Below are 57,671 nucleotides of genomic sequence, written 5' to 3'. Positions count from 1 at the left end.
GAAAGCTATTTGTGTGCGTATCTAATTACAAACCAAGAGGTTACCAGTACAGAATTAAGGGAGTATTTGAGGAATAAGTTACCTGAATATATGATTCCGTCACATTTTGTGCAATTAGAGAGTATGCCTGTAACGAATAACGACAAAGTCGACGTAAGAGCCTTGCAAGAAAGGGATGATGAGAATTATATATCGTTAGGTACTACTTATATAGCACCTGGAACGAATCTAGAAAAAATGATAGCGGAGATCTGGAAACAGGTACTTGGGGTAAATCAGGTCGGTATTTATGATCATTTCTTCGAACTTGGTGGGAATTCACTGAATATTATTCAAATAAATGAACGGTTGAAAAATGATTTGAACATCGACATAACTGTAATGATGCTATTTAGATATCCTACAATTTATTCTCTATCCCAGCAATTAAAGATGACCGATGAGAGCAGGGTACAGGAAAAAATGAATTCAAATAGAGTTCAGGTAATAAAGGAATCGAAAAATAGGTTAAAACAAAGACGTCAAAGAAAGAGGGATTCGAATGAATGATAGTGCACAGGAACCGATAAGAAATGGTATAGAGATTGCTATTATTGGAATGTCTTGCAGATTTCCTGGTGGAGATACTATAAATGAATTCTGGGAAAATTTGAAGAATGGTGTAGAATCGGTAACTTTCTTCACAGATAAGGAGTTACAGAAAGGAGGAATTGATCTAGAAACGATCCAAAATCCCAATTATATAAAGGCTGGTGGGGCTATTACAGGAACAGAATGGTTCGACAATAAATTATTTAATTACTCACCTAGGGAATTAGAGGTAATGGATCCACAGCTGAAAATTTTGCACGAGTGTGCTTGGGAAGCATTAGAGAGTAGTGCTTACTTTTCGGATACCTTTAATGGTTTAATTGGTACTTATATTGGAGCATCTACAAACTTATATTGGTTAGAAGCGGTATATGATGGAGCGAAAGATTTTATAAAAGAAGCAGAATTTTTAAATGGTTCTCAATTTTTCGGCACCAGATTATCACATAAATTAAATTTGAAAGGTCCTAGTTATACAGTTCAAACTGCATGTTCCTCTTCATTGGTTGCTGTGCACTTGGCATGTCAAGCTCTATTAAGTGGAGATTGTGACATTGCTTTGGCTGGAGGGGTTTCACTTACATTACCTGAGAAAAGAGGGTATTTATACAAGGATGGCATGATTCTTTCACCAGATGGACACTGTAGACCTTTTGATGATAATGCTAGGGGAACGGTCAATGGAAATGGAGCGGGAATTGTTGTTTTGAAGCGTATGGAGGATGCGATTGCTGATGGAGATTTCATCCATGCTGTTGTGAAAGGATCCGCAATAAATAATGATGGCGCTGATAAGGTTAGTTTTAATGCGCCAAGTGTAGAAGGACAAGCTGCTGTTATTAGAGCAGCTCATCACATGGCCGAGGTAGAATCTGAAAGTATATCATATGTAGAGGCTCATGGTACTGGAACAATGCTAGGTGACCCGATTGAGGTTGAAGCCTTGAAGTTGGCATTTAATACAGAGAAGAATAATTTTTGTGGTATTGGATCGGTTAAAGGGAATATTGGTCATCTTGATAACGCTGCAGGTATAGCAGGTTTGATAAAAACTGTAGTTGCTTTGGAGAATCGCATGATTCCACCAAGCATTAACTACGAGAAAGCAAATGAAAAAATTAATTTTGGTAATAGTCCATTTTATGTACAGGATACATTGGCGGAATGGAAGAACCAAGAGTTTCCTTTAAGAGCAGGAGTAAGTTCATTTGGTATGGGAGGAACAAATGCCCATGTTGTACTTGAGGAACCTCCCCAAAGAGAAGCTTCTGAGCGGAGTAGGAGATATCAATTACTTTCTTTTTCTGCACAAACGAAAAAATCTCTTGAAGAGCAAACTAAAAAGTTAGCTGAATATTTAAATCATAACAATAATGTGAATTTGGCTGATGTAGCTTATACACTTTTAAATGGAAGGAAAAATTTAAAATATCGAAGAGCATTAGTGGTTTCGGATATAGAGGAAGCGAAGCGAGAATTTTTTATTCAAAATTCTGCTAAGGTTCAAACTAACATTTGTGATGGCGGTAGTAAGCAAATAATTTTCATGTTTCCCGGGCAGGGTGCACAATATGTAAATATGGGATTGGATTTATATAATGAAGAGAAGAGATTTCGAGATGAAGTGAATCTTTGTTGTGAGATTTTAGAAGAGATTAGTGGGATTGATTGGAAGGAAGTCTTATATCCAAAGGACCTGGAAGCTAGAATGAGAGATGATATAAATCAAACATCTAATACACAGCCTGCAATATTTATTTTTGAATACTCATTAGCAAAAACATTAATGGAATGGGGCGTCTATCCGGACGGCATGATTGGACATAGTATAGGGGAATATGTGGCTGCTTGTTTGGCGGGAGTGTTTTCATTAAAGCAAGCGCTTCAGTTGGTGTATGAGCGGGCGACCTTAATGCAACAATTACCTAAAGGCAGCATGATAAGTGTAATGGCTTCGGAAAATGAAATTTTACCACTAATGAATCAAGATGTATCTATTGCCGCAGTGAATAGTCCAATATCATGCGTAATCTCAGGTTCTGATGAGGCAATCTATACTTTTGAGGGGGAATTGATTAGGAAAGGTTTTCAGTTTAAAAAACTTACAACTTCCCATGCCTTTCATTCATCCATGATGGACTCAATTTTAGATACCTATGGAAAGAAGTTAAAAGAAATTAATTTCCAGGACATTAAAATACCATTTATATCCAATTCTACAGGAGAATGGATTACGGAAGAACAAGCAAAAAGTGCAGATTATTGGGTGAATCATCTGCGACATGTAGTGGAATTTTCTGAGGGCATTAAGCATCTACTATCGGGTACGGAAAGTATTTTTGTGGAGGTTGGACCAGGTAGAACATTAAGTAGTTTTGTTAGACAACATACTCAAGGAGAATCAAAATGCCCAATTATTAATACTGTAAGGCATCCTAAAGAAAAAATTTTTGATGACAATTACTTGCTTCAAAATATTGGTAAGTTGCATATTCATGGCGTGAAGATTAACTGGTCCAAGTATTTTTCGCAAGAAAGAAGATATCGTGTTCCACTCCCTACGTATCCTTTTGAACGGCAGTTCTTTAGCCTTTCTAAGGATATTGAAATGGAAGAGAGTTCCCCTTTATCGCAAAGTGACTATGTAGAAGAGCTAAAGAGGAATGTTGTTCCGAAAGATGATAAACAGCGGAAAATTATAGAATCATATAAGAGAGTTACGGGAGTAAAACAAGTTAGTATCCATGATGATTTCTTTGAATTAGGAGGTAGCTCATTAACGGCTATCAATGTTGTTTCGAGCTTACAGAAGGATTTTGATATTTCTATTAATCATTTATTTGAATACCCTAGAGTCTCTGATCTAGCGCAGCATATGACATATAAAAAGGAGAAGACCATTCCAGATGCATTAGCAACTTATCTGATTGCTAGAGGAGAAAGGCATCGGTTAATGGAGGAGAAGATAAGAGGCGACATAGCGATACGAAGTTTATATGATGATAGAAACAAAAAGTATTACGAAATCAACCTTTCTTGCCAAACCGGTTATAAGGAAGTTCTATTGACAGGAAGCACGGGATATTTGGGCGTTTACTTATTACATGATTTATTAACTGAATTAGATTGCAATGTACATTTGATTGTAAGAAGTGACAATTGTATAAAAGCAGAAAATCGCATTAAAGAAAAAGTTTGCTCTTATTTTGGAACATCTTTTTATGATAAGTATAAGAAAAGAATTTTTGTATATAGTGGCGACCTGACAAAAAAATATATGGGCTTAGATTTGCCGAACTATCAATATTTGAGTGAAACAATCCAATGTATTATACATTCAGCAGGCAGTGTTAGTCATTATGGGAAATATGAAAAATCCTATGAAGCAAACGTTCTAGCTACGAGAAATGTAATTGATTTTTCGCTTAAGGGAGTAAAGAAAGATGTGAATCATATTTCTACATTGGCTGTAGCTTCTGGTGTAGTAAAGAATAACGAAGATATATTGTATACGGAGTATGATAATGATTTAGGGCAAATTATTGAAAATCCTTATCCAAAGACAAAGTTAGAAGCTGAAAAGATTGTACTGGAAACGAGGGATAAGGGAATAAATGTAAATGTTTTTCGAGTGGGAAACATTGGTTTTGATTCTAAAACAGGAAGGTTTCAAGAAAACATAGAGCAGAATGCATTATACTCAATGATGAAATCATATATAAGAATTGGATTGGTTCCAGAAATGGAAAGAGATATAGATTTTGCATGTGTGAATGATGTTAGTCAGGCAATTATTAAGTTGTTTAATAAAAAAGAATTAATGAATGAGACTCATCACATTTTCAATCCTAACCATGTAAGCTTATCAGCTCTTTTAACAACGTATGGATTAGACATAGATGTAAAAGAAACTTCAATTGATAAATTTATAGATTATATCTTTGATGAAAAGCAATTTAATCAATATGCATCAGATATATATAATTTACAGCTGCATTGTATAGGAGATGAATTGAAAACATTTAATGATGTCGAACAAACATTGTTCCATATAATGGGAGATAAAACGAATATGCTGTTAAGAAAAACGGGTTTTGTATGGAATAATATTACGGATGAAATGACGAAAAAAATGATTGGATATGGTCAAAAAGTTAATTATTTCGAAAAACATTAAATATAAAGTGGTGATAATTTGAAGTATAGAGAATATTTTTCACTAACTCATCCTCAACAAAGGATTTGGTATATGGAGAAAATTAATCCTCATCAGCCATTGCATAATATTGGGGGAACAGTAAAGATACAAGGAGAAGTGGATTTTGATTGTCTTGAGAAAGCAATTAATTATTTTATAAAAAAAAATGATGGAATCAGGCATCGATTTGTAGAATCGGATGAGAAGGTTCATCAATATGTGGAGAAATATCATAAATATCAAGTTCGATATACTATTTTTAATAGTCAGAAGGATTTAGATACCTGGGTTCAGCAGGAAGCTGCAAAACCTTTCGATATCAATGAACAAGACTTATTTGATTTTGCTTTGTTCAAGTTACAAGATACTAAAGAAGGGGGATATTTCGTTAAGGTCCATCATATAATTTCTGATGGTTGGTCTATGAATCTTTTAACTGAACAGATTTGTAATGCATACACTCAAATTTTGAAAGGTGAAAAAATAACAGATCAGCTTAATAGTACCTATATGTATTGCCTTGAGAAGGAAGAATCCTATTTAACTTCAAAAAGATTTATGAAGGATAAAAATTTTTGGAATGAGAAGTTTAGTAAGCTCCCAATTGTGAAGCGGAAGAACGAAGTAGATTGTGCAAAGGCAAATAGAAAAACATATTCTTTAACAAATAATCAATCGGATGAAATTAAACAATTTGCTACTGACATAAATGTTTCTGTGTACGCATTCTTTGTTGCCCTATATTATATTTACTTAAATAAAGTAAATGGGCAGGATGATTTAATTATTGGAATGCCTGTACTTAATCGAGCGGGGAAAAATGAAAAAAATATTGTGGGGATGTTAACAAGTACTATGCCATTTCGTCATACTGTTGATAGTGAAATGACAGTCATAGATTTTATAAAAGGCATTAATCGTGAATTGGTTCGCTGTTATTATCATCAAAAATATCCATATGATGTATTGGTGAAAGATTTGGAATTAAAGAAAAAGGGATACGGTGATTTATTTGATACATGTATTAACTATTACAATACAAAACTTCCTACTGAAATTAATGGTACACCAATAGAAAATGAAGAATTTTACAATAGGAATCAGATTTATTCAATTCAATTGATTATTCGAGAATGGTCTAGATTAGGAGGATTTAATCTAGATATAGATTATAAGGATCATATGTATACAGAAAAGCAAATTGAACAAATGTATCTTGGAATCAGTCATTTACTGGATCAGATGTTGGAGTCGCCCAATAAAAAGTTAATGGAATTAGAAATTTTACCAGAAGATATGTGGAATAAATTGATATATGAATTTAATGCAACGAATAGGGAGTATCCAAAGGACAAGACAATTCATCAGCTTTTTGAAGAACAAGTAGAAAGGACACCAGATAGAGTTGCGATTTGCCTGGAAGATAAGGAACTTACGTATCGTGAATTGAATGATAGATCTAATCAATTAGCGAGGTATATATTAAAGAAAAATGTAACAAAAGGTACAGTAATAGGAATATCAACTACGCATTCTCTAGAAACAATTATTGGAATTTTAGGGATTTTAAAAGCAGGAGCGGTATATTTACCTATTGATCCACAATATCCATCTGAACGGGTCAATTATATGCTGCAAGATTCAGATATCAATATTCTGTTCACTAATTTTGATATTTCGCATCAATGGGATCTTTCTTTGTATGCGGTTGAGGTTATCCATATAAATGCAGCTCATATTTATATGGGAGATACTTCTAATATTAAAAATAGAAGTGAGCCGACTGACCTTGCTTACATCATATATACATCGGGTTCTACGGGAAACCCTAAAGGTACAATGATTGAACAGAAAGGATTGGTTAATTATATTTCCTGGGCAAATCAAGTATATGTAGGCGCAAGTGAAAATGAAGTTTTCCCATTGTATTCATCTCTTGCTTTTGATCTTACTGTTACAACTATATTTACCCCATTAATTAGTGGTAATCAGATTATTATTTATCCTGCTGATGCAAACGAATATGTATTATATAGAATATTTAAAGAAAAAAAAGCAAGTATTATTAAATTAACTCCATCTCACCTGTTTTTATTGAAAGATTCAGACTTTGTTGGGTGTTCAATTAAAAAAATTATTGTTGGTGGAGAAAATTTAACAGTAGACCTTGCCGCAAACATACAGAAAAAATTAGGTAGAGAAACAAAAATATATAATGAATATGGGCCCACAGAAACAGTTGTAGGATGTATGATTCATCAATTCGATATTGAAAAAGATAAAGGGGTATCTGTTCCTATTGGTGTACCTGCACAAAATATGAAAATATATGTGTTGGACTCCGATCTTCGCCCAGTACCAATGGGAGTTGTTGGAGAAATTTATATTTCTGGGGAAGGTGTTGCAAGAGGATATTTTAACAATCAGGATTTAACAAGAGAGAGATTTATTGTAAATCCATATTCGGCAAAAGAGCAGATGTATAAATCGGGTGATTTAGCTAGATTTATTGAAGGAGATAAGATTGAGTATTTGGGAAGGAAAGATGATCAAGTAAAAGTTCGTGGGTTCCGCATAGAACTAAAAGAAATCGAAATAAACTTGCAAAAATATCCGAGCATTAAGGAAGTGGTAGTGATTGATCAAGAGGATTATGATGGAAACCACTATCTTTGTGCCTACTATACTGAGAATGCTAAGGTGAAGACATCCGAACTATTTAGATTCTTAAAAGAGATCTTACCAGTTTATATGATTCCTTCGTATTTTATTGTGTTGAAAGAAATACCGTTGACGTTTAACGGAAAGCTGGATAGAGAGGCCTTGCCGAAACCTGAAGTTAAAATAGAGAAAAAAACTGAAGGTGAGATAGAAAGTGATTTAGTAGGTATTATACGTGAAGTATTAAATGTTGAAAAAGTAAGTATAAGAGACAACTTCTATCATCTAGGCGGGGATTCCATTAAAGCAATTCAAATTTCTTCTAAGATACGTGAGAAAGGGATTAAAATAAAAACAAAGGATATTTTGGCTAATCCAGTTATTGAAGATATGATTTTATATTTAGAAATGACTAGCACAAAAGAGCAGAAGAGTAATCAACAATGTGTTGGTAGTATTGAAACGATACCATCTATCTCATGGTTTTTTTCGCAAGATTTGAACAATATAAACCATTATACACAGTCAGTGTTAGTCAAAGTAAAGGATGACGTTGAGGTTGGGATACTTGAATCGGCATTTAGCTTATTAGTTTGTCATCACGACGCTTTTCGCTTGAATTACCGGATGGAAACGAAGGAATTATTTTATAATCAAAATAATTACAATAAAAAAATAAAAATAGAATCATTAGATTTATCTGAATTATCAAAAGCAGAGCAAAGTATTCGTATTGCTAGTATTGGAGAAATATTGAAATCGAGCTTTAATATTGAAAATGAAATTCTTCTTAAAGTTTGTATATTTGATTTGGGCGATTTTGGTAAAAGATTATTAATGACAGCTCATCATTTAGCTGTTGATGGTATATCTTGGCGAATTATTTTTGAAGATATAAATCAATTATATAAACAGATAGAAAATAAGCTGAAAACTTCTTTGCCGCCAAAAGATAATTCGGTACAGGATTGGGCAATTGAGTTAAAGAGAATGAGTAAAAAAATTCCAGAATCAGAAAAGCGATACTGGGAGCATGTATATCAATATGAAGAGAATTCATTTAATGATTTTGATTTAGGATTGGATCGTATGGAATTTTGCGAGAAAATGATTAAGAAGTTAACAGAAGAAGAAACTATGCAGCTGTTACAAAAAGCAAATGAAGCTTATCGAACAAAAGGTAATGAACTAATGATTATAGCGCTATCATTGGTAATGGCTAAGTATATTAAAACAAATGATGTGATTATTGAAATTGAAGGGCATGGGCGTGAAGAATTAAATGATGAAATTGATGTATCGCGAACTATTGGATGGTTTACGAGCCTATTTCCAATTCGGTTACAATTTGAGGATGTAGATATATCACAACAAATTAAACAATTAAAAGAGCAATTGCGTAGCGTTCCAAGTAAAGGTCTAAATTATGGAGTTTTAAAGTATATTTCGAAGGAATTAAGTTCCGAATCTCGAAAGTATGTTCGTTTTAACTATTTAGGTGATTTTAATGCTACATTTTCCAATGGAATTTTTGAATTTGCGTATGAAAATTCCGGTCAAGATAACAGCAATAAAAATGAGATGGATTGTTTGCTAGATATCGTTGCGTATACAGTAGATAAAAAGTTGAATTTGTCGATTACGTATAGCAAAAACAAATTTAAACAAGAAACAATATCGCAATTTTTCATGGAGTATATGAATCAATTGAGAGATTTGATTCAACATTGTTGTCAGAGAAAACATGCTGAATTCACCCCATCTGATTTTGAAACGGCAAACCTCTCGAGTGAAGATCTTGAAAATATATTTAATATATGATATTAGAGAGGAGTCATTCAATCATGATGAGAGTAAAAGTTGTTTTGATTACCCTTGTAATATTATTAAATGTACAGATGCTATTTGGGATTCAAATAGCAAATGCAGAGAATGATAGAATGTTTACGGAAAACGATAAAGAACAACTAGACTCGCTTATAAAAAAACAAATGCAAGAAGCCAAAATTCCTGGAATGTCAGTGATAGTAGTCAAAGGTGATCAAGCTGTGTATAAAAAAAGTTTTGGCTATTCAAATCTTGAGACAAAGCAACGTGTAACGGAAAAAACATTATTTGAAATCGGTTCGAATAGTAAGGCGTTTACAGCTCTCGCAATATATCAACTTGTTCAAAAGGGGTTAATTGATTTAAAGGACCCTGTTAGCAAATATTTGCAGTGGTTTCAAATGATATATGAAGGTAATTATAAAGGACAACAACTTAATAAAAATGTTGAAATAACTCTTGAACAGCTTTTATATCATACGAGTGGGATCCCTTTTCATACCATTGGGGACATACCTATCTCAAATGACAATGATGCGTTGGAAAATACAGTTAGAGAAATATTAAATCAAAAATTGGAGACATATCCAGGAGAGCAATTCAATTATGCCAGTATTAACTACGATATTCTAGGATTAGTTATACAAAAAGTTACCAATCAATCTTTTGAACAATACGTTCAGAATAATATATTAAACCAATTTAATATGGGTAATACTTTTTTGTTTAGAAAAGATGTCGCTAAATATGATATGTCAAAGGGATATAAAATAGGTTTTTTAAAGCCTATAGAGTTTAATGCACCTATTTATCGAGGAAATACACCCGCAGGTTATTTTATCTCAAATAATGAAGACATGGAAAAGTGGCTTCGTATGCAGCTTGGGATATATGGACTAAGTGATGATCACCAAAAGGCAATTTATAGTACACATATACCAAACAGATCAGTTCCACCATCTGAGGATGGCTCTTCTTATGCCGGAGGGTGGCAAGTTTTTCAAAATGGTCCTGGTGAAATATCACATGCAGGAAGTAATCCGAATTTCTCCTCTTTCGTTGTATTTCATCCTCAAGAGAAGTTAGGAGTTGCGGTGATGGCTAACATGAACTCCGAGTACACTCAAAATATTGGCCAGGCTATTATGGACACACTTGTGGGGGAGAGTGTGGTGACAAACGGTAAAGATACGTATAAGAGTATTGATGCCTTTTCTGTTACTGTACTTTTGTTTATGGTTCCTTTTTCAATTATTACTCTATACTTCATTTTCATAGTTATGATTCAGGTGTATAAGAAAAAAAGGAAGTTGGAAAAAAATAAATTTAAAAGTATTTGTATTCCCTTTATAACGTTTCTGTTTGCGTTCTTAGCTGGGTATGCCCTTTATAAAATTCCATTTGTATTTTTCGGGAGACTTTCTTGGGATTTTGTTAATGTTTGGTTACCTATCAGTATGAGTTTTGCGGTATGGGCTACTTTAATTAGTATTGTACTGTTCTGCCTATATTTATCTTTAATAACTGTTTTTCCTTTGCATAATAAGAAAAATTTTTTTCCGATTTTTGTGTTGAGTGTAACCAGTGGTTTTGGAAATGCGATGATTATTTTTATTATTAATGAAGCTTTAACTAGAAGTAATTATTCAAGCAACAATAGTTTGTTTTTATATTTTTTGCTAGGAATTATTACTTATGTATTAGCGCAAAAATTGGTACGGACGCAGTTGATTACCATTACAAATAATCTGATTTATGAAAAAAGGACCCAGTTAATTAACGATATATTAAAAAATCCTTATGAAAAAATTGAAAAAATAGAGTCAGAAAGAATTCAAACCACCTTAAATAATGATACAGAAGCTATCAGTAATTATGCTGCCACCATAATTACTGGTTTGACTGATTCAATTACACTTTTATGTTGTTTGGTTTATTTGGGAGTAATTAATGTTTATGGACTGCTTGTTTCTATTGCAGTTATTTTGGTTGCAGCAGGTATGTATTATGTAGCTGGAAAATCAGCTAATAATCTTTGGGAACAAACAAGAAACATCCAAAACACTTTTTTTAGATATATAAACGATCTCATTGGCGGTTATAAAGAGTTAAGCATAGGAAAGTCAAAGCGAGAAGAGTTTGGACAAGGGATGCAAGAGAGCTGTGAGGATTATAAGGATAAGCGGATTCAAGGTGGTCTTAAGTTTGCTAATGTTTTTATTATTGGTGAATTGCTGTTTGTTATGGTAATTGGGGCTGTTACATTTTTATTTCCGCTTTTATTTAAAGGGGTACAGAGTGAGTTTTTAAGAAGCTATGTTTTTGTTTTTCTTTATATGACAGGACCGCTACATAGTATACTCAATACTATCCCTAATGCGATTCAAATGAAAATTAGTTGGAAGAGAATAAATGATTTTTCAAGGTATTTAAAAACCGAAACTAATAAGACAGACGTAAACAGTACTTTGATACCTCAAAGTAAAATAAACATGGAGATTAAAGAGGTAGTATATCAATACGAAAGTGAACATGGAGAACCTTTTCAAGTTGGGCCAATTAATTTTGAACTTAAATCAGGAGAGGTTGTATTTATAACCGGTGGCAATGGTAGTGGTAAATCAACTCTTGCTAAACTAATTACAGGTTTGTATTCTGCAAATAGCGGAAACATATTTGTTAACAATCAACAAATAAATCAGGAACAGTTAAGAGAGCTATATTCCGCAATATTTAGTGATTTTTATTTGTTTACAAAAGTCTATGGTATTGACTATAGCTCAAAGGAAGAAGAAATAAAAAAATATTTGAAAATATTACGTATCGATGAAAAAGTACAAATTCAAAATGGAGAATTTAGTACAACTAAACTTTCAACAGGACAACGAAAAAGACTAGCACTATTAATTAGCTATTTAGAGGATAAATCTATTTATCTATTTGATGAATGGGCGGCAGATCAAGACCCTGAATTTAGACATTTTTTCTATACAGAACTATTGGCTGAATTAAAGGAAAAAGGAAAAGCTATCATTGCTATTACTCATGATGATAGGTATTTTCATATCGCGGATAAAATTATCAAGATGGAAAGAGGAGAAATTATAGAAAATATGAAGAAGCATAATTATTTAGATTCATTTGATTGTCTCAAGGAGGAGCTCAATGATGATAAAATTGGATAAACAAAATTTGGAAGATATTCTTGGTTTAACACCAATACAGGAAGGGTTGTTATTTCACTACTTAAAAAATCCTCAAAGTGATGAGTATTTTGAACAGATATGTTTGGGGATTTTAGGTAGAGTTGATGCAGGATTGTTTAAGAAAGCTTGGGACGCGGTTGTCCAAACAAATGAGCAGTTACGTACACTATTTCGTTGGGAAAAAGTGAAAACTCCTGTTCAAATAGTATTGAAAGAACATACCCCTCATATTAAAATAATTGATCTTACACACAAGAGTGAAAGTGAAAAAAATATTTTACTAGAAGAGATAAAAGTTAAAGATCGTGAAAAAAAGTTTAATCTTCGTGAAATACCATTCAGGGTTACTTTGTGCATATTAGCAGAAGAAAGACATGAAATGATTATAAGTAATCATCATATTATATATGATGGCTGGAGTAATGGAATTATTTTAAAAGAATTCCTAAACGCATATCGATGCCTTAGTGAATCAGAAACTTACAATCTGCCTACTAAAAAAAAATATAAAGATTTTATTAAATATATTCAAAAACAGGATAAAGAAGGGCAGAAAGTATTTTGGCAAGAGTATTTAAAAGGATTTAACTCGCAAAATAGATTGGAAGTAACAAAAAAGAAACATAAATCAATTCGAAAAGATCATCAGTATCGTATTCAATTTTCAAGGGATAAGTTGGAAGGATTTGCGAAGGGAAATGAAGTTACTCTTGCCGCCCTTGTTTATAGTTTATGGGGAATTGTGCTACAAAAGAATCATAATATCGATGACATTATTTTTGGCGCAACTATTTCGGGTAGAGCAGGAACATTTAATGGGATTGAAGAAATGGTAGGCCTATTTATAAATACAGTTCCATTAAGAGTTAAAAAGGATTCTGGCGAAACATCTATAGAACTTATCAAAAAGTTAAATAAGACATTGCAGGATTGGGAATTGTATGGGACATCATCTTTAGTAGATATAAAAAAATATAGTGAATTGGATACGGAAATCGACCTTTTTGATACTATTGTTGTTTTTGAAAACTACCCTTTAGATCAGACGATACTGACAAACAAAAATAGAATCGCTTTGAACTCATATTCCACCTTTGAAATGACTAATTATGGCTTATCTATTAGTATAAGTTTGCACAAAGATATTGAGATATGTTTCAGTTACAACGAACAATTATATGAATCATCTAAAATTGAGCGTTTAGCTCAGCATTTTACTATAATTGCAGAAGCAGTCATAAAAAATCCTCATAAAAAAATAGAAGAGATTGATATCGTATCTATTGAAGAGAAAAAACAAATCCTTTTGGAATTTAATAATACTCGTAAAACATATTCACATCAGTTGACGATTAGTCAGTTGTTTGAGCAACAAGCGATGAAAACCCCGGATAATGTTGCGATTGTATATAAAAATAGGACTATGACTTATGAAGAATTAAATGACATATCCAATAACTTATCAAATGAACTGCTTAGAAAAGGAGTGAAAAAGGGTGAGATTATTGGAATCATGACGGATCCATCAATTGAAATGCTAATAGGGATAATTGCTATTTTAAAAGTCGGAGCTGCATACTTGCCAATTGATCCAGAATATCCAGAGTCAAGGAAAATGTATATGATACAGGATAGTCAAACAAAGTTCATATTGACCAGTAAGGATGTAATTAATAAAAACGACTATGTAATTGGAAAATTCAACAATGATTGTATTTTTATATTGGATAATAGTAGAAAAATTTCGGGTGAGACTCTTCTACCAAAAGTAAACCTTAGTCCGAATGATTTATTTACGGTTTTGTATACTTCAGGTACTACAGGAAAACCTAAAGGTGTAATGATAGAAAATCGAAATGTTGTTAATCTTGTTCAGTGGTTTGGAAAAACATTTAATATAACGGAAAAAACAAATCTATTACAACTAACAAATTATGTGTTTGATCCGAGTATTGAGGATTTTTTCGGTACATTACTTTATGGAGCGACATTACATATAGCCGAAAAGAATTTAATTTTAAATAAGGAGCATTTTTGTGATTATGTTGATCAACATGAAATTCATATTATTAATTTCATACCGACTGTATTAAAAGAATTATTATGTCATGATCGCAAATTGCAGAGTTTACACACAGTTATTTCAGGTGGAGAAAGACTAGAAGAATCATTAAAAGATGCACTGATTGATAGAGGATATAAATTATATAATAATTATGGTCCAGCAGAAACGACAGTGGATGCTTTAAGTGTTGAATGTTCAGAAAATACCGTCTCTTTAGGACGGCCGATTTCAAATGTTAGATGTTATATATTAGATAAAGATAAAAATATTAGTCCAATAGGTGTTCCTGGTGAGTTGTATATTGCTGGAGACGGTGTAGGAAGAGGGTATTTGAATCTACCAGAATTTACAAATGAAAAGTTTATGAATGATCCCTTTAATCCAAATGATCGTATGTATAAAACAGGGGACTTAGGAAGATGGCTTCCAAACGGAGAAATCGAGTTTCTTGGAAGAGAGGATCATCAGGTGAAAATCAGAGGGTATCGGATTGAACTTTCAGAAATTCATAATTTAATATTAAAAAGGAACTACATTGAAGATGTTGCTGTAATTGATTGGGAAATTAATAATGGGAAAAAAGTTATCTGTGCATATATCGTTTCCCATGTTCAGGTTAACATGGAGGAACTTAAGGGATTTTTAGCAAAAGAATTACCAGATTATATGCTTCCGTCATACTATATTCAGCTAGAGAGTCTGCCCTTAACTTCCATAGGAAAGCTTGATCGAAGGAACTTACCGGCTCCTCAAATTCATACTTATAAAGGTTACGTTGCTCCAAAAAATAAAGTTCAAGAAGAACTAGTAGAGGTATGGTCTGCAGTATTGGGTCTACATCAGGGGGAAATTGGTATACATGATAACTTCTTCGAGTTGGGAGGAGACTCAATTTTAAGTATTCAAATAGTAGGTAAAGCGCTTCAAAAGGGTATAGAGATTACCGTGAGTCAGATGTTTGAGAACCAAACGATAGCAGAACTGGCGGATTGTATTGCAGATATTAAAGAAAGCTATAGTGAAGATCAAATAGAAGAACCTGAGACTGGAGAAGTGCTTCTTACACCGATTCAAAAGTGGTTTTTTGAGCAAGATTTGGAAAATTATCATCATTGGAATCAATCTGTGCTATTGGAAACACGAGCAGGTATAAATCCGAATTTGTTGCATGAAAGTTTTCGTATACTTACAAATTATCATGATAGTTTTAGGCTCCGTTATTATCAAAGGGCTGGAGAATGGATTCAAGTTTATTCAGAGTCCGATGAGAATGTGTTATTTGAATTACATGATTTTAATAATAGTCATATGCATGAAATTTTATCAAAATTGCAGTATGAATTAAACATTACAGATGGGCCATTAATTAAAGTTGCATATTTTGATTCTGGGGATCAGGAAAAAGGAAGATTGTTTATAACAGTACATCATCTTGTAATAGACGGATATTCATGGCGACTTATGCTGGACACTCTACAGATGATATATGAACAGCTTATAAATAGTGGCTCTGTTCAACTTCCAGTGAAAGGCCTCTCTTTTAAAAAATGGTCTGAGCATCTCTATGAATATGCTTATTCCAATCAATTAAAAGATGAACTTGCTTTTTGGAAGAACAATGTCCCTTCTTCTGTAAATACTATACCTATTGACATGGAAGGGGGGAGAAATGATGAAAACTCTGCTCGTACACTTTCTTTTATGTTGACGGAGAAAGAAACAAAGTATTTACTGCATGACACGTATCAATTATTTAAAATGAGAATTGATGATATTCTGCTTTCCGCACTTTCTAGTACATTAGCAAATTGGAGTGGTGAAACACTAGTTGATTTGGAGGGCCATGGTAGGAATCCTTTGTTAAAAGAGTACGACACTTCAAGAACTGTAGGATGGTTTACTTGTGTATATCCTATTGTTATGGGCGACATTGAAAAAGAGAAGGGCATAGCAGAAATATTGAAGCAAGTAAAAGAGCGGTATCGTGCTATACCAAATGGTGGAATTGGTTATGAAATTTTATATTACTTAGCAGAGAAAGAGATGCGAGGGCAAATTTCGTCTAGGAAAAGGGCACAAATAAGCTTTAATTATTTAGGACAGTTCGAACAAGCAATTAAAAAACAGCAGTTATTTAATATATCGGATGTGAATACAGGACCAACCCGTGATTTGAATGGAATTAGAAGTCACTTGCTTGAAATTGAATGTATGATCGTTGATAAAAAATTATGTGTAGAATGGAAATATAGTGCGAATAGTCATTTGGTTGAAACCATTCAAGGCTTGGCAAAGGACTTTGTCAACAATTTGAAGGATATAATTGACCACTGTCAAACAAAAGAAGGTACATATTTGACGCCTTCAGATTTCCCACTTGTCTCCATAGATCAAAAGAAAATTGATGAATGGATTGAGGTATATAAAAATATAGAAGATATATACATGCTTTCACCTGTACAACAAAGTATGGTTTTTCATCATATCTATTCACCAAAATCGTCAGTAACTGTGGAGCAAACAATATTTTCAATAAAATCAAAACTAGATATTGAGATATTTGAAAAGGCTTGGCAAAAACTTTTAGATAGACATGAAAGTTTAAGAACATCATATCATTGGGAAGGACTAGAAGAACCTGTACAGATTGTTCATAAAGATCTAAAAATTCCTTTTCAAGTTTTAGATTGGACAAATTTTTCGAAATCTGAAGGATTGCAAAAGTTAGAACAACTTATTGAGGAAGATCGTAAGAAGGGATTCGACCTTTCAAAACCACCACTTATGAGGATTTTGGTCATTAAGCAAGAAGAGTATGCCTATGATGTAGTATGGACGCATCATCACCTTCAGTTAGATGGTTGGTGTAATAGCATCCTCTTTAAGGAACTGGGTCAGTGTTATGAAGCATTATGTGTTGACGAAAAGATAACATTTGGACATGTATATTCATTTAAAGATTATATCGACTGGTTACGTAGGCAAGACAAGAAGAAAGCGGAACAATTTTGGAGAACCGAGTTAGATGGATTTAAAACACCTATACGATTCAATAATATTTTTCCTGCAAAAAATTCAAATCAGTTATCTGCTTTTGGAGATGTAGTATACGAAGTGTCTGAAGACAAACAACAGATAATTCAAGACTTTACTAGAAAGAATCGGATTACACTAAATACTATGATTCAGGGGGCTTGGGCAATTCTTTTAAATCGCTACTCCCAAGAAACAGATATTATTTTTGGGGTAACTTCATCAGGGCGTCCGGCCGAGTTAGAAGGTTCGGATTCAATAATTGGTTGCTTTATGAATACTCTTCCTTTTAGGGTAAAGATAAATAAAAATGTAAATTTGATTAAATGGCTTAAAGATGTACAACTGAAGCAGGTTGAAATGCGTCAATATGAATATACCTCACTCGTTGATATAAGAAGTTGGATTGATATGCCAAGAAGCTCTGCCTTATATGATTTGTATGAGAGTATTGTAATTGTTGAAAACTATCCATTCGATGTGAAATTGAAAGACGGAATTGGTTCATTACAAGTGAAATCAGTACGTATAGATGAACAAATGGATTATCCTTTGGTTGTTTATTGTAATCTACAACCAAAGCTTCAATTGAAGCTACTATTCAATAGTTCCTTTTTAAATGAAACAGAAGCAAATCAGATACTTTCACATTTAATCAATATTTTGTGGGAAATGCTTGTTAGCGAAGATGGTAAGTTAGAGAATATCTCAATGATTTCCGAAAAAGAACTTACACATATTTTAAGTGATAATAATTCTACTTCATTGGATTATCCTAAGAATCAATGTTTTCAGGATTTATTTACTGATCAAGTAAAATTAAATTTAAACAAACCTGCTGTTATACAGGGGAATGAAAGTTTATCTTACACAGAATTAGATATACTTTCAAACCAGTTAGCGCATAAGCTAATTAAATTAGGGGTAGGGCCTGAAATACCTGTGGGAGTGTATGTTGAACGTTCACCTAAAATGATTGTAGGAATTTTAGCTGTTTTAAAAGCTGGTGGAGCTTTTCTACCTATAGATATGGATTATCCTGGCGAAAGAATAAATTTGATGTTGAAAGATGCCCAAGTACCTATATTACTCACCCAAAATAATTTACAGTCGAAGATTAGAGATTATCAGGGGCATACCGTTTGTCTTGATATAGAATGGGATTCAGTGCGCGAAGAACCAAAAAACCAACCGAGTGTTAGAATTGAACCCCAGAATTTGGCATATATCATCTATACTTCGGGTTCTACTGGTCGACCAAAAGGTGTAATGATGTCTCATGAAGCAGTTGTAAGCCACTCCATTGATATTTGCAAACGTTATGAGCTGACACCGGAGGATCGTGTTCTTCAGTTTTCTTCGATAAGTTTTGATATTTCACTTGAACAGATTTTTACAACACTAGCTGCAGGAAGTTCTCTTGTTTTGCGTGATAAGAATATATGGACTCCTTATCAGTTTTCTCAGAAATGTGTTGAACTTGGACTCTCAGTTGTTAATCTACCTACAAATTATTGGGGCGAAATTGTACAAGAATGGTATACAAGACCAGAAATAATTCCAGATAGTAACCTCAGACTCGTTATAGTTGGTGGGGAACAAATGCCAGCGGAGAAAGTAGGGATGTGGGAACAGTTACCTTTAGAAGATATTATTTTGTTAAATGCATATGGACCTGCTGAAACGGCGATGACAAGTACTTTATATGAAGTGTCTGGAAAAAGAACTAAAAGTGCCGACTTAAAAGTTATTCCCGTGGGAAAACCACTTGCTAACAGGCGCATTTATATCCTTGATGAGAACATGCACCCTTTGCCGATTGGAGTGAAGGGGGAAATATTCATAGGTGGCATACCTTTAGCTAGAGGTTATATTAACAATTCTAAGTTGACGAAGGATAAGTTTATTCGAGATCCGTATTATCATAATTATGGAAAAATGCTTTATAAAACAGGAGATATGGGGAAATTACTTTGCGATGGTAACATTGAGGTTCTGGGGCGGAAGGATGACCAAACAAAAATACGAGGGCATCGAATTGATATAGGAGAGATTGAAGTTGTTTTAAACAAATGTGATAACATAAAAAACTCTATAGTTGTCGTGAAGAATGGAGTAGCAAATGATAAGTATCTTGTTGCATTCTATGATTCCCCCTCACATGGTACAAATAATCAATGCAGTATAAGGGGTTTTTTGCGGAAAAAACTTCCTGAATATATGATTCCTTCTTATTTTATTCAACTAGGAAGCCTTCCGCTCAGTCCGAATGGAAAAATTGATCGGAAGTCCCTAGAAAATATGGAGATTAAAGTACAGTTTGATGAAGAATATCAAAAACCTTATAATACGATACAACAAAAACTTGTAAGTATTTGGAGAAAGATACTGGGAACTGATGGTGTAGGCATTAATCATCATTTCTTTGAAATTGGGGGACAATCATTAAAAGCAATAACACTTGTTTCTGAAATTCATAGGGAATTTGAAGTTGAACTTCCACTTGGAAATATATTTGCATTTCCTACTATTAAGGAATTGGCTGTAATCATTGAAGAAATGATGGGAAAAAAAGAAACATATGAAGCGATTCGTCTAGCACCACCACAGGAGTATTATGAAGTCTCTCCAGCACAAAAAAGTATGTATATTGTTAGTCAATTGAATGGTGCATCTACAAACTATAATATTACCGGAGCAGTATTTCTTGAAGGGGAAGTTAATATAGTACAGATAGAAAAGGCATTGCAAGCTTTAATTAATCGCCATGAAAGCTTGCGAACATCATTTAAACAAGTACAAGGGAAAATAGTTCAAAAAATCCATCAGAATCCTGAATGGAATATGCAACACTTGTATGCAGATGAACAAAATTTTGAGAGTGTTGTTGAAACATTTATTAGACCATTTGATTTAGAGAAAGGGCCCTTGTTCAGAGCAGCAATTGTGGAGGTGCTACCATCATCGAAATATTTGCTTGTTTATGATATGCACCATATTATATCCGATGGTTTATCAATGGGAATTTTAATTAGAGAGTTTGCATCTCTTTATCAAAAAAATAATTTGCCAGACGTAAGAATTCAATACAAAGATTTTTCAAACTGGCAAAACAAAATGATAGAATCCGGGAACTGGAAACTAAAAGAACTGTACTGGCTTGAAATATTTTCAAAAGAAATACCATTACTCAATTTACCAACTGATTATCCAAGGTTAGATGAGCCAATGTTTGAAGGTGATGTAGTTCAATTTAATTTGGATGCATATTATACATCTAAATTAAATGAAATCTCAAGCCGAAAAGGAGCTACTCTGTACTCATTATTACTTTCGGCATTCAATATACTACTGTTTAAATATAGCGGACAAGAAGACATTATAATTGGAAGCCCGGTAGCAGGAAGACTGAATTCTGAATTAGAAAATGTGGTAGGTATGTTTGTTAATACACTTGCGCTCAGAAATTATCCTACTTCAGAGAAACGGTTTGAGGATTTTTTGAAAGAAGTTGCAAGCCACACACTTCAAGCTCTCGAACATCAGGAATATTCATTTGAGATGCTCGTTGATAAGCTACAATTGCGAAAAAATGTGAATCGTCATCCTCTGTTTGATGTGATGTTTGCTTTTGAAAATGTTGATGCAGTATGGGCGGAAATAGGTGATTTTGAAATTAAACCGTACGAGTATACGAATCGTACATCTAAATTTGATTTAGAGCTGAAAGTAACTGAGCAGGATGGACAACTTCGTTTTATATTTGAATATAGTACAGGTTTGTTCCGTAAAGAAACGATAGAACGAATGGCGGAACATTTCGTTAAAATTATTGATACTATCATAGAGGACATTACTATTCCAATTGAGGAAATTGATCTAGTAACCATGAAAGAAAAAAATAGAATAGGTGTTTTTAATAATACTGATACTTTGTATCCAGAAGAAAAAACGATTAAACGTATATTTGAAGAACTGGTGGAAAAACATCCGAATCGTACTGCTGTAGTGTTTGGACAGAGAACAATAACTTATAAGGAATTAAATGATAAAGCAAATCAATTAGCTAAACACTTGATTAAGAAGGGGGCAGGAAGTGATACAGTAATCGCTTTATTAGCTGAGCCTTCTATTGAAATGATCATTGGACTATGGAGTATTATTAAAAGCGGGGCAATTTATTTACCTCTTGATCCGGAGTTTCCATTAGAACGAATAAATAGCATGATTGAAGACAGTGATACAATTCTTCTTTTGACCCAGTCTCACTTAGTAACTTCTAATGATTTTACTTGTGAGGTTATGGAATTGGAAGATAAGAGCTTATTTTTTGAATGTCCTTCAAATATAGAGGAAAGAAGTACAGTTGATAATCCAATATATATTATTTATACATCTGGTACCACTGGGCTCCCAAAAGGGGTACCGATTAAGAATCAAAGCTTGGTAAATTATATTTCATGGTTCACACGAGAAGCAAGTATAACGTATAGGGATAAAACACTACTATTATCTTCCTTTGCATTTGATTTAGGATATACAAGTTTGTATACAGCTTTATTAAATGGGTGTGAGTTACATTTAGTTCCAAAAGAACATTATATGCTCCCAGAAACCCTTATCACATATTTGAAAGAGAAAAAGATAAGTTATATAAAACTGACTCCTTCACTATTTAATTATTTAGTTAACCATCGTATGGTTGAAGATTATGAGAATTGCATGGCGCTAAGGTTAATCGTATTGGGCGGTGAAGAAGTGAAGTCAGCTGATATTAGTAAGTTTAATAGGGTGTATCCGCAAACTGTAATTATGAATCACTATGGACCTACAGAAACTACTATTGGCGCTCTATTTCACAAATTTAATGCTACTGATTTTGACCTTGTATCCAAGGGAACGGTTATTGGAAAACCAGTAGATAACACGAAAATATTCATTTTGGATAGAGGTCAAAAACTTGTTCCACTTGGAATGGCTGGTGAAATTTGTATTGGGGGAGTAGGAGTGACAGAAGGTTATTTGAATCAAATTGATTTAAATAGCGAAAAGTTTATTACGGTTTCACCTTTGGGACATGAAAAAATCAAACTCTATAGAACGGGAGACTTAGGGAGGCTCACATGCCATCAAGAAGTAGAATTTCTCGGAAGAATTGACAATCAATTAAAAATTCGAGGATATAGAGTGGAGTTAGAAGAAATAAATTCAGTACTGTTGCAACACGATATGATACTTGATGCAATTGTTGTTCCAAAAAAAGATAAAGAAAATAATAATATACTATGTGCTTATATTGTGTTGAAAGAGAATGAGAATGGGTGGGGAATAAGGGAATACCTTTCAAGTAAGATTCCTTACTACATGATGCCCTCTATCTTTATTAAGTTAGATAGAATTCCTTTGACTCCAAATGGTAAGCTAAATGTTAAAGCACTCCCAGAAATTAAGGATGAATTATTGATAAAAACTAATTATGAACTGCCTGAGGATCCAATTGAAAAAACTGTTGCACAAATGTGGGAAGAAACTCTTAATGTTAAGCAAATTAGTATGAATGACTCGTTTTTTGAAATGGGTGGAAACTCATTGTCGTTAATGCTTTTAATGGCAGAAATTCACAAAAAGTTTAGTGTAGATATATCGTTAAGAGAAGCGTTTAAAGCACTAACAGTAAGAGGTATAAGTAAGCATATAAAGAAAAGATCTGAAAGTAAGTATGTGTCATTACAACCTGTGGAAAAGTGCGAATATTACGACCTTTCTTCAGCTCAGAAAAGGATATATACACTACAACAGATGGAAGGGATTGGAACTAGTTACAATATGCCAAGAGCAACCTTACTAGAAGGTGAAATCAATCTGGATAAATTGGAAAAAGCTTTTTGTGAGATTGTAAAGAGACATGAGGCATTTCAAACATCTATTGAAGTAGTAGATGGTGTGCCCAAACAACGAATTCAGGGAGAAGTGGATATAGAAATTAGTTATTCTGTTTTAGATGAACATTTATGTTCTAATCCATCAAGTAAGCTGAATGTCGAACTGGAAAATATAATTGATGAATTTATTGAACCTTTCGACTTAAGTAAAGCCCCTTTAGTAAGAGTTAAGATCATTCGCTTAAGTAGTCATAAACATGTGCTCTTAACAGATATGCACCATTTGATTTCAGATGGATATTCAGTCAATATTTTACTGCAGGAGTTATCAGAATTATATCAAGGAAAACTGTTACAGGAAAACCCTATTCAATATAAAGAATTCGTTTATTGGCAGAATGAGTTTTTAAAGACAAGTGCTGCAAGTATACAAGAAAAATATTGGTTAGATGTACTTTCAGGGGATCTTCCAGTATTAGATATGCCTACGGATTTTCCTAGACCAATTATACAAAGCTTTGAAGGAAATAGTTTTATTTTTGAAGGCGGAAATGAATTAAAGCAACGTTTAGACAATTTATGTTTAGAAACAGATACGACATTGTACATGATTTTGTCTGCAGCTTATAGTATTTTGTTATCAAAATGTTCCTCGCAGCACGATATAATTGTAGGAATGCCTATTTTAGGGCGGACACATTCTGATTTGAAAAATATCATTGGTATGTTTGCAAATACTATTGCAATTAGAAGTTTCCCTATTGAGAAAAAAAACTTTACGGAATTTTTGTCAGAGATTAAAGAACAGTTAATTAAAGCGTATGATAATCAAGATTACCAGTTTGATATGATTATTGATAAGTTAAAAATTAAGAGAGACTTAGGGAGAAACCCTATATTTTCTACAATGTTAGCTTTTCAAGAATCTCAAATCAATGAAAGTATAATGGGGAATTTGAAAATGACGCCTGTTCAATATAGAAATAAAATTTCGAAATTTGATTTAACCTTATTTGTAGAAAAAGGAAAAAAAGAGTTGTTTTTTGAATTTGAATATGCAAGTAGTTTGTATAGAATGGAAACTATAAAAAAATTAGCGGAGAATTTTTTAGGTATCTTAGACACGATTAGTTCAAATAAAGAAATAAAATTAGAAAATATTGAGATTGAAGGGTTAGTAATCGAGAATACAGAAATTGAAAATGTCAAATTTAATTTTTAAGATAGATAAGATATTGGTTATTGAGGCTATTCCTAATATGATACTTTAGGAATAGCCGTTTCATATAAATGCATTCTTTAAATATCTATAAAAAATAAAAGGATATATTGTATAGAAAAGGTTAGCTTTTAATTATAATTAAAACGATGATATAGAAGTGGCGATATAAAGGGAGTTCTCTATCATGGAGAGACTTAAAGAAGTGTTTCATTTTGTTTAGGATAGCGGTATCGTAGTTCATGATCTAGATAGTTATACGTTTTTACGAAAAGGTTTGGTAAGGAACAGTAATAGAGCGTTACGTAAGTGAGGTGCTAGGTGTGGAAGGAGAAGCAACCATTCTTGAAGTGGATGGTGATAGAATTGAATTACTTACACCAACGAATACTATACCTTCTCCAATGGCACGATTTATAAATAAAAAGGTGTTACGTAATAACGTAACACCTTTTTATTTATGTATTTCACATTTTCTTCACAAATGATTCACGAGAACTTTTCTTCTTAGGAAACTTACATAAATATATTTTATGATATAATAACAATCGACTTTAAAAATGTAAGTTGTTTTAATTAAAGTAGCTGCTATTATATTAGAAGTTTAAAGGTGGGGAGAAAGAAAGCGTCATGTTGTATAAAAAAATACTTAATCAGGTTAATATTTCGCCAGGAAATCAAACTAGGAAGTATAAAGTAATGAAAGTGTAGCGAGAAAGAAGAAAGAAGTGAAATGATTGTGAAAGTAATACGAAGGTTAGGGGCATGGCTATTAATAGCGTGCGTGTTTATCATATTGATACCAAAAAGCGCATCTGCTCATGCGTATGTTGTGAAATCAAATCCTGCTGAAAATGAAACGTTAAAGAAAGCACCATCTGTTGTGAAAATTGAATTCGATGAGGACATACAAGTTTCAAGTTTTAATACATTGTTCGTAAGAGACACCTCAGGTAAAAGAGTAGATTTAAAAGATGCACATATTGATAAGAAAAACAAAAAAATATTAGAGGCTGGGTTAAAAGAGAATCTCAAAAATGGTCTTTACTCTATTCAGTGGAAAGCTATTTCAGCTGATGGACATCCGATTCAAGGAGTTATTCCATTCCGTATTGGATTAGCAGAAGCGGGAACAGATGATATACAAGTAGAAGAGATGGGCTATGTTCCGCAAATCGATATGATCATGGAACGTGGGGTTCTATATACAAGTTTCTCACTATTTTTAGGAGTTCTATTCTTTAATCTTATTATGTATAAAGGGAATGCAACCTCAGTTCAATCAAGGAGTAAGAGAATAATATGGATATCATTATTTGGGATATTTATTAGTTTACTATTCAATCTACCATTGCAGGCGAAAATAAATGCTGATGTTTCATGGTTAGAAGCATTCGATCCTTTATTATTAAAAGAAACATTACAGCTATCTGTTTTTGGTTATGTATGGATCACTCAAATGGCTCTTATTAGTACGCTTATAATTGTTACATATTTTGCAGTGAAGAGTGAGAGGCTTTCGTCGTTTAAAGTATGGAGCATTCCAATTGTATTATTTATGGGGTTACTGGTTATGAAAGCTTTCAATAGTCATGCATATGGATTAAAGTTTAAAGAAATTGCTGTCGTTATGGACTTTCTACATTTATTCGCAGCTTCGTTATGGATTGGGGGGCTATCATCGATTGTTCTTCTTTTACGTAAAGAGGATGACAAGTGGACTATGTATTGGGATGCGATTAAGCGTTTTTCGCCATGGGCAACAGGTGCTGTCATAGTGATTTTATTAACGGGTCTTTTTAACAGTACATTTTTTATTCCCACAATCCATTCCCTATTTGATACGAAGTATGGATTGGCCTTATTAGCAAAGATACTTTTATTCGTGTGTATGGGGATATTGGGAATTATTCATTATGTGAAAGGGAGAATGCGAGCGCAGCAAAGGTTAGGAGCTACGGTGAAAGTAGAGTTTATCATTGGAATTATCGTTTTCGTAATCGTAGCGTTTATGACAAATGTACAAACGCCGCCGATGCCTCCTACGGGACCTTTTACAGAGAGTAAACAATTAGATAATGGATATGAACTTACTTTACATGTAAGTCCTAATAAGGTAGGACAGAATACATTTCATATTACTTTGAAGGATGAGAATGGACAGCCTGTTACTGATATGGAACAAATTGTATTGACGACTCAATCTTTAGATATGAATATGGGCAAAGGTTCATTTAAAGTTTCGGCAGTGTCACCGGGAGAATATGAAGCGGAAGGTATGTATATTAACATGACAGGAAACTGGAATATACAAGTTCACGGATTAACAAAATCTCTTGATAGTTTCGATACGGATTATAAATTTATTGTAGGTGGCAGATAAAAAAGACGTTATAAATGAAAAGGAGTTTATAGAAAATGAAACGTATAAAAAAATTAGGAACAACAATGATCGCAACAATAATTGCAATGGGGATTTTTTCGTTACCTGTTAGTGCTCACGTAACTGTGAAACCAGCAACTTCTGACGTTGGCTCTTGGGAGACTTATACAATAAAGGTACCTGTTGAAAAGAATATGGCAACAACAAAAGTCACACTGAAAATACCGTCTGGAGTCGAGTTTCAACAGTACGAGCCAGTGCCAGGGTGGAAAGTGGAAGAACAAAAAGATGCAGCTGGAAAAGTTAAAACTGTAATATGGGAAGCAACAGGAGAAGGGATTTTACCTGGTCAGTTCCAACGATTTACTTTCGTTGCTAAAAATCCAGATAAAGAGCAACAAATAGCTTGGAATGCATATCAACAATATAAAGATGGAGAAATTGTTGAATGGACAGGCGATGAGAAAGCTGAAAAGCCCCACTCACTTACTACTATTGCAAAAGGTACATCATTAACAGGAGAACATGGTGAAGTATCTAGTGTGGAAAAAAATGAAAGTACAAGTAATATGCAAACAATAGCAATTGTTTTATCAGTTTTAGCGATTGTATCTTCCGTAGGTACGTGTGTTTTTGTAGTACGTCGTAAAAAGTAGGTCTCATTGAAAGGTCTCATTGAAAGTAATGAGACCTTTGTTAATAAAATTTTGAGATTAAGCAGCTTCGAGGGGGATTAGAGCTACAAATACAACATGGTTTATTAAGATAAGGAACTCAATTGACTGTCATTACTTCTTCTGGTAGGTTATCATGCTTAAGCCAGTTTTCAATTAAAGTATTAAATAGTTTGGGATTTGCTAAAGGGATTCCATGACCGATTTTAGGAATGATAATACCTGTGCAAGTAGGATTGCTTTCAAGGATTGCAGTCATCGAGTCTTTCATGATTCTTTTTTCGTTTTCTCCAACAGTCACTAATATATTGCTACTAGCATTCTCGAAACCTTTTGGTATTGTAAACGACATATTTTCTTCTAATATCCTCACAAATGTATTTTTACTTATTTGACAACTTTCATGATAATAGTTATCAAATTGTGTTTCATCTATGTACATTGATTTTGCTTGTATTTTGGAAAACGTCTTACTCTTTATAAGTGGATAGGTTAAGCCAAGGGATCTTATTAATGTTTTAGCGAAAGGAATTAGTTTAACTAATGCGCTATTTATCATAGCGTATTGAATTAAGTTTGGTTTCATGCTGAGCATTGCAATTAATACTTGAGCACCTAACGAAAAACCGATTACTATAACAGTTTTACCTTGTCCTTTTTCTTCAACTAATTCAATGATTTTTTCAGCACTAAAGTGTATTGAAAAATGATCCTTACTACTATTTTCCCCTTGCTCGGGTAAATCAGGAACAAGGCAGTGAAAGTTAGTAAAATGTTTAATTTGTTTGTCCCACATCCATCCACTGACTCCGCCCCCATGAATAAAAACCATAAGTGGAGAGCTTGAATCTCCAAATTCCTTATACTGTAAAACCATATAATTCCCCCTTATGATTAGAATTGTTAGTCCATACATATGTATTAGAGATAATATTTTCTACTTAATTATCATCATACAATAAAAAAGGAAAATTTTCCTTTTGCTAAGATGTTAAGTGACTGTACTGATAAAATGGTAAAAAAGAAAGAGCCTACAAGTGGTAGACTCTTTCTCATATCTATTTATTTCACTTCAACTTGCTGCCTTACAGCAAGTGCTTTCGGCTTTATATTTACAAAACAAATGCTTACGATAATAAATAAAAGTCCGATGAATAAGCTAATTGTAATGGCCTCATGTAAGAAAATAGAGCTTACAATAATAGCGATCAGTGGGATAAGGAACGTATAAGCCCCAACTTTACTTGCCTCACCAGCTCCTACAAGTGTAAAGTAAGCGAGCCATCCCATTGCAATAACAAAGAACGAGATGAATAGTAGTACACTTACAAATGGTATACTCCAAGCGATGTTAGACCAGCTCTCAAATTCTGAACCAAATCCGATTAAGCAAAGTCCGCCAATAATAAGCTGAAGTGTTACCATCCAAATGGCATTAACGCGGTGTCCAGTTTTCTTAATAAATACTGTGCCGAGTGCCCAGCCGATAGCGCACCCTAAAGCAAGTAGAACACCGATAATAGAAATATGTCCAGTTAAACTACTAGAGCTAATAACCCCTACACCAATAAATCCAAGAATAAGTCCGAAAATTTTCAAGCCATACATTGCCTCTTCAAGCCAAATCCATGAGAAAATGCCGAGTAAGACAGGTTGGAGAAATACGATTGCGGAGAAGAGTCCGGCGGGCATATACTGAAGTCCGACAGTTTGTAGTCCGTAAAACAAAATAATATTGAGTAAAGATGAAATAAAGTATAAATGCCAAGTTTCCTTTAAATTTAATTGTTTGTATTTCGGTAATGCGAAAGTAAGTAAGATAAATCCTCCTATTAATGTTCTAATCCCTGCAAAGAGTACGGGTGGTGTGTAATGCAGAGCGAATTTTGATAACGGCCAATTAATTCCCCACATAATAACGAGAAATGTAAGGATTATGGCCGTCTTAGTTCGAGAAAGCTGTGTCACTGTAATCCCTCCTTGTTGTATTCCATTTCACTATGATATGATATCGACTATGATAAATAAAATGAATCTTTTTTATAAGGAGTATAAGTGATTAGTTATGACCATTACACAACTTCAAGTTTTAATTAAAACGGTTGAATTAGGGAGTTTTACGAAGGCTGCCGGGATGTTAAATATGACACAACCAGCTGTAAGTCATGCGATTTCAAGCATTGAGTCAGAGTTAGGAGTTACCATTCTTATACGCGATAAACGAAAAGGGCTAATCGTTACGGATGTTGGAAATAGAATTCTTGTACATATTAGAGAAATCTTAAACGGCGTTGAGAAGATTGAACAAGAAGTAGCGATGGAGAAAGGGCACGAAGTTGGGACGATTCGAATTGGGAGTTTTCCGAGTGCTTCTGCACATTTCTTACCCAAAATGATAAATCTTTTTAAGGAGAAGTATCCGAACTTAGAAGTCGTTCTTTGTGAAGGCACGATTAAAGAAGTTGAAGATTGGTTAGTATCGAGGGTTGTTGATATAGGAATTGTTATCTTGCCTAATAAAGATATGGAGATCGTGCCCTTAACGAAGGGGAAAATGGTTGTTGTCTTAAGAGAGGATCATCCTCTTTGTAAGAACGATTCTATTACAATAGGTGATTTAGAGAATGAACCGATCATATTATGTAAGGGTGGGTACGAACCACCCATTATCGATATGTTTAAACAAGCGAACGTACCACTTCGGGCTGAATATATAATTTCCACAGTTACAACAGCTTTAAATATGATTCAAGAAGGATTAGGAATCGCAATTTTGGCTGAGTTATCTTTAACGAGTTTACCAAAGAATATACAAACGAGAGAATTGGAACCACAAGTATGGAGAGAAATTGCTTTAGCTGTTCCTTCATTAAAGGATTCTTCAATCGCTGTGCAGCTATTTATTGAAGAATTTCAAGCGCTATTTGCAGAATAAAAAGAGGTGTCTCATATATCATAATGGGACACTTTTTAATTTGCTTATAAAAAATCTATGAAAAGGATTGACTTATTTTTTAGTTGTAACTATAATGATTACATCAAGGTGGTGATTACGATGAAAATTAGTAGCCGCTTTTCTATAGCTGTTCATATTTTATCTATTTTGAAAAACGATCCGTCTTCACTTTGTACTTCAGACTATATGGCTGAAAGTGTAAATACAAATCCGGTAGTAATCCGTAAAATTATGTCGTACTTGAAACAAGCTGGATTTGTTTACGTAAATCGTGGACCAGGTGGCGCGGGATTATTAAAGGATTTACATGAAATCACGTTGTTAGATGTGTATCATGCAGTAAATGTAGTGGAAGAGGATAAACTATTTCATATTCATGAGCAACCAAATCCAGATTGTCCAATTGGCGCGAATATTCAAGTGGTGTTAGAAGTTATATTAATTCAAGCACAATCCGCGATGGAAGAAGTTTTGAAAAATATTACGATGGGGCAGTTGTTTGAATCTTTACAAGAGAAAATGAATGCTTAAAATAGTATCTATATTTTTTTGTTATAAATGTAACTGTTTTGATTACAACTATAAAGGTAAGGTGTAAAAATTATGACTGTAAAAATGAAAGTATACTCAGATTTTATATGTCCATTTTGTTTTTTAGCAAAAGGTCCATTAGATGAAGTAGCAAAAGAAAAAGATGTAGAAATTGAATGGATGCCATTTGAATTACGTCCAAGTCCATATTCAAAAATAGATCCATGGAATGAGCCAGAAAAGTTAGGTTCATGGGATGCTTTCATTCTTCCTACAGCGAAGAAATTAGGAATCGATATGCGTCTGCCACGTGTTTCACCGCATCCATATACACATTTAGCTTTTGAAGGATGTGAATTTGCGAAAGAACGTGGACTTGGAAATGAGTATCATCACCGTGTATTCACCGCATTTTTCCAAGAAGAACAAAACATTGAAGATATTGATGTGTTAACAAAACTAGCGGTAGAAGTAGGGCTTCCAGAAGCTGAATTTAAAGATGCATTAGTAAATCGAAAATATAAAGAAAAACATCAAGAAGCAATTCAGCGTGCATATGATGAAGCGAATATTATGGCTGTACCAACTGTCATGATTGGTGATGAAGTTATTCAAGGGCTTGCTAGTAAAGAAACGCTAGAAAGAGTAATTGATAAAGAAATGGAAAAGAATAAAACAAATTCTTTTGAAGGAATGCAATGTAATACAGATGGATATTGCTAATTCGCTTGTTATGAAATAACAAAATAAATTATAAAACAAATATTTGGAGGAATTAAAATGTCAGCAACTACAACAAACTTAAAAGAAGCAATCGTGAACCGTCGTTCAATTCGTAAAGTAACAAAAAATGATGCAATTACAAAGGAAAGAATTGAAGAAGTATTAAAAACAGCTTTACATGCACCAACTTCTTTCAATATGCAAAGTGGCCGTATGGTTGTATTAATGGATGGACAGCATGAAAAGTTTTGGGATATCGTAAAAGAAACGCTTAGATCACGCGTGCCAGCAGAAAACTTTGAAGCGACTGTAGAAAGACTAAAAGGTTTCCATGCAGGTGTTGGGACTGTGTTATTCTTTGAAGATCAAGCAACAGTAGAAAAAATGCAAGAAAATGCACCATTATATAAAGATCAGTTCCCATTCTGGTCTCATCAAGGAAATGCAATGTTACAACATACTGTATGGATGTTATTATCAGCTGAAGGAATTGGCGCATCATTACAACATTACAATCCAATCGTAGATGCTGAAGTGAAAGAAACATGGAACATTCCAGCAGAGTGGAGTTTAGTAGGACAAATGCCATTTGGTGAGCCAAATGAACAACCAGGAGAAAGAACGTTCTTACCTACTGAAGATGTAGTGAAATTTTATTAAGAAATTTAATATATACAGAGTTAAATAAATGAAAGGAGAGTACATATTAGCTATATATGTACTCTCCTTTCGTATGTAATGTTTAAATTCGATTGTGGAAAAGGTTACTGCAAGAATAATTTCTTTCATACGAAGCGAAGTTTTCCCTACAATTAAAAATCTATCATGTTTTGGAAATGACAGTAAACATCCCCGTCATGTTTGGTGAGTAATTTTTAAAATCAAATTTTTCATAGAACGATTCTTTACCTTGTGATGCAAATAAACCGACAAACGCCTTATCAGGGGCATTCTCATTTAAGTATGCAATCAAACGATGCATGATTTCTTTCCCAATACCATGTTTCTGATAATCTGGATGAACCACTATATCTTGAATATGGAAATAGATAGATCCATCGCCAACAATTCTCCCCATACCGATAATTTGTTCATTATCTTTGACTGTGATGCAGTGAATAGAATGCTTCAGTGAAGTATCCGCTACTTCAAAATTCATATAATTAGTCCATCCAACAGAATCACACAAATATTTATACTCTTCTAATGTTGGAATGTTATGTTTAAACTCATATGTTTTCAAAATGCAACCTCCAAGTCCTTAAATTCAACAAGTATATAAATTCGACATTTTTTTATCTTTTCCTCTTACGTAACTGCCTTTACCTATTGAATTTCGTACAGTGTCCTTAATTGTATTTGTGTTAATTTCTAAGAGTTTAGGGAAAAAATATAAGAAATAACGTAGTAAGAAGGGAAGTGGAAAAATGAATGATGAGAAAAAATATACAGTAGTAGGTACTGATGTTGAGGAAGTAAAACGTTTAAATAAAGATTCAGGATTAACGTATAATCAAGTGAAGGAATTATTAGCGAAGCAAATGCAAAAAAAGAAGTAATTAGATTGAAATCTTTCATTTTTTCATTTAGCATTTTGATTGGAGAGAGTTAAGTAAAAGGTAACTCTCTTTTTTATATAAATGAGCAACTTTTAGAGTGGAGGAAGCAACATGAAAAAATGGGTGAAAATAACGTTGTCTATCGCTGGAGGTACTGTCCTATTGGCATGTGCTGGAGGATATTACGTGTATAAAAACTATTTTCCGAAGGAACCTGAACTTATTGTATATGATAAAGACAGAGTGTTAAAGCCGATACATAATCAGCTTAACGGTATCAACATAGATAATATAAAGATAAAAGAAAAAGAAGTTGTAAATGCGACTGTGGATGAGCTTCAAAAAATGGTCGATGATGGAAAATTGTCATATGAAGAATTGACGAGTATTTATCTTTTTAGAATACAAGAACACGACCAAAGTGGAATATCATTAAATGCTGTTACAGAGATTAATCCTGATGCGATGGAAGTAGCACGAAAGTTAGATAAAGAGAGAGCGTTAAATAAGAAATCGAACTTATATGGCATTCCTGTCATCGTAAAAGATAATATACAAACGGAAAAAGTGATGCCGACAAGCGCAGGCACTTATGTATTAAAAGATTGGATTGCAGATGAAGATGCGACGATCGTGAAGAAGTTGAAAGAAGAAGGTGCTTTTGTTTTAGGAAAAGCGAATATGTCTGAATGGGCAAATTATTTATCCTTTACAATGCCTAGCGGATATAGCGGGAAAAAAGGACAAAATTTGAATCCATATGGTCCGATTACGTTTGATACATCGGGATCAAGTTCTGGATCTGCTACAGTGGTTGCAGCAGATTTTGCACCGCTTGCGATTGGCACAGAAACGACTGGATCAATTGTAGCACCGGCAACGCAACAATCAGTAGTTGGATTACGTCCATCTTTAGGTATGATTAGTAGAACTGGAATTATTCCGTTAGCTGAAACGCTTGATACTGCAGGGCCTATGGCAAGAACGGTAAAAGACGCGGCAACGTTATTTAATACAATGGTAAGTTATGATGAAAAAGATGCTATGACAGAAAAAATGAAAGATAGAGATAGAATAAATTATACGAATGATTTATCGATAGATGGATTAAAAGGGAAAAAGATAGGGATTCTTTTTTCTGTAGATCAACAAGATGAAAATAGAAAAGCAGTAGCAGAAAAGATTAGAAAAGACATTCAAGATGCAGGTGCGATATTGACTGATGATATTCAGTTAAACAGCGAGGGTGTAGATAATCTGCAAACATTAGAATATGAGTTCAAGCATAATGTTAACGACTATCTTTCGAAGCAAAAAAATGTGCCTGTAAAATCGTTAGAAGAGATTATAGCGTTTAATAAAAAAGATAGTAAAAGACGAATGAAATATGGACAAACATTAATTGAGGGGTCTGAAAAATCTGCTATAACGAAAGATGAATTTGAAAAAGTAGTTCAAACGAGTCAAGAAAATGCAAGAAAAGAGCTAGATAGGTATTTAGTAGAAAAAGGTTTGGATGCTCTTGTAATGATTAATAACGATGAAGTTCTTCTATCAGCTGTGGCTGGTTATCCAGAATTAGCAGTGCCGGCAGGATATGATTCTGATGGTCAGCCGGTAGGTGTAGTGTTTGTTGGGAAACAGTTTGGTGAAAAAGAACTTTTTAATATTGGATATGCGTATGAACAGCAGTCTAAAAATAGACGATCTCCTAAAATATAGAGTTGATAAAGTAGTTTTTAGAAAAGTAGTAGATAAAAAAATCCGACAATAAAAAAGAAAAAAAGGATTCTTTCCAATTAGTAAGAAAGATTGTCTATAGAAGTTCATAAAATGTAATATATCCAATTTCCATCCATTGAAGGGGGAGGTTAATTCTTAATGAATGAAGTGAAAAATTTCTTTCGAAGCAGAGGGTTTCAACGGTTTCTCGTTTTAATAATATTAGTGCTTGTATTGTATGGATTAAAAAGTATGATTAATTTAATATTAATTACGTTTATTCTCACGTTTTTGATGGATCGATTTCAAAAGTTTATTTCAAAAAAATTGAAAGTAAATAGGAAAGTGGTTATTGCTGGTTTATATATTGTGTTAGTGACGTTTATTGTAACTACACTATATAAATATTTGCCTGTACTAACGATACAAATTTCACAATTAATTTATCAATTTAAATTGTTTTTTCAAAACCCACCTGATAACGAGATAATTAAATATGCACTTTCGACAATTAATGGAATGGAAGTATCGAAATATATCGAACAAGGTGTAGATGTCATTTATCAATCGATAGCAAACATAGGAAAAGTCAGTTTACAAATACTACTTTCTCTTATTTTAAGCTTATTTTTCTTATTAGAAAAAGAACGCATTATAGCATTTACTTCGAAATTTAAAGATAGTAAGCTGAAAATTTTTTATGAGGAGATTGCATATTTCGGTGAAAGGTTTGCAAGATCGTTCGGAAAAGTGATTGAAGCACAGTTTTTAATTGCGGTTGTAAATTGTGTGCTCACTGTAATTGCACTTGTCATTTTAGGATTTCCACAGCTTCTTGTATTGGCTGTCATGGTCTTTCTACTCGGTTTGATTCCAGTTGCTGGTGTTATCATTTCATTGTTTCCACTTTGTATCATTGCCTATAACGTCGGCGGGGTTGTGTATGTTGTTTACATACTAGTGTTCATTACAGTAATCCACGCTCTTGAAAGTTATTTATTAAATCCAAAATTTATGTCTGCAAAAACGAATTTACCTGTTTTTTATACATTTATGATTCTTATCTTTTCAGAGCATTTTCTCGGAATATGGGGGCTTATTATTGGGATTCCAATCTTTATCTTTTTATTAGATGTACTTGATGTAAATAATGATGAACCGATTAAAGATAATAAGTGATAGAAAATGACCGATGTTTTCTCTTGATGAAAACATCGGTCATTTATTATTTTTTCTTTGGAGGAGGTAGTTTAATGAAGGTATTTGCAATTAAAGCTATAATAACAGCAGCAAAAATAAAGACTGCAATTACACTAACTCCCATACCTGCCCATCCTCCTACAAGGAAGATACTTATCGGTATTGCTAACAAGCTTAAAATAATTAGAATCAATCCGAGATTCTTATCATATTTTTTAGTTGGAAATAGCGTTCTGATGATTAAGAAGAGGAAAAGTATTAAGGATGCTACAGCTAGCAAGAGGATTGCAATCGTCAAAGAATCATTCATGAAATCACCCCTTTTTATAGATAATATTACCGTTTAAATTGAGGGGGAACTATAAAAGTATAAAAAAGCAATCCAATATAAATCGGATTGCTTTTTTGATTGGAAAATATGATTAAAGAACAGGAGCCATTGTTTCTTTCAAAACTTGAACAGAGTGATCGAATTTTAATTCTTCCTCTTCACTTAGTTCAACTTCTAAAATTTCCCGAACACCGCCGCGGTTTAAAACAGCAGGTACGCCGATATAAACATCCTGTTGGCCGTATTGACCTTCAAGATATGCTGATACAGTTAATACGCTGTTTTCATTGCTTAAGATTGCTTTCGTAACACGTAAAAGTGACATGCCGATGCCGTAGTATGTAGCACCTTTTCGTTCAATAATGTGATAAGCTGCATCACGAACGTTTACGAAAATATCATCTAAATCTTTTTGGTTATATGTGTTGTCTTTTTCAAGAAGCGTTTGTAGTTTTTGAATACCAATTGATACGTGACTCCACACCGGAAGTTCTGTATCACCGTGCTCTCCGATAATATAAGCGTGAATGTTATGAGGTCCAATATCGAAGTACTCACCTAACATATAGCGGAAACGAGCTGAGTCAAGAGTTGTACCAGAACCGATTACGCGTTCTTTCGGTAAACCAGATTCTTTCCAAGTTACGTAAGTTAAAATATCTACAGGGTTCGTTGCGATTAAGAAGATGCCATCAAAGCCGCTATCCATAATGCTACGAACAATTTGCTTGAAAATTTTAGCGTTTTTCTCAACTAAATCTAAACGTGTTTCACCTGGCTTTTGTGGCAATCCAGCTGTAATTACAACAAGATCTGCGTCTTTACAATCTTCATAACTACCTTTCCAAACTTTTGTTGGAGCTGGTGCGAAAGGAACGGCATGGCTTAAGTCCATTGCTTCTCCTTCAGCTTTTGCTTCATTTACATCCACTAAAACAAATTCTTCAGCTACAGCTTGGTTAATCATGCAGTAAGCATAACTACACCCAACTGCTCCTGTTCCTACTAATACAACACGGTTAATACCTTTTTTCATTTCAAAATTCCTCGCAATTTCATTAATTTTATTATGCAAGATAATACGTCTTACTTCTATAGTTTCATATCTATTTTATTACATTTTATAAAAGATATTCAAGTAATTGAAAATGTATCCGCTCAATTACTTGAATGAAACATAGGAATCCTGTTAAACGAATATAATTCAGTAAAATCCTTCATAAAAGGGGAATTGGCATGGGGAATCCATTATCGATGGAAGAAATGCTTCAAATTATTCATGAAGGGCTTGCCAAAACAAATAACCCCAAACGGATTACAATTGCCGGTGCAGGGATGTCTGGATTAGTTGCAGCATCTTTATTAAAAGAGGCTGGACACGAGGTAACGATTATAGAAGCGAATAACAGAATAGGTGGCAGGGTGTATACGATTCGTGAACCATTTAGCGCAGGGTTATATTTTAACGCAGGCCCTATGCGTATTCCGGATACTCATGATTTAACTTTAGCCTACATTCATAAATTTAAACTACCGTTAAACCTTTTTATTAATAAAACTTCTTCAGATATAATTTATACGAATAACAAAAGAACGAGATTGGATGTGTTTGAAAAGGATCCAAGTGTACTTGGATATCCAGTTTTAGATAAAGAAAGAGGGAAAACAGCAGAAGGGTTAATGTTAGAGGTATTGAAACCGATACTTAATTATATTAAGAAAAATCCTAATAAAAACTGGATTATTGTTGAAAAAAAGTATAAAACATATTCGCTCGGTTCATTTTTAACCGAGTATTATTCAGATGGGGCAATAGATATGATCGGAGTACTTCTTGATATGGAAGCATACATGGGAATGTCATTAATTGAAGTATTACGCGAAATGATCTTTTTCACTTCAACGACGAAATATTATGAGATAACGGGCGGAATGGATAAATTACCAAATTCATTTTTACCAGAGCTAAAGGATAATATTTTTATGTCGTATAAAGTAGAAAAAATTATACAGGAAGATAATAAAGTAATGATGCAAGTAACACATGAACAAACGTTAAATTCATTTATAGTAACTGGTGACATCGCTATTGTCACAATTCCATTTTCAGCTTTGCGATTTGTAGAAGTTCAGCCATATCATTTATTCTCTTATTATAAAAGGCGGGCAATTCGTGAATTAAATTATATTGCTTCAACTAAAATTGCGATAGAGTTTAAAAGTAGATTTTGGGAAAGAGCAGGACAATATGGTGGTAAGTCAATTACAGATTTACCTATCCGCTTTACATATTATCCGAGCTACGGCATTCATACACCAGGGGCGGCTATCGTTTTAGTGAGTTATACGTGGGCAGATGAGGCGTTAACGTGGGATAGTCTCTCGAATAGAGAACGTATTCGTTATGCGTTGAAAAATTTAGCACAAATATATGGAAATGTGGTTTATAGTGAGTATGTTGCGGGAGAATCTTTTAGCTGGAGTCAAAATCCGTATTCTTGCGGAGCATTTACAGCTTTTGAACCAGGGCAAGAGCTTGAATTGTTTCCATATATTACGCCGCCAGCGGGTAGAGTGCACTTTGCAGGAGAACATACGACATTAACACATGGATGGATGCAAGGGGCAATCGAGTCTGGAATTAGAGTTGCTCATGAAGTGAATGGAAATGAAACGATAATCTAGCAGTTTTGTTTACAAATAGGTATTCTTTTAATAAAATGATAAATATAAATCGTAATAATTACGCTTTGAAGAAATTTGAAGTAGAGAAATGGATGGTCGGTCGAATGAGTAAAGTAGAAATTCATATATTAGGTGGTTTTTTAGGTAGCGGAAAATCAACATTGCTGCAAAATTTATTATTAGCAGAAAAGAAGAAAAATCGAAAAGTTGCAGTTTTGATGAATGAAATCGGTGAATACTCGGTAGATACAGATATTATTGGAAAAGAGAATGTGTTAAGGGAACTTCTGAAAGGATGTATTTGTTGTACGTTAAAAGAAGAGCTTGAAATTCAATTACATTCTTTATATCAACAAGAAAGACCAGATGTAATTTATATAGAAACAACAGGTGTCGCACATCCAATTGAAGTGTTAGATGCATGTGTATCACCAATTTTAGCTCCTTTCTTTGAAGTGAAATCAATTGTCGTCGTTTTAGATGCAGTAAGATGGTTAAACCGAAGTATATTAAGTGCAAATGTACAACAGCTATTACATGAGCAAATGAAATATGGAAGTCATATTCTTATTAATAAATCAGATTTATTAACAGATTCGGATAAGAACAAAGTACTTGAAGACGTGAAAGCAATAAATAATCATGCGAAATTGTTTGAAACAAAATATTGTAATATATCTTTAGAAGACATAGAAGAAGCTGAATTTACGAATGATGGGGAACATGAGACACTACATGTCAAACAGCATTTACATATACAAACGATGACGTATCAATTTACGAAATCGATTGATCAAGATAAATTATACGAATGGCTTTCGAATTTACCAGATAGTATTTATCGTGTAAAAGGATTTGTGAAATTCCATGGAGATAAATACCCGCATCTATTCCAATATTCGTTCGGGGTACCGACTTTACTGGAACAAGACTTCGGTTTCCCGACAAACTTGGTAGTAATAGGGGAAGGATTAGATAAGAAGCAATTGGTTGAGGGGTTAGAGAAAGTCGAAAATAATTAATCGGTTTTTCTAATCATTTTTTTAGGTAAGCTGCAAATAATTGACTTAATGAATTAAGTCAATTATTTGCAGCTTTTTGCGTGATGATTACTGTAATGAAACAGTAATTTCATTTGAACAACGGAATATATATTGATTGTATGTCCGTTTCCATTTAATAGGAAGGTGATTATAGATTTGTGCCGAATGTAGAGGTTACTACAAGAGTTTTCCATTACCAATTTTAAAGTCATGATTACGGACAGGGGAATTTGGCGTGTTTGATTCTATCAGAAAGTAAAGTATGGGGAGGATCACAATGTCGATGAAAAAACGTAAATGGCTAAGAACGGTGGTTACTGGTTGTGTTTTAGGGTCATTATTAGTAACAGTAGCTTGTTCGGGAAAGAAGACAAGTACAGAAGATGAAAAGACGATTAAGGTAGGGGTTCTTGCTTCATTAACAGGTCCATTAGAATCATATGGAAAACAAACAGTGAACGGATTTGAATTAGGGTTAGACTATGCAACTGGTGGAACTGGGAAAGTGGAAGGGAAGAAGATTAAGTTTGTTGTAGAAGATACGGAAACGAAAGCTGATGTAGCGGTTAAAAAAGCTACGAAGTTATTAGAAGAAGAGAAAGTCGATTTTTTAGTCGGATCGTCTAGTTCAAGTGATACATTAGCGGTTTTACCACTTGCAGAGGAATATGAAAAAATAATGGTTGTAGAACCAGCAGTTGCTGATAGTATTACCGGGAAGAACTGGAATAAATATATTTTTAGAACAGGTAGAAACTCTTCGCAAGATGCGATTGCTGGGGCTGCCTCAATTGCTAAAAAAGATGTAAAGATTGCGACGTTTGCTCCAGATAATGCTTTCGGTCGTGAAGGGATTGCAGCATTTAAAGCGGGAGCAAAGAAATTAGGTGCGAATATTGTAAACGAGCAATACGCGGATACGAATTCAACTGATTTCACTGCAAATATTCAAAATATTATTAGCTCAAAGCCAGATTATTTATTTATCGTTTGGGCAGGTGCGAATTCACCATGGAAACAGTTGAAAGATATGAATGTGGAAGCGCAAGGTATTAAAATTTCTACTGGTGCACCTGATATACCAGCATTAAAAACGATGGATGCACTAATAGGGATGCAAGGGTTTTCTGTTTATTATCACTCACTTCCAAAGAATAAGGTGAACGATTGGCTAGTAGAAGAACATAAAAAACGTTTTAATGGTGCTGTTCCAGATCTGTTTACAGCAGGAGGAATGTCAGCGGCAATTTCTATCGTCGAATCTTTAAAGAAAACGAAGGGCGATACAGATGTAGATACACTTATTAAGAAAATGGAAGGGATGGAATTTGAGACACCGAAAGGAAAGATGAAATTTAGAGAGAAGGATCATCAAGCATTACAAACTCTATATTCTATAACGCTGAAAAAGCAAGATGGTGTTGATTATCCAGTACCAGTGTTAGAGAGAGAATTAACGATGAAAGAGACAGAACCATCAATTCAGAATAAATAGACTGAATTTTCTGTTGTCTTTGTATAAAGAGGGAATACCCTCTTTATACTTGTTTCTTTCATAAACATGGCTTTCAGTGGGAGGGATTTTATGACACATTTGTTAGAGACGAAAAATCTTTGTGTATCTTTTGGGGATCATCATGTTATTAAGGATGTTAATTTAACGGTACAAAAAGGAAAGCTCATTTCAATAATTGGACCGAATGGTGCTGGAAAGACAACGCTATTCAATTTACTAAGTGGACAAATTTCTCCAACAAAGGGTGAAGTATATTTTAAAGGACAAGAGATTACAAATTTATCAATTTCGGATCGTACTCGATTAGGAATTGGTCGTTCTTTTCAACTTACAAATATATTCCCAGAGTTAACGGTACTTGAAAATGTTCGTTTAAGTGTTCAATCATTTGTGCAAGATTACTATAGTTTTTTTCCGAGTTCGGCAAAATTTAAGCAACAAGTTGGAGAGGCGAGACGTTTCTTAAAAACAGTATTACTTCACGAGAAAGAATATGTATTAGCGAAAGATCTAGCGCATGGGGAAAAACGAAAGTTAGAGCTTGCTATGTTATTAGCATTAAAAACGGATGTATTACTACTAGATGAGCCGACAGCAGGTATTTCTGTTGAGGAAGTTCCGGCTATATTACAAGTAATCGAAAATATTAAAAAGAATCCAGAGAGCACAATCGTACTTATCGAACACAAAATGGATATGGTGCTAGATTTATCAGATCATCTTATCGTTTTATTTCATGGGGAGTTATTGGCTGAAGGATTGCCGGAAGAAATGATGAAAGACGAGCGAGTACAAAGTGCTTATTTAGGGGGATTATATAGTGGCACTACTACAAGTGAATAATATAGAGACGTATTTAGATCAGTTTCATATTTTACAAGGGGTATCTCTTACTGTTGAGAAAGGAACGATTACTGTACTGTTTGGAAGAAATGGGGCAGGGAAGACTACGACATTACGTTCGGTTATGGGATTTCACCATATCGCACATGGTGAAATTTATTATGATAGTACACAAGTAAATGGATTATCTACACATTTAATTTCAAGGAAAGGAATAGGGTATGTACCAGAAAATCAAGGTATTTTTCACGACCTGACAGTAGAAGAAACATTCGCTCTTGCTAGTGGGAAGGGAGCAGAAGCGGAAGAAAAAATAGACTGGATGCTTGAATTATTTCCAGATTTAAAGCAATTTTGGCACAAAAAAAGCGGACTCTTAAGCGGAGGGCAAAAGCAAATGCTAGCAATTTCAAGAGCATTTATTAATAGTGATGGTTTATTACTTATTGATGAGCCGAGTAAAGGCTTGTCGCCCATTATGATAGAAAAATTAATGATAGCCATTTTGAAAATGAAGGAAAAAACGACTGTTTTACTTGTTGAACAAAATTTTATGATGGCTAGTCAAATCGGTGATTATTTTTACATTATGGATAATGGGCGCATTGTGCATAACGGTTTCATGGAGGAACTGCGAGAGGATAAGGAAACATGTCATAAATATTTAGGTATTTCTTAACATTGATACGGGGGGATAGAACGTGGATGTGCTAATTAACTTATTTGTAAATGGCGTTTCGACAGGGATGCTTATTTTTTTATTAGCGTCTGGTCTATCACTTATTTTCGGTTTAATGAGCGTACTAAATTTTGCGCATGGCGGTTTATTTGCATGGGGAGCATTTACAGGCGTTTGGTTATTTAATATGACAGATAGTTATTTATTAGCGCTAATTGGGGCAGTCGCTATGGGTATGTTCCTCGGTTTCATTTTAGAAAGATTTCTTATTAGACCAGTGTATGGAAACCATGTGCGGCAGCTTCTCGTGACACTCGGAGGAATGCTCGTTCTTAGCGAGTGCATCAAAATATTTTGGGGTCCTAATCCAATTGCTGCAAAATTACCGTTATGGCTTCAAGGCAGTTTTACATTTGGAGGAGTTATCTTAATAAAATATCGCCTATTCGTTATTTTAGTTGGGATACTAATTTACATCGCTTTACTATTGCTGCTGAAAAAAACAAAGATAGGACTTATGATTCGCGCTGGTGTAATGGATAAAGAGATGGTTCAAGCTCTCGGAATTAACGTAAAAGCGATATTCTCGTTTGTTTTTTTATTAGGAGCAGGGATGGCGGCGTTAGGTGGTTTTCTACTAGCACCATATTCAGGAGTTATTTTTGCTGAGATGGGTATGCAGTACGCAATTTTAGCTTTTATAGTAGTTATTATTGGCGGATTAGGTAGCGTACAAGGTTCAGCGCTAGCATCTTTAATTGTCGGATTAGCCGGTGCTTTTACAGCGTATTTTTTGCCAGATTTATCTCTTGCAATTAATATGTTAATGTTACTATTTTTCTTAATAGTGAAGCCAACGGGACTTGTTGGTGAAAAGGGGTGAAATGGTGAACAGCACATCGAATCGAATTAAAGTATACTTCGGAGTATTTATGCTCATTTGTTTAAGTGTATTTCCATTCGTAAATGATTCACGGAGCTTGTTAATTTTGTTCACTCAAATCTTCATCTTTGCTATTTTCGCTATGAGTTTTGATGTTCTCCTTGGATATACAGGTATTGTTTCATTCGGTCATTGTATGTTCTTTGGTATAGGGGCGTATGGGGTAGCACTTTTATTTGATCGACAAGGGGTGTCTATCACAAACTTTTTTATAGGAATAGCAGCCGCAATTATTGTATCAGCCATCGTTAGTTATATAATCGGTTTGCTTTCTTTACGGCTGAAAAGTCATTTTTATGCAATGTTAACGCTCGCTATTTCCCAGCTGTTTTTTGTACTTGCTGAAAAATGGCGTTCACTGACTCATGGAGGAGAGGGATTTACATTTCGTGTACCAGATATATTCCGTGATCGTTTTACATTTTATTATATAACATTTATATGTCTAATCAGTATTTTCATTTTGTTACGTCTTTTCACAAAATCTTCAATTGGGAAAGTGTTAAAGGCGATTTCACAAAATGAACAACGAGTTGAAGCACTTGGCTATAAAGTTCTTCATTATAAAATTATTGCTAGTGTTGTTGCAGGAGTAGTTGCAGCGATTAGCGGTGGTTTATTTGTTATCACTTTACGCTTTGTTAATACAACTGTATTTTCAATTGAAATGACATTAAATGCATTATTGATGACAATGATTGGGGGAGTTGGAACTTTAATCGGAGCAATCGCTGGAGCTGGGATTATTGAATCATTGAAATATTATTTATCCGAATTAGCGACGGAATATCCGATTTTTGAACGATGGACGATCATTCTTGGTTTATTATACATTATCGTGCTACTAGTTTTTCCGAAAGGGTTAGTTGGAACAGTTAAGAAGTTGAAGAATTTTAAAAGAAGTAAGAAGGAGAAGAGCACAGGGGTGGAGCAGAACGTTTAAACTCTTTGGAATAAGGTTTTGGTAATAAGGAATAGCTCTATATAAGATAAAAAGGTTTTAGGTGAAGCTATATAATATGAAGTCCCTCCTTTAACTTATCTAAAGGAGGGTTTGCCATTTCTAGAAAAGAACTTGGGTGTATGGAATTCGTGAGATTGTTATTTTGTATAAAAGTCTATTGCGTTAATTAAATAGTTCAATTGATGCTAATTTATTATTTCTAATTGGAAAAATAGCTGGTTAAGATTTTTGGGATTAAATATGTATTTACTCTTTACTTGCTTTTTTATCACTTGAGTGGTAAAGTGATAGTAAGATCAACGCTAGGAAGTGATGAAACATGCGTGAAAATACGATAGGATCGTTAATATGGCTACGTTTAATACGATTTACGAACCAAAGTAATCAAATGTCAAATGAGTTTTTAAAACGTTTTGATTTAACAACAGCCCAATTTGATGTGCTTTTGCAAATACGGACTTATCAGCCATTAACACAAATGGAGTTAGCAGAAAAGGTTACCGTTACACAAGGCGGTATTTCTCGAATGTTAACACGTCTTGAAAAAGAAGGATATATTATACGAAAACAAGATTGGAAAACGAAAACAATTAGTCTTACAGAGCAAGGGGAAGCGGCTTTAGAAAGAGCATTGCCAGAGCAACTTGCATTTCAATCATCATTTTTTGATGATGTATTAAATGAAGAAGAGCAGAAAATACTATACGAGTTGATGTCAAAAGTTCATAAGCATAGTGAAAAAAAAGAATTACCGAATGAGTAATTTTTTTTACTTAATCAATTGACTAATCAAGTGATAAAGGGGAGGGAGTTTTATGTATACAATTCCAGGACATCACCACATTTCTATGGTGACTAAAAATGCGAAAACGAATAATAATTTTTATCGAGATGTTTTAGGATTACGCCGGGTGAAAAAGACAGTCAATCAAGATAATCCATTTATGTATCATTTGTTTTATGGTGATTTAACAGGGAGTGCCGGAACTGAATTATCATTTTTTGAAATGCCGAATGTAGGTAGAACAATCCGTGGTACAAATGCAATAACACAAATAGGCTTGCTCGTACCTTCAATAGAAAGTCTTACATTTTGGAAGAGACGTTTTGAGTCACTCCAGGTGGCGCATGGGGAAATTACAACTTACGCCGGAAGAGACGCACTGCACCTTGAAGATCCAGATGGTCTACGGTTAGTGCTGTTAAATAATAAAGATGAAGAGGTGCCTGAATATTGGACTGCATGGGATGAATCTTCTGTAGAGCAGAATCATCGTATTTTAGGCATGGGAACAGTTGAAATGACAGTGCGCAGTTTAAATAAATTATCAAAAACATTAACAGGTTTGTTTAGTTATAAAGAAGTATCTCGTTCAGACGATGAGGGGATTTATCAATCTATTGATGGTCAATCTTTTGGAGAAATTTTGGTGAAACAGCAAGATGGAGAGAGTGAAAGACCAGGAAAAGGAAGTATTCATCATTTAGCTATTCGTGTGAAAAATGATGAAGAACTGAGTTATTGGAATGAAGCGGTGAAAGATAAAGGGTTCCAATCAACAGGGATTATCGATCGCTTTTATTTTAAAAGTTTATATTTCCGTGAGTCAAATGGCATTTTATTTGAGATTGCGACGGATGGCCCAGGATTTACAGTAGATTCAACAGTTGAAGAATTAGGAAAAGAGCTGGATTTACCACCATTTTTAGAAGAGAGAAGAAAAGAGATTGAAGAGAAATTAATACCGCTTTATTAAAAGGGAGAGAGCAACTATGGAAAAATACCGTATTGATACAAGTAAGGGAATTGAATTTGGATTATATTCAATTGGAGATCATATTTTAAATCCGCATGATGGCTCGAAAATAAGTGCAGAAAAAAGAATTCATGAACTAATTGAAACAGCTAAGTTAGCAGATGAAGCTGGAATTGATGTGTTTGCTGTCGGTGAAAGTCATCAAGCGCATTTTACAACGCAAGCTCATACAGTTATTTTAGGAGCTATTGCACAAGCTACGAAAAACATTAAAATCGCGAGTTCTGCAACAGTATTAAGCACGTCAGATCCGGTTCGTGTATATGAGGATTTTGCCACAATTGATTTAATTTCTAATGGTCGTGCTGAAATCGTTGCTGGTCGTGGATCTCGTATTGGGGGATATAGTTTACTTGGTTACGATGTAAATTATTATGAAGAACTATTTGAAGAGAAGATGGATCTTTTATTAAAAATAAATAAAGAAGAAAGTGTAACATGGAAAGGGCAGTTTAGAACGCCACTTGAACATGCGGCAATTATACCGAGAGCTAAAAATAACAATATGCCAATTTGGCGTGCTGTTGGAGGGCCACCTGCTAGTGCAATTAAGGCAGGACGCGCAGGTGTACCAATGATGCTTACGACACTTGGTGGCCCAGCTGTTAATTTTAAAGTTTCGGTTGATGCATATCGTGAAGCAGCTGAGCAAAGTGGTTTTGACCCAGCAACATTACCAATTGCAACAACAAGTTTATTTTATACAGCAGAAAATTCACAAGATGCACTTAGTGAATATTATCCCCATATTAATGCTGGTATGCTTGCGCTACGCGGTGGTGGGTATCCAAAACAACAATTTACTAACGCAGTAGATCACCGTGATGCGTTAATGATTGGTAGCCCGCAACAAATTATTGAAAAAATGCTTTATCAATATGAATTATTTGGACAGCAACGTTTTATGGCACAGATTGATTTTGGCGGTGTACCATTTGATAAGATTGAGAAAAACATTGAATTAATTGCTACCGAAATTATGCCGGCTGTTAGAAAATATACAACGAAATAATGATTAAAGTACCGGGAATATAATTTATTCTCGGTACTTTTTTATTTAGTCTGTTTGAAAAATGACAAAAAAACGAATTTTATGTCTAGAGAAAGGGGAGTTTTTTTCTATTTGTGAATAACAATATTGTTGATTTGAATTTTGGAAATACATTTTTCTCTTGACAAAAAACTAGCATATTTCTAGGTTTAATTCGAGGACATTTTTCAAGGAGAAAGTCAAGCGTATGAAGAGAAAAACATAATAACAATTGATATAAGAGTGTGTTGTATGTTTGAAAAGTACGTTTTTAAAATGTGAGAAATCTAATTCAAAAAAATTACAAAAGACATATTTCAGACAAAATCCTGTCAATAATACGTCAAAAATCACCTGAATTTATTATGTAAGTATATTATACAATTCGATTAACGAATAAAACACTACTGAAATAGTGAAAAGGTAAATCGTATGAAGAAAGTTCTTTTGTAATTATCTAAAAAACTGACAATCTATATTTTCAGAAAGTACATAAACGAATTTATCTTTTTGTATTTCCAAATGATTGAATTGTTCGTTATGAAATGAATTCATACAATTCAATCGATATTACGATATAAAAAAATATGAAGGAAGTGACTTTAGCATGGAAACGCTCGAATTGGCACGAATACAATTTGCATCAACAACGATTTTTCATTACTTTTTCGTTCCGCTGTCTATAGGTTTAGCTTTTATCATTGCGTTAATGCAAACGTTGTATGTGGTAAAGGGACAAGAAATTTATAAGAAGATGACAAAGTTTTGGACACAAATATTCCTTGTTAACTTCGCGGTAGGTGTTGTAACAGGTATTTTACAAGAATTTCAGTTTGGTATGAACTGGTCAACGTATTCACGTTTTGTTGGTGATGTTTTCGGACCATCACTTGCAATTGAAGGTTTATTAGCATTTTTCATTGAGTCTACATTCCTAGGTTTATGGGTATTCGGTGAGGATAAACTTCCGAAGCGAGTTCACCTTTTATGTATTTGGCTCCTCTCAATAGGAACAATGTTATCAGCATTTTGGATTTTAACTGCAAGTGCATTTATGCATGCCCCAGTAGGATATGAAATGGCAGCAGATGGACGTGCACAAATGAATGATTTTTGGGCGATTATTCAAAATCCACAATTATGGGTGCAATTCCCGCATACAATTACAGCGGCGATTGCAACTGGTGCATTCTTTATTGCAGGTGTAAGTGCATGGAAAATATCAAAAGGCCAAGAAACTGCGGTGTTTAAAAAATCGTTCCGAGTTTCTATCGTTGTTGGAACAATTACAACTGCATTGGTATTATTTTTCGGTCATGCACAAGCACAAAATTTAATTAAGACACATCCGATGAAAATGGCAGCAGCTGAAGCATTATGGAATACGAGTGAGGATCCAGCTCCATTTACAGTATTTGCAAAAATTGATACAGAGAAGAAAGAAAATTCGTTTGAAATTCAAATCCCTTATATGCTAAGTCTATTGTCATACGATAAATTTAGCGGTCAAGTTGAAGGGATGAATCAAATTCAAAAACAATATGAAGAAAAATATGGACCTGGAGATTATATTCCGCCAGTACATACTATGTTCTGGAGTTTTAGAGCGATGGTAATGAGTGGAACATTCATGCTTCTTTTAGGAATGTACGGCTGGTTCTTATCAAGAAAAGATCGCTTAACTGAAAACCCTTGGTATTTAAAAATAATGGTATATGCAATTGCACTACCGTTTATCGGTAATACAGTAGGTTGGATTATGACTGAAATGGGACGTCAGCCTTGGGTTGTCTTCGGTGTTATGAAAACAGAAGATGCTGTATCTCCAAACGTTTCATTTGGAGAAGTATTATTCTCTCTTGTTTCATTCACATCACTATATTTAATTGTTGGAGGAATTACTGTTTACTTATTCGTTCGTATCATTAAAGGACATGCGAATAAGAAAACGAAAAAGGATTATCAAAGCCATGATCCATTTGATAAGGAGGAAGAGTATGTTATCTCTTAATGAGTTGTGGTTTCTAATTATCTCAACCTTATTCGTTGGCTTCTTTGTACTTGAAGGTTTCGATTTTGGTGTAGGAATCGTTTCAAGGTTTTTAGGGAAAAACGATTTGGAAAAACGTATATATTTAAATACAATTGGGCCGTTTTGGCACGCAAATGAAGTATGGCTTGTTTGTGCTGGTGGCGCTATGTTTGCGGCATTCCCGCACTGGTATGCAACTTTATTTAGTGGGTTTTATATTCCATTTGTGTTTATGCTTCTTGCATTAATTATAAGAGGTGTTTCCTTTAAATTCCGTGCGAAAATAGAAAATCATAAATGGAAGAGTTTCTGGGATTGGGGCATGTTTATTGGAAGTTTGCTACCTCCTATACTTTGGGGAGTTGCAATCGCAAACTTTATGACAGGTGTACCAATTGATGGAAGTAAAAATATGGTAGGCGGATTTATGAAATTACTTCACCCATTTGCGTTACTTGGGGGAGTTATGTTTCTTCTTCTATGTATTGTTCATGGTTTGCAATTCCTTACTATACGTACAACAGGAAAATTACGAGAACGCGCACGTATTGCCGCGACAAAGATTGCACCTTTTGCATTAATAACACTTCTTGTTTTTGCAGCTGGAGGGTTATGGAAAACAGATATTTTCACCGCACATGGTTCAGAGTGGCTAATGGTTCCAATTGGAGCTTTTGTAGCGCTATTTGTTTCTACTTTATTAAATAAAAGAAGAAGAGATGGTTGGGCTTTCTTTATGACGAGTTTAACAATCATTTTGTTAAGTGCAAGTGTGTTCATCGGTATGTTCCCGCGTGTCATGATTAGCTCATTAGGAGCGGTAAATGATTTGACAATTTATAATGCGGCATCAGGACCTTATGCATTAAAATTGATGAGCTATTTTTCTCTTGCTATTTTACCGTTTGTTATCGGTAGTCAAATATGGAGTTTCTATGTATTTAGACAACCTGTTAAGTCAGACAAAGATTTGGAGTACTAATGAAAAGAAAAAGAGGACTTCCGTCGTATCCTGGTAGCCGAGTTTTATATGTAACTTTAAGTCTTATTAGCATTTTAGAGGCGTGTAGTATCATTGCGCAGACAGTATTTTTAGCACGAGCAATCACATTTTTATTTCATGGAGAAACAGTGCAAGCTGTGCTAAATGAAACTGTTTATTTTGGGATCACGTTTGCAGCACGCCAAATGTTAGTGCGAACATCGCAAATATTGGTTGAGCGTTTCGCTGAAAAAACAGGATTTGCATTACGTAAACAGTTAATAGAAGCATATTTTACGTTAGGGCCGAGATTTGTCCAAACGAATGGGACTGGTCATCTGGTTACTTTATCGATAGAAGGTATTGAGAAACTTAAAACATATATTGAATTGACAATTCCTAAAATGATTAGAAGTAGTATCGTTCCAGGGCTAATTGTTCTATATGTTTTTACACTGGACATTAAGTCTGGAATCATTTTAGTTGTAACGATTCCAATTGTGATCATATTTATGATCCTTCTAGGATTAGCAGCGCAGAAAATGGCGGATAGCCAATATGAGACATATCGTGTACTTTCTAATCATTTTGTAGATACGTTAAAAGGATTAGAAACATTAAAGTATTTAGGGAAAAGTAAACAGCACGAAGGAAAGATTGAAAAAGTAAGTAAACGATATAGAAAAGCAACGATGCGTACTTTGCGAGTTGCTTTTCTTTCTTCTTTTGCATTAGATTTCTTTACGAGTTTATCAATTGCATTTGTAGCAGTTGGATTAGGGATACGGTTAATAGATGGGACAATTATACTGTTGCCAGCTCTTACGATTTTAATTTTAGCGCCGGAATATTTTCTGCCGATTAAGCAAGTTGGAGCGAATTATCATGCTACATTAGATGGACAACTTGCAATGGAGCAAATAGAAGAAATTTTACAGAAACAAAAAGAAATAGAAAAGAAAGATTCAAATGTAGATATAGTATGGAATTCTTCTAGTAGTTTGAAATTACAAGATGTAAAAGTAAATAATGATGAATCTGAAAAGGCTATATTAGAGGGAATTGATTTTACTTGGCAAGGTAACGGTGCTATAGGCATTATTGGTGAAAGTGGGGCAGGGAAATCAACGTTAATCGATGTGTTAGCAGGATTTCTACCGCCTTCGGGTGGGAAGATGTTAGTAAATGGTGTGGAAATTGGTGAATCTACTCGAGAAGATTGGCAAAAAAATATTGCTTATATTCCGCAGCAACCTTATATTTTTCCGCTTTCATTAAAAGATAATATTTGTTTCTATGAAACGAATACAATTGATGAAGAAGTTGAGAGAGTTATTAATGAAGTTGGTCTTCGTTCGCTCGTTGCATCATTACCACATGGGATGTACGAAAGAATTGGAGAAGGTGGACGTATGCTTAGTGGCGGACAAGAACAACGTGTCGCTATGGCACGTGCACTTTTAAGTAAAAAGCCAATCATTTTATTAGATGAACCTACAGCACATCTTGATATTGAAACTGAATTTGAAATAAAGCAATCGATGTTACGTCTGTTTGAAGGTAAGTTAGTATTTCTTGCAACGCATCGTCTGCATTGGATGAAGCAAATGGATCATATTCTTATTTTAAATAAAGGGGAAATTAAAGAAAGTGGAACATATGAAGAACTTTTAAAGAATGAGACATTACATTTTCATAGGGAAGAGAGGGGAGAGCGATGAGTAATTGGATTAAACCTTATATACAGCAAAATAAAGGTAGAATGACGTTGACTATTTTCCTCGGGCTTCTTGGAGTTAGTTCAGGTGCGATGCTACTTTTCATTTCAGGTTATTTAATTTCTAAATCTGCTCTCAGACCAGAAAATGTAATGGCTGTATATGTTCCTATAGTTGCAACGCGTGCGTTTAGTATAGGGCAAGCTGTCTTTCATTATTTAGAACGTTTAGTAGGGCATGACGTCGTTCTACGAATTTTAGAAAAAATGAGAACAAAACTATATAGAATTGTAGAACCACAGGCGTTATTTTTACGCTCTCGATTTCAAACTGGTGATGTACTAGGTGTATTGTCTGATGATATAGAACATTTACAGAATCTATATTTACGTACAATATTCCCTAGTATATTAGCGTTAGTTGTATATAGCATTTTCGTAATTGTTATAGGTGCATTTGACTTAGTATTTGCACTTATCGCAGCTTGTATGTTAGCTGTTATTGTTTTTCTTCTCCCATTCGTATCACTACTTTTGATGAAACGAAATCATGTTGCTTTGAAGCGAGGAAGAAATCGTTTGTATCAACAATTGACAGATGCTGTATTTGGGTTATCTGATTGGCAGGCGAGTGGTAGAAAAGATGAATTTATTAATGAGTATGTAGCGCAAAATGTCCAGTTGTTAAAGACAGAAAAGAGAGTGAAACGCTGGTACCATATTCGAGACAGTATCATTCATTTAATAGTCGGCATTGTAGTTATTTCAATGATTATGTGGACTGGAAATCAAGCGGCAAGTGAACAGATTGCACCTACAGTTATCGCAGCTTTCGTATTAATGACATTATCTGTGACAAATGCGCTTATCCCTATATCAGATGCTATTGATCGAATTCCATCTTATGTAGAATCTGCTCATAGGCTTAAAAGCGTAGAAAGTGATATCATTTTGCAAGATGGAAATGAGTTACCTGGAGATAAAGATTACGTTGCACAAAAACATATAGATATTGAACTGAGTAATGTGTCGTATAATTATCCGGATAGTAATGAACCTGTATTAAAAGATGTATCATTGCAAATAAAGGCAGGAAAGAAAATTGCTATTTTAGGTAGAAGTGGAACAGGAAAATCTACTTTACTAAAACTGTTAACTGGTGCGCTACGTCCGGTGAGTGGGCAAGTTATATTGAATGGTGAACAAGCTCATACGGATTTTTTGTCAAAATATATTTCTGTATTAAACCAAAAACCACATTTATTCGATACGACAATTGGAAATAATGTGCGGATCGGTAAACCAGAGGCTAATGATGAAGAGATATGGAAAGCTTTAGAGAAAGCACAGCTAGCGCCGCACATTGCTTCTCTTCCTGATGGATTACAAACAAAAATGCATGAAATGGGAAAGAGGTTTTCTGGCGGAGAAAGGCAAAGAGTAGCATTTGCAAGAACTCTTATGCAAGAAGCATCGATTATTGTGCTTGATGAACCAACTATCGGTTTAGACCCTAAAACGGAATTAGCCTTAATAGAAACAATGTTTTCTGCAACAGAAGAAAAGACTGTTATTTGGATTACACATCATCTTGTAGGAATTGAACATGTAGATGAAGTTATTTTCCTTGATAGTGGCCAAATCGCTATGCAAGGTAGTCACGAACAGCTACTGAAAGAAAATGAGAAATATCGTAGGTTATATGAGCTTGATAAAGGTAAATAGGAATGAAATGCAAAAAAACACAAATTCTTGGTAGTTCAAGGTTTGTGTTTTTTTGTATTTGTGGTGAAATCATATAAGCCGTATAAGCTATTTGATCATGAAATGGTTATATATTGTTAGAAAGGGTGTTTAAAACCTATCCTTTCAAGGCAATACTTGAGCCATAGTGAATGGATTGTTGGAAGGCGTGATTATATGTTTGAAGAGGATGGCATTGTTTTAATACTGGAGCCTGCTGATGAGCGGAATATGAGGAAATTTATTTTTACAGTACCGAAGTCAGTTTATGAAAAAAAAGAAATTTTATTACATTACGGAACACCTTTAGGTCAAGGATATACGGACATTATAGAAGATATTATTAGTGTACATATAGACATAGATATTATAACAGTAATAGGGCATGTGAGAGGATAAAGAGAAACTTTAATTAGTGAGAGCTATACGTACCTGGAAAACAGACGTACTTAAAATAAGTATGTCTGTTTTTATATTTAAATGAAGATAGTTTCGAGGTACATGTTGAACAGGATAATAATGATTTTTCTAGAATGTATAAGAGGAAGATTAAAAAAATAAGATATGATGTGATAAAGTGTATAAGAAGAAAATAAAGTGTTTATAAATGAATAAAAGTATGGCAATTATTTAGGAGGTAAAAATGAAGTTTACAAAAACAATGTTACTTTCAATTGTAGTTTCAATTGGTTTGATGGGATGTTCGCTAGTAGAGGAAGGGAAGAACTCCATAGATTACGCTCAAAAAGCGACAGACTATGTAAATGAAATAAGTGCATTTGCAAATGAAGCGCCAGCATTAGCAGAAAAGGCTGTTAATGATGGGGAAGCCCGGAAAGAACTAGAAACGAAACTTACTGAAATTAAACAAGATATACCAGCTTTTAATGAATTAACACCACCAGATGTAGCGAAGGATCTTCACCAGCAAATCGTCGGGTATAATGAAAAGTTAAATACATTAATTGATACATCTATGACAAAGATAGAGGAAGGGAAAATGAATGTAGAGCAGTTTAAAAACTCTGAGCTTATGCAGACGATAGAACAAGTTCGTGATTTGAAAGATAAGGTTCAAAATTTAGGGCAATAACAAAAAGATCCGTTTATCATAAACGGATCTTTTTGTTATTGAATACAATAGATGATTACACCAATGACAATAATAATGTTGCCAATGATTTTTCGTTTCGTGATTTTCTCCCCTAGGAAGTACCAACTGAAAATTAAAATGATGATATAACTTAATGATTCTAATGCAGATGCTTGCTTTAATGCCATGCCCTTTAAGGCGATCACATTTAATCCGGCATTAATTACAAATAAAAAGTAGCCGATGATAACATAAGGATTCACATATTCTTTTATTCTAGAATCGTATTGTTGTAAAGTAGCCTTTTTTAATAATATTTGTGAGTAATTGGCTAAAATTATCCCAAATATCAATAATAACATATAACTATTCATCTTTTGTCACCACCACAATTCCGACGATAATAATAGCTGCGCCAAGTATGTGATTCCACTGTATCGTATCTCCAAACAGGAATACTGACCAAAGCATTGACCATAGTATGATAATCCCACGGTGTGAATATGCTCTAGAAATTTCAAAGTTCTTAATGACTTGTTGCCATAGAATTGCATATCCGAATAAAAGTACAACAAGTCCGAAGTAAGCAATAAAAAATGAAATTGATGCAATAGGGAATTGAGATGCCCATTTCATGTAAACCATAATGATAGAATATATCAAGAAGGCTACATGTAGAAATACATAGTTTTTAATAGTTGGTTTCATATATTCACTCTCTTTTACTTTATATACACGTATGTAAACTCGATGTATATAATCAATAGCTTCTTATTATATATAAAAGGCATATTGAAATGATTTTTGTTTATTTCTTCACATTCCAAAATATATAGTATCATGTCTTCTAATGTAAAACAATAGAAGGCAATGCGTAGCTTTAGAGCTGAAAATAATAGAGCTAGTAGAGTTAGATTTTCCACTGTTCTATAATTTGTATCGTTTTATTTGTTGCATCCATCTCTACTTGAATACCTATTGGCAAAGTAATCATTGGATGAGTATGACAACAGTCAAAATCGGCTAGAAAAGGAAGTTTTTGATTTTGTAATACTTCTAATAATATTTCGTAAGGTTTTCTATTTGTACCACAATCATCAAATTGTTCATGTTTTCCAAGGATGATACCTGAAACTTTATCAAAAACGCCGTTAATTTTAAGTGATGAAAAACTTCTTTCGATAGTAGCTGCATCTTTTGAGCTATCTTCAATAAAGAGAATGTCACCATCTTGAATAAGTGGCATATAGGGGCTACCCCACATCGCCATCAAGCTAAAAAATTGTATCCATAAAACGAAAAAAACGCTATTCTTTTTGTAGAAATATACAGAAAGGATGGCGTTTTTGATGAATCCTATCATTTCAAATGAACTGAATCTTTTCGCACAAGAGCTACAATACTTTTTATCTCCAGTATTCCTACAAGATATCGCCAAACAAGTTGGCTTTGTACAGCGATCTAGCAAGTATCAAGCCAACGAACTCATTGCCCTTTGCGTATGGCTCAGTCAAGAAATTGCTAGCACATCACTTACACAATTGTGCAGTCAGTTAGAAGCTTCCACTGGGGTACTTATGAGCTCAGAAGGACTGAATCAACGCTTTAATCCAGCAGCTGTCGCATTTCTTCGAGAAGTCTTTACTTCTCTTCTCACACAAAAACTCTGTTCAAATCACTCACTTTCTGCACACGTGATCTCTACTTTCAATCGTATCCGTATTTTAGATGCAACAGTGTTTCAATTGCCTGACCATTTCGCCACTGACTATCAAGGTTCAGGTGGGAGTAGTAATACCGCAGGCGTGAAAATCCAATTGGAA

At 34.0% G+C, this 57,671-nt stretch carries 38 protein-coding genes and 2 pseudogenes (1 of these 40 running past the window's edge); 32 read left to right on the top strand and 8 right to left on the bottom strand.

The genetic code is table 11. The features are described from left to right. From AC0IXC_RS13520 to AC0IXC_RS13485, 8 genes and pseudogenes are all read left to right on the top strand, one after another. On the top strand, positions 1–549 hold the 3' end of the coding sequence (locus tag AC0IXC_RS13520; protein WP_471652954.1) for an amino acid adenylation domain-containing protein. It extends 5,220 nt beyond the left edge of the window; only the last 549 of its 5,769 coding nucleotides appear in the window; the start codon falls outside the window, past its left edge; its stop codon occupies positions 547–549. Next, positions 542–4,768, top strand: a complete 4,227-nt coding sequence (locus tag AC0IXC_RS13515; RefSeq protein WP_471652953.1) for a beta-ketoacyl synthase N-terminal-like domain-containing protein — start codon at positions 542–544, stop codon at positions 4,766–4,768. Before AC0IXC_RS13520 ends, AC0IXC_RS13515 begins: the two co-directional genes overlap by 8 nt. A gap of 18 nt (positions 4,769–4,786) precedes the next feature. Continuing rightward, positions 4,787–9,271, top strand: coding sequence for an amino acid adenylation domain-containing protein (locus AC0IXC_RS13510; protein ID WP_471652952.1), 4,485 nt, complete (start codon positions 4,787–4,789; stop codon positions 9,269–9,271). Between the two features lie 23 nt (positions 9,272–9,294). Next, on the top strand, positions 9,295–12,462 hold the full coding sequence (locus AC0IXC_RS13505) for a cyclic peptide export ABC transporter (protein ID WP_471652951.1): 3,168 nt from the start codon (positions 9,295–9,297) through the stop codon (positions 12,460–12,462). Beyond that, positions 12,446–24,685 carry an amino acid adenylation domain-containing protein gene (locus AC0IXC_RS13500; protein WP_471653063.1) on the top strand — a complete coding sequence of 4,080 codons (12,240 nt, stop codon included), beginning with the start codon at positions 12,446–12,448 and terminating at the stop codon, positions 24,683–24,685. Before AC0IXC_RS13505 ends, AC0IXC_RS13500 begins: the two co-directional genes overlap by 17 nt. A gap of 229 nt (positions 24,686–24,914) precedes the next feature. After that, positions 24,915–25,110 (top strand): annotated as a pseudogene (locus tag AC0IXC_RS13495) (VOC family protein); the annotation flags it as partial. Between the two features lie 305 nt (positions 25,111–25,415). Further along, positions 25,416–27,065 (top strand): copper resistance CopC/CopD family protein, encoded by a 1,650-nt coding sequence (locus AC0IXC_RS13490; protein ID WP_061689777.1) that lies wholly within the window; start codon positions 25,416–25,418, stop codon positions 27,063–27,065. A 35-nt stretch (positions 27,066–27,100) separates the two neighbouring features. Next, positions 27,101–27,721: a YcnI family copper-binding membrane protein gene (locus AC0IXC_RS13485; RefSeq protein ID WP_002031295.1), complete on the top strand. Its 621-nt coding sequence runs from the start codon at positions 27,101–27,103 to the stop codon at positions 27,719–27,721. Between the two features lie 118 nt (positions 27,722–27,839). On the opposite strand, the gene AC0IXC_RS13480 is transcribed toward AC0IXC_RS13485, so the two are convergent. Then, positions 27,840–28,616 carry an alpha/beta fold hydrolase gene (locus tag AC0IXC_RS13480; protein WP_012260759.1) on the bottom strand — a complete coding sequence of 259 codons (777 nt, stop codon included), beginning with the start codon at positions 28,614–28,616 and terminating at the stop codon, positions 27,840–27,842. A gap of 185 nt (positions 28,617–28,801) precedes the next feature. Then, complete coding sequence (locus tag AC0IXC_RS13475) at positions 28,802–29,707, bottom strand: DMT family transporter (RefSeq protein ID WP_326996454.1); 906 nt, start codon at positions 29,705–29,707, stop codon at positions 28,802–28,804. A gap of 97 nt (positions 29,708–29,804) precedes the next feature. Here AC0IXC_RS13475 and AC0IXC_RS13470 point away from each other — a divergent pair, with 97 nt between their 5' ends. The 4 genes from AC0IXC_RS13470 to AC0IXC_RS13455 all read left to right on the top strand — a co-directional run bounded on the left by AC0IXC_RS13470 (position 29,805) and on the right by AC0IXC_RS13455 (position 32,609). Then, positions 29,805–30,674, top strand: coding sequence for a LysR family transcriptional regulator (locus AC0IXC_RS13470; RefSeq protein ID WP_471652950.1), 870 nt, complete (start codon positions 29,805–29,807; stop codon positions 30,672–30,674). 120 nt (positions 30,675–30,794) lie between these two features. Further along, positions 30,795–31,226 carry an Rrf2 family transcriptional regulator gene (locus AC0IXC_RS13465; RefSeq protein WP_326996456.1) on the top strand — a complete coding sequence of 144 codons (432 nt, stop codon included), beginning with the start codon at positions 30,795–30,797 and terminating at the stop codon, positions 31,224–31,226. Positions 31,227–31,298: 72 nt separating this feature from the next. Further along, complete coding sequence (locus AC0IXC_RS13460; RefSeq protein ID WP_000216661.1) at positions 31,299–31,949, top strand: DsbA family oxidoreductase; 651 nt, start codon at positions 31,299–31,301, stop codon at positions 31,947–31,949. 57 nt (positions 31,950–32,006) lie between these two features. Then, the gene (locus AC0IXC_RS13455; protein ID WP_088007776.1) at positions 32,007–32,609 is read left to right on the top strand and encodes a nitroreductase family protein; all 603 of its coding nucleotides are present in this window, start codon (positions 32,007–32,009) and stop codon (positions 32,607–32,609) included. A gap of 163 nt (positions 32,610–32,772) precedes the next feature. Here the strand turns inward: AC0IXC_RS13455 and AC0IXC_RS13450 are convergent, their stop codons facing one another. Continuing rightward, complete coding sequence (locus AC0IXC_RS13450) at positions 32,773–33,192, bottom strand: GNAT family N-acetyltransferase (protein WP_471652949.1); 420 nt, start codon at positions 33,190–33,192, stop codon at positions 32,773–32,775. Between the two features lie 184 nt (positions 33,193–33,376). On the opposite strand from AC0IXC_RS13450, the gene AC0IXC_RS13445 reads away from it, so the two are divergent. From AC0IXC_RS13445 to AC0IXC_RS13435, 3 genes are all read left to right on the top strand, one after another. Beyond that, entirely contained in the window at positions 33,377–33,508 is a 132-nt protein-coding gene (locus tag AC0IXC_RS13445) for a hypothetical protein (RefSeq protein ID WP_277994374.1), read from the top strand. 111 nt (positions 33,509–33,619) lie between these two features. Further along, positions 33,620–35,230 (top strand): amidase family protein, encoded by a 1,611-nt coding sequence (locus tag AC0IXC_RS13440; protein WP_471652948.1) that lies wholly within the window; start codon positions 33,620–33,622, stop codon positions 35,228–35,230. Positions 35,231–35,389: 159 nt separating this feature from the next. Next, positions 35,390–36,409, top strand: coding sequence for an AI-2E family transporter (locus AC0IXC_RS13435; RefSeq protein WP_002031308.1), 1,020 nt, complete (start codon positions 35,390–35,392; stop codon positions 36,407–36,409). 46 nt (positions 36,410–36,455) lie between these two features. Here the strand turns inward: AC0IXC_RS13435 and AC0IXC_RS13430 are convergent, their stop codons facing one another. Together AC0IXC_RS13430 and AC0IXC_RS13425 are read right to left on the bottom strand one after the other, a co-directional pair. Then, positions 36,456–36,740, bottom strand: a complete 285-nt coding sequence (locus AC0IXC_RS13430; RefSeq protein ID WP_002086206.1) for a YesK family protein — start codon at positions 36,738–36,740, stop codon at positions 36,456–36,458. Between the two features lie 112 nt (positions 36,741–36,852). Then, complete coding sequence (locus AC0IXC_RS13425) at positions 36,853–37,797, bottom strand: L-lactate dehydrogenase (RefSeq protein WP_002012312.1); 945 nt, start codon at positions 37,795–37,797, stop codon at positions 36,853–36,855. 200 nt (positions 37,798–37,997) lie between these two features. Between AC0IXC_RS13425 and AC0IXC_RS13420 the strand changes: the two genes are divergently transcribed. From AC0IXC_RS13420 to AC0IXC_RS13345, 16 genes are all read left to right on the top strand, one after another. Next, complete coding sequence (locus AC0IXC_RS13420) at positions 37,998–39,446, top strand: flavin monoamine oxidase family protein (RefSeq protein ID WP_471652947.1); 1,449 nt, start codon at positions 37,998–38,000, stop codon at positions 39,444–39,446. Positions 39,447–39,550: 104 nt separating this feature from the next. Further along, a complete protein-coding gene (locus AC0IXC_RS13415) occupies positions 39,551–40,468 on the top strand; it encodes a CobW family GTP-binding protein (RefSeq protein WP_326996550.1) in 918 nt (305 codons plus the stop codon). A 298-nt stretch (positions 40,469–40,766) separates the two neighbouring features. Beyond that, positions 40,767–41,984 carry a substrate-binding domain-containing protein gene (locus tag AC0IXC_RS13410; RefSeq protein ID WP_002031313.1) on the top strand — a complete coding sequence of 406 codons (1,218 nt, stop codon included), beginning with the start codon at positions 40,767–40,769 and terminating at the stop codon, positions 41,982–41,984. Positions 41,985–42,074: 90 nt separating this feature from the next. After that, the gene (locus AC0IXC_RS13405; protein ID WP_002141338.1) at positions 42,075–42,848 is read left to right on the top strand and encodes an ABC transporter ATP-binding protein; all 774 of its coding nucleotides are present in this window, start codon (positions 42,075–42,077) and stop codon (positions 42,846–42,848) included. Beyond that, entirely contained in the window at positions 42,826–43,527 is a 702-nt protein-coding gene (locus AC0IXC_RS13400) for a branched-chain amino acid ABC transporter ATP-binding protein (protein WP_002141339.1), read from the top strand. The genes AC0IXC_RS13405 and AC0IXC_RS13400 overlap by 23 nt, the downstream gene beginning before the upstream one ends. Positions 43,528–43,549: 22 nt before the next feature. Continuing rightward, positions 43,550–44,410, top strand: a complete 861-nt coding sequence (locus tag AC0IXC_RS13395) for a branched-chain amino acid ABC transporter permease (RefSeq protein WP_002141340.1) — start codon at positions 43,550–43,552, stop codon at positions 44,408–44,410. A gap of 49 nt (positions 44,411–44,459) precedes the next feature. Further along, positions 44,460–45,413 carry a branched-chain amino acid ABC transporter permease gene (locus AC0IXC_RS13390; RefSeq protein ID WP_471653062.1) on the top strand — a complete coding sequence of 318 codons (954 nt, stop codon included), beginning with the start codon at positions 44,460–44,462 and terminating at the stop codon, positions 45,411–45,413. Between the two features lie 340 nt (positions 45,414–45,753). Beyond that, positions 45,754–46,197, top strand: a complete 444-nt coding sequence (locus AC0IXC_RS13385; RefSeq protein ID WP_002012331.1) for a MarR family winged helix-turn-helix transcriptional regulator — start codon at positions 45,754–45,756, stop codon at positions 46,195–46,197. A 52-nt stretch (positions 46,198–46,249) separates the two neighbouring features. After that, the gene (locus tag AC0IXC_RS13380; protein WP_002141341.1) at positions 46,250–47,191 is read left to right on the top strand and encodes a ring-cleaving dioxygenase; all 942 of its coding nucleotides are present in this window, start codon (positions 46,250–46,252) and stop codon (positions 47,189–47,191) included. 16 nt (positions 47,192–47,207) lie between these two features. After that, positions 47,208–48,263, top strand: coding sequence for an LLM class flavin-dependent oxidoreductase (locus AC0IXC_RS13375; RefSeq protein ID WP_002031331.1), 1,056 nt, complete (start codon positions 47,208–47,210; stop codon positions 48,261–48,263). A gap of 625 nt (positions 48,264–48,888) precedes the next feature. Further along, positions 48,889–50,292 (top strand): cytochrome ubiquinol oxidase subunit I, encoded by a 1,404-nt coding sequence (gene cydA, locus AC0IXC_RS13370; protein WP_002012335.1) that lies wholly within the window; start codon positions 48,889–48,891, stop codon positions 50,290–50,292. Continuing rightward, positions 50,279–51,295: a cytochrome d ubiquinol oxidase subunit II gene (gene cydB, locus AC0IXC_RS13365; protein WP_326996460.1), complete on the top strand. Its 1,017-nt coding sequence runs from the start codon at positions 50,279–50,281 to the stop codon at positions 51,293–51,295. Before cydA ends, cydB begins: the two co-directional genes overlap by 14 nt. Continuing rightward, positions 51,295–53,016, top strand: a complete 1,722-nt coding sequence (gene cydD, locus AC0IXC_RS13360) for a thiol reductant ABC exporter subunit CydD (protein ID WP_002031336.1) — start codon at positions 51,295–51,297, stop codon at positions 53,014–53,016. The genes cydB and cydD overlap by 1 nt, the downstream gene beginning before the upstream one ends. After that, positions 53,013–54,737, top strand: coding sequence for a thiol reductant ABC exporter subunit CydC (gene cydC, locus AC0IXC_RS13355; RefSeq protein WP_471652946.1), 1,725 nt, complete (start codon positions 53,013–53,015; stop codon positions 54,735–54,737). The genes cydD and cydC overlap by 4 nt, the downstream gene beginning before the upstream one ends. Before the next feature lie 195 nt (positions 54,738–54,932). Then, positions 54,933–55,154 (top strand): hypothetical protein, encoded by a 222-nt coding sequence (locus tag AC0IXC_RS13350; protein ID WP_002031341.1) that lies wholly within the window; start codon positions 54,933–54,935, stop codon positions 55,152–55,154. A gap of 244 nt (positions 55,155–55,398) precedes the next feature. Next, on the top strand, positions 55,399–55,848 hold the full coding sequence (locus AC0IXC_RS13345; RefSeq protein WP_002012340.1) for a DUF6376 family protein: 450 nt from the start codon (positions 55,399–55,401) through the stop codon (positions 55,846–55,848). Between the two features lie 35 nt (positions 55,849–55,883). Here AC0IXC_RS13345 and AC0IXC_RS13340 read toward each other — a convergent pair whose 3' ends face one another. The 3 genes and pseudogenes from AC0IXC_RS13340 to AC0IXC_RS13330 all read right to left on the bottom strand — a co-directional run. Further along, the gene (locus AC0IXC_RS13340) at positions 55,884–56,222 is read right to left on the bottom strand and encodes an EamA family transporter (RefSeq protein ID WP_002135751.1); all 339 of its coding nucleotides are present in this window, start codon (positions 56,220–56,222) and stop codon (positions 55,884–55,886) included. Continuing rightward, positions 56,215–56,556: an EamA family transporter gene (locus tag AC0IXC_RS13335; RefSeq protein ID WP_002086172.1), complete on the bottom strand. Its 342-nt coding sequence runs from the start codon at positions 56,554–56,556 to the stop codon at positions 56,215–56,217. Before AC0IXC_RS13335 ends, AC0IXC_RS13340 begins: the two co-directional genes overlap by 8 nt. 202 nt (positions 56,557–56,758) lie before the next feature. After that, a pseudogene (locus AC0IXC_RS13330) lies at positions 56,759–57,112 on the bottom strand (LD-carboxypeptidase); the annotation flags it as partial. Positions 57,113–57,197: 85 nt separating this feature from the next. Between AC0IXC_RS13330 and AC0IXC_RS13325 the strand changes: the two are divergent. After that, on the top strand, positions 57,198–57,671 hold a 474-nt coding region (locus AC0IXC_RS13325; protein WP_471652945.1), incomplete at its 3' end, for a transposase.

Source organism: Bacillus sp. AC266 (genome assembly GCF_979253805.1).
Note: the sequence above shows the minus strand (reverse complement) of the source record. Positions and strands in the feature narration are given on the sequence as shown.

Bases quoted from the DNA above. Each gene is read 5' to 3' on its own strand.
- AC0IXC_RS13435 (WP_002031308.1), top strand. From the start codon at position 35,390: ATGAATGAAGTGAAAAATTTCTTTCGAAGCAGAGGGTTTCAACGGTTT.
- AC0IXC_RS13440 (WP_471652948.1), top strand. From the start codon at position 33,620: ATGAAAAAATGGGTGAAAATAACGTTGTCTATCGCTGGAGGTACTGTC.
- AC0IXC_RS13480 (WP_012260759.1), bottom strand. From the start codon at position 28,616: ATGGTTTTACAGTATAAGGAATTTGGAGATTCAAGCTCTCCACTTATG.
- AC0IXC_RS13410 (WP_002031313.1), top strand. From the start codon at position 40,767: ATGTCGATGAAAAAACGTAAATGGCTAAGAACGGTGGTTACTGGTTGT.
- AC0IXC_RS13350 (WP_002031341.1), top strand. From the start codon at position 54,933: ATGTTTGAAGAGGATGGCATTGTTTTAATACTGGAGCCTGCTGATGAG.
- AC0IXC_RS13345 (WP_002012340.1), top strand. From the start codon at position 55,399: ATGAAGTTTACAAAAACAATGTTACTTTCAATTGTAGTTTCAATTGGT.
- AC0IXC_RS13405 (WP_002141338.1), top strand. From the start codon at position 42,075: ATGACACATTTGTTAGAGACGAAAAATCTTTGTGTATCTTTTGGGGAT.
- AC0IXC_RS13425 (WP_002012312.1), bottom strand. From the start codon at position 37,797: ATGAAAAAAGGTATTAACCGTGTTGTATTAGTAGGAACAGGAGCAGTT.
- AC0IXC_RS13375 (WP_002031331.1), top strand. From the start codon at position 47,208: ATGGAAAAATACCGTATTGATACAAGTAAGGGAATTGAATTTGGATTA.
- AC0IXC_RS13515 (WP_471652953.1), top strand. From the start codon at position 542: ATGAATGATAGTGCACAGGAACCGATAAGAAATGGTATAGAGATTGCT.
- cydB (WP_326996460.1), top strand. From the start codon at position 50,279: ATGTTATCTCTTAATGAGTTGTGGTTTCTAATTATCTCAACCTTATTC.
- AC0IXC_RS13390 (WP_471653062.1), top strand. From the start codon at position 44,460: ATGCTCATTTGTTTAAGTGTATTTCCATTCGTAAATGATTCACGGAGC.
- AC0IXC_RS13490 (WP_061689777.1), top strand. From the start codon at position 25,416: ATGATTGTGAAAGTAATACGAAGGTTAGGGGCATGGCTATTAATAGCG.
- AC0IXC_RS13460 (WP_000216661.1), top strand. From the start codon at position 31,299: ATGACTGTAAAAATGAAAGTATACTCAGATTTTATATGTCCATTTTGT.
- AC0IXC_RS13340 (WP_002135751.1), bottom strand. From the start codon at position 56,222: ATGAATAGTTATATGTTATTATTGATATTTGGGATAATTTTAGCCAAT.
- AC0IXC_RS13465 (WP_326996456.1), top strand. From the start codon at position 30,795: ATGAAAATTAGTAGCCGCTTTTCTATAGCTGTTCATATTTTATCTATT.
- AC0IXC_RS13485 (WP_002031295.1), top strand. From the start codon at position 27,101: ATGAAACGTATAAAAAAATTAGGAACAACAATGATCGCAACAATAATT.
- cydA (WP_002012335.1), top strand. From the start codon at position 48,889: ATGGAAACGCTCGAATTGGCACGAATACAATTTGCATCAACAACGATT.
- AC0IXC_RS13385 (WP_002012331.1), top strand. From the start codon at position 45,754: ATGCGTGAAAATACGATAGGATCGTTAATATGGCTACGTTTAATACGA.
- AC0IXC_RS13470 (WP_471652950.1), top strand. From the start codon at position 29,805: ATGACCATTACACAACTTCAAGTTTTAATTAAAACGGTTGAATTAGGG.
- cydD (WP_002031336.1), top strand. From the start codon at position 51,295: ATGAAAAGAAAAAGAGGACTTCCGTCGTATCCTGGTAGCCGAGTTTTA.
- AC0IXC_RS13380 (WP_002141341.1), top strand. From the start codon at position 46,250: ATGTATACAATTCCAGGACATCACCACATTTCTATGGTGACTAAAAAT.
- AC0IXC_RS13420 (WP_471652947.1), top strand. From the start codon at position 37,998: ATGGGGAATCCATTATCGATGGAAGAAATGCTTCAAATTATTCATGAA.
- AC0IXC_RS13430 (WP_002086206.1), bottom strand. From the start codon at position 36,740: ATGAATGATTCTTTGACGATTGCAATCCTCTTGCTAGCTGTAGCATCC.
- AC0IXC_RS13505 (WP_471652951.1), top strand. From the start codon at position 9,295: ATGATGAGAGTAAAAGTTGTTTTGATTACCCTTGTAATATTATTAAAT.
- AC0IXC_RS13445 (WP_277994374.1), top strand. From the start codon at position 33,377: ATGAATGATGAGAAAAAATATACAGTAGTAGGTACTGATGTTGAGGAA.
- AC0IXC_RS13335 (WP_002086172.1), bottom strand. From the start codon at position 56,556: ATGAAACCAACTATTAAAAACTATGTATTTCTACATGTAGCCTTCTTG.
- AC0IXC_RS13415 (WP_326996550.1), top strand. From the start codon at position 39,551: ATGAGTAAAGTAGAAATTCATATATTAGGTGGTTTTTTAGGTAGCGGA.
- cydC (WP_471652946.1), top strand. From the start codon at position 53,013: ATGAGTAATTGGATTAAACCTTATATACAGCAAAATAAAGGTAGAATG.
- AC0IXC_RS13500 (WP_471653063.1), top strand. From the start codon at position 12,446: ATGATAAAATTGGATAAACAAAATTTGGAAGATATTCTTGGTTTAACA.
- AC0IXC_RS13455 (WP_088007776.1), top strand. From the start codon at position 32,007: ATGTCAGCAACTACAACAAACTTAAAAGAAGCAATCGTGAACCGTCGT.